At 63.1% G+C, this 57671-nt stretch carries 47 protein-coding genes (2 of these 47 running past the window's edge); 18 read left to right on the top strand and 29 right to left on the bottom strand.

Annotation, left to right across the window (positions count from 1 at the left end):
• The 3 genes from ACPWR9_RS11875 to ACPWR9_RS11865 form a co-directional block, all read right to left on the bottom strand.
• Positions 1–47 carry the 5' end (the start) of a DUF4105 domain-containing protein gene (locus ACPWR9_RS11875; RefSeq protein ID WP_426296752.1) on the bottom strand. It extends 1027 nt beyond the left edge of the window, so the window shows 47 of its 1074 coding nt (coding positions 1–47); the start codon lies at positions 45–47; its stop codon lies off the left edge, out of view.
• A 19-nt stretch (positions 48–66) separates the two neighbouring features.
• On the bottom strand, positions 67–2805 hold the full coding sequence (locus tag ACPWR9_RS11870) for a cation-transporting P-type ATPase (RefSeq protein ID WP_426296753.1): 2739 nt from the start codon (positions 2803–2805) through the stop codon (positions 67–69).
• 117 nt (positions 2806–2922) lie between these two features.
• Positions 2923–3699: a class I SAM-dependent methyltransferase gene (locus ACPWR9_RS11865; RefSeq protein WP_426296754.1), complete on the bottom strand. Its 777-nt coding sequence runs from the start codon at positions 3697–3699 to the stop codon at positions 2923–2925.
• A 122-nt stretch (positions 3700–3821) separates the two neighbouring features.
• Here ACPWR9_RS11865 and ACPWR9_RS11860 point away from each other — a divergent pair, with 122 nt between their 5' ends.
• Positions 3822–4685 (top strand): LysR substrate-binding domain-containing protein, encoded by an 864-nt coding sequence (locus tag ACPWR9_RS11860; protein ID WP_426296755.1) that lies wholly within the window; start codon positions 3822–3824, stop codon positions 4683–4685.
• Positions 4686–4687: 2 nt separating this feature from the next.
• Here the strand turns inward: ACPWR9_RS11860 and ACPWR9_RS11855 are convergent, their stop codons facing one another.
• The 6 genes from ACPWR9_RS11855 to ACPWR9_RS11830 all read right to left on the bottom strand — a co-directional run bounded on the left by ACPWR9_RS11855 (position 4688) and on the right by ACPWR9_RS11830 (position 16221).
• Entirely contained in the window at positions 4688–6160 is a 1473-nt protein-coding gene (locus ACPWR9_RS11855) for an efflux transporter outer membrane subunit (protein ID WP_426297937.1), read from the bottom strand.
• A gap of 50 nt (positions 6161–6210) precedes the next feature.
• On the bottom strand, positions 6211–9498 hold the full coding sequence (locus ACPWR9_RS11850; protein ID WP_426296756.1) for an efflux RND transporter permease subunit: 3288 nt from the start codon (positions 9496–9498) through the stop codon (positions 6211–6213).
• Positions 9495–12659: an efflux RND transporter permease subunit gene (locus ACPWR9_RS11845; protein ID WP_426296757.1), complete on the bottom strand. Its 3165-nt coding sequence runs from the start codon at positions 12657–12659 to the stop codon at positions 9495–9497. Before ACPWR9_RS11845 ends, ACPWR9_RS11850 begins: the two co-directional genes overlap by 4 nt.
• Positions 12656–13885 carry an efflux RND transporter periplasmic adaptor subunit gene (locus ACPWR9_RS11840; protein WP_426296758.1) on the bottom strand — a complete coding sequence of 410 codons (1230 nt, stop codon included), beginning with the start codon at positions 13883–13885 and terminating at the stop codon, positions 12656–12658. Before ACPWR9_RS11840 ends, ACPWR9_RS11845 begins: the two co-directional genes overlap by 4 nt.
• A gap of 296 nt (positions 13886–14181) precedes the next feature.
• Complete coding sequence (locus ACPWR9_RS11835; protein ID WP_426296759.1) at positions 14182–15186, bottom strand: sterol desaturase family protein; 1005 nt, start codon at positions 15184–15186, stop codon at positions 14182–14184.
• Between the two features lie 12 nt (positions 15187–15198).
• Complete coding sequence (locus ACPWR9_RS11830; RefSeq protein ID WP_426296760.1) at positions 15199–16221, bottom strand: beta-propeller fold lactonase family protein; 1023 nt, start codon at positions 16219–16221, stop codon at positions 15199–15201.
• Positions 16222–16562: 341 nt separating this feature from the next.
• On the opposite strand from ACPWR9_RS11830, the gene ACPWR9_RS11825 reads away from it, so the two are divergent.
• Positions 16563–16952 (top strand): helix-turn-helix domain-containing protein, encoded by a 390-nt coding sequence (locus tag ACPWR9_RS11825; protein WP_426296761.1) that lies wholly within the window; start codon positions 16563–16565, stop codon positions 16950–16952.
• Positions 16949–18247 (top strand): type II toxin-antitoxin system HipA family toxin, encoded by a 1299-nt coding sequence (locus tag ACPWR9_RS11820; RefSeq protein ID WP_426296762.1) that lies wholly within the window; start codon positions 16949–16951, stop codon positions 18245–18247. The genes ACPWR9_RS11825 and ACPWR9_RS11820 overlap by 4 nt, the downstream gene beginning before the upstream one ends.
• An 18-nt stretch (positions 18248–18265) precedes the next feature.
• Here the strand turns inward: ACPWR9_RS11820 and ACPWR9_RS11815 are convergent, their stop codons facing one another.
• Positions 18266–18817: a PadR family transcriptional regulator gene (locus tag ACPWR9_RS11815; protein ID WP_426297939.1), complete on the bottom strand. Its 552-nt coding sequence runs from the start codon at positions 18815–18817 to the stop codon at positions 18266–18268.
• Positions 18818–18991: 174 nt separating this feature from the next.
• On the opposite strand from ACPWR9_RS11815, the gene ACPWR9_RS11810 reads away from it, so the two are divergent.
• Together ACPWR9_RS11810 and ACPWR9_RS11805 are read left to right on the top strand one after the other, a co-directional pair.
• Entirely contained in the window at positions 18992–21013 is a 2022-nt protein-coding gene (locus ACPWR9_RS11810) for an NADPH-dependent 2,4-dienoyl-CoA reductase (RefSeq protein ID WP_426296763.1), read from the top strand.
• Positions 21014–21226: 213 nt separating this feature from the next.
• Complete coding sequence (locus ACPWR9_RS11805) at positions 21227–23026, top strand: diguanylate cyclase domain-containing protein (RefSeq protein ID WP_426296764.1); 1800 nt, start codon at positions 21227–21229, stop codon at positions 23024–23026.
• Between the two features lie 4 nt (positions 23027–23030).
• On the opposite strand, the gene ACPWR9_RS11800 is transcribed toward ACPWR9_RS11805, so the two are convergent.
• Positions 23031–24425 carry a CoA transferase gene (locus ACPWR9_RS11800; protein WP_426297941.1) on the bottom strand — a complete coding sequence of 465 codons (1395 nt, stop codon included), beginning with the start codon at positions 24423–24425 and terminating at the stop codon, positions 23031–23033.
• 255 nt (positions 24426–24680) lie between these two features.
• Here ACPWR9_RS11800 and ACPWR9_RS11795 point away from each other — a divergent pair, with 255 nt between their 5' ends.
• On the top strand, positions 24681–25877 hold the full coding sequence (locus ACPWR9_RS11795; RefSeq protein ID WP_426296765.1) for a citrate synthase family protein: 1197 nt from the start codon (positions 24681–24683) through the stop codon (positions 25875–25877).
• On the opposite strand, the gene ACPWR9_RS11790 is transcribed toward ACPWR9_RS11795, so the two are convergent.
• Positions 25844–27358 (bottom strand): PepSY-associated TM helix domain-containing protein, encoded by a 1515-nt coding sequence (locus tag ACPWR9_RS11790; RefSeq protein ID WP_426296766.1) that lies wholly within the window; start codon positions 27356–27358, stop codon positions 25844–25846. The genes ACPWR9_RS11795 and ACPWR9_RS11790 overlap by 34 nt on opposite strands.
• A gap of 127 nt (positions 27359–27485) precedes the next feature.
• Positions 27486–27929 (bottom strand): DUF2946 domain-containing protein, encoded by a 444-nt coding sequence (locus ACPWR9_RS11785; RefSeq protein WP_426296767.1) that lies wholly within the window; start codon positions 27927–27929, stop codon positions 27486–27488.
• 293 nt (positions 27930–28222) lie between these two features.
• Here ACPWR9_RS11785 and ACPWR9_RS11780 point away from each other — a divergent pair, with 293 nt between their 5' ends.
• From ACPWR9_RS11780 to ACPWR9_RS11760, 5 genes are all read left to right on the top strand, one after another.
• A complete protein-coding gene (locus ACPWR9_RS11780; protein ID WP_426296768.1) occupies positions 28223–29269 on the top strand; it encodes an alpha/beta fold hydrolase in 1047 nt (348 codons plus the stop codon).
• Positions 29270–29386: 117 nt separating this feature from the next.
• Positions 29387–30814 (top strand): MBOAT family O-acyltransferase, encoded by a 1428-nt coding sequence (locus ACPWR9_RS11775; RefSeq protein ID WP_426296769.1) that lies wholly within the window; start codon positions 29387–29389, stop codon positions 30812–30814.
• A 9-nt stretch (positions 30815–30823) separates the two neighbouring features.
• Positions 30824–31993, top strand: coding sequence for an alginate O-acetyltransferase AlgX-related protein (locus tag ACPWR9_RS11770; protein WP_426296770.1), 1170 nt, complete (start codon positions 30824–30826; stop codon positions 31991–31993).
• A 246-nt stretch (positions 31994–32239) separates the two neighbouring features.
• Positions 32240–32857 carry a sigma-70 family RNA polymerase sigma factor gene (locus ACPWR9_RS11765; protein WP_426296771.1) on the top strand — a complete coding sequence of 206 codons (618 nt, stop codon included), beginning with the start codon at positions 32240–32242 and terminating at the stop codon, positions 32855–32857.
• Positions 32854–33597 carry an anti-sigma factor gene (locus tag ACPWR9_RS11760; RefSeq protein WP_426296772.1) on the top strand — a complete coding sequence of 248 codons (744 nt, stop codon included), beginning with the start codon at positions 32854–32856 and terminating at the stop codon, positions 33595–33597. Before ACPWR9_RS11765 ends, ACPWR9_RS11760 begins: the two co-directional genes overlap by 4 nt.
• Positions 33598–33651: 54 nt before the next feature.
• Here ACPWR9_RS11760 and ACPWR9_RS11755 read toward each other — a convergent pair whose 3' ends face one another.
• The 3 genes from ACPWR9_RS11755 to ACPWR9_RS11745 are packed head-to-tail and all read right to left on the bottom strand — an operon-like array spanning position 33652 to position 36613.
• Positions 33652–34623, bottom strand: a complete 972-nt coding sequence (locus tag ACPWR9_RS11755) for an ABC transporter substrate-binding protein (RefSeq protein ID WP_426296773.1) — start codon at positions 34621–34623, stop codon at positions 33652–33654.
• Positions 34623–34952 (bottom strand): 4Fe-4S binding protein, encoded by a 330-nt coding sequence (locus ACPWR9_RS11750; RefSeq protein ID WP_426296774.1) that lies wholly within the window; start codon positions 34950–34952, stop codon positions 34623–34625. The genes ACPWR9_RS11755 and ACPWR9_RS11750 overlap by 1 nt, the downstream gene beginning before the upstream one ends.
• A complete protein-coding gene (locus tag ACPWR9_RS11745; protein ID WP_426296775.1) occupies positions 34949–36613 on the bottom strand; it encodes an FAD-binding protein in 1665 nt (554 codons plus the stop codon). Before ACPWR9_RS11745 ends, ACPWR9_RS11750 begins: the two co-directional genes overlap by 4 nt.
• Positions 36614–36733: 120 nt before the next feature.
• Between ACPWR9_RS11745 and ACPWR9_RS11740 the strand changes: the two genes are divergently transcribed.
• Positions 36734–37630, top strand: coding sequence for a Crp/Fnr family transcriptional regulator (locus tag ACPWR9_RS11740; RefSeq protein WP_426296776.1), 897 nt, complete (start codon positions 36734–36736; stop codon positions 37628–37630).
• Between the two features lie 115 nt (positions 37631–37745).
• Here the strand turns inward: ACPWR9_RS11740 and ACPWR9_RS11735 are convergent, their stop codons facing one another.
• The gene (locus tag ACPWR9_RS11735; RefSeq protein ID WP_426296777.1) at positions 37746–38462 is read right to left on the bottom strand and encodes a hypothetical protein; all 717 of its coding nucleotides are present in this window, start codon (positions 38460–38462) and stop codon (positions 37746–37748) included.
• Between the two features lie 389 nt (positions 38463–38851).
• On the opposite strand from ACPWR9_RS11735, the gene epsC reads away from it, so the two are divergent.
• Positions 38852–39787 (top strand): serine O-acetyltransferase EpsC, encoded by a 936-nt coding sequence (gene epsC / locus ACPWR9_RS11730; RefSeq protein ID WP_426296778.1) that lies wholly within the window; start codon positions 38852–38854, stop codon positions 39785–39787.
• A 60-nt stretch (positions 39788–39847) separates the two neighbouring features.
• On the opposite strand, the gene ACPWR9_RS11725 is transcribed toward epsC, so the two are convergent.
• From ACPWR9_RS11725 to ACPWR9_RS11705, 5 genes are all read right to left on the bottom strand, one after another.
• A complete protein-coding gene (locus tag ACPWR9_RS11725; RefSeq protein WP_426296779.1) occupies positions 39848–40213 on the bottom strand; it encodes a copper-binding protein in 366 nt (121 codons plus the stop codon).
• On the bottom strand, positions 40210–43425 hold the full coding sequence (locus ACPWR9_RS11720) for an efflux RND transporter permease subunit (protein ID WP_426296780.1): 3216 nt from the start codon (positions 43423–43425) through the stop codon (positions 40210–40212). Before ACPWR9_RS11720 ends, ACPWR9_RS11725 begins: the two co-directional genes overlap by 4 nt.
• A complete protein-coding gene (locus ACPWR9_RS11715; RefSeq protein WP_426296781.1) occupies positions 43422–44978 on the bottom strand; it encodes an efflux RND transporter periplasmic adaptor subunit in 1557 nt (518 codons plus the stop codon). Before ACPWR9_RS11715 ends, ACPWR9_RS11720 begins: the two co-directional genes overlap by 4 nt.
• A gap of 11 nt (positions 44979–44989) precedes the next feature.
• On the bottom strand, positions 44990–46264 hold the full coding sequence (locus ACPWR9_RS11710) for a TolC family protein (protein WP_426296782.1): 1275 nt from the start codon (positions 46262–46264) through the stop codon (positions 44990–44992).
• 146 nt (positions 46265–46410) lie between these two features.
• The gene (locus tag ACPWR9_RS11705) at positions 46411–46770 is read right to left on the bottom strand and encodes a hypothetical protein (protein WP_426296783.1); all 360 of its coding nucleotides are present in this window, start codon (positions 46768–46770) and stop codon (positions 46411–46413) included.
• Between the two features lie 172 nt (positions 46771–46942).
• On the opposite strand from ACPWR9_RS11705, the gene ACPWR9_RS11700 reads away from it, so the two are divergent.
• A complete protein-coding gene (locus tag ACPWR9_RS11700) occupies positions 46943–47779 on the top strand; it encodes a hypothetical protein (RefSeq protein WP_426296784.1) in 837 nt (278 codons plus the stop codon).
• A 6-nt stretch (positions 47780–47785) separates the two neighbouring features.
• Here the strand turns inward: ACPWR9_RS11700 and arsH are convergent, their stop codons facing one another.
• The 6 genes from arsH to ACPWR9_RS11670 all read right to left on the bottom strand — a co-directional run bounded on the left by arsH (position 47786) and on the right by ACPWR9_RS11670 (position 52448).
• Positions 47786–48502, bottom strand: a complete 717-nt coding sequence (gene arsH, locus ACPWR9_RS11695; protein ID WP_426296785.1) for an arsenical resistance protein ArsH — start codon at positions 48500–48502, stop codon at positions 47786–47788.
• Positions 48499–48921, bottom strand: coding sequence for an arsenate reductase (glutaredoxin) (arsC, locus tag ACPWR9_RS11690; protein ID WP_426296786.1), 423 nt, complete (start codon positions 48919–48921; stop codon positions 48499–48501). The genes arsH and arsC overlap by 4 nt, the downstream gene beginning before the upstream one ends.
• A complete protein-coding gene (gene arsB / locus ACPWR9_RS11685) occupies positions 48918–49982 on the bottom strand; it encodes an ACR3 family arsenite efflux transporter (protein WP_426296787.1) in 1065 nt (354 codons plus the stop codon). The genes arsC and arsB overlap by 4 nt, the downstream gene beginning before the upstream one ends.
• Entirely contained in the window at positions 49979–50314 is a 336-nt protein-coding gene (locus tag ACPWR9_RS11680; RefSeq protein ID WP_426296788.1) for an ArsR/SmtB family transcription factor, read from the bottom strand. The genes arsB and ACPWR9_RS11680 overlap by 4 nt, the downstream gene beginning before the upstream one ends.
• Before the next feature lie 67 nt (positions 50315–50381).
• Positions 50382–51980 (bottom strand): DHA2 family efflux MFS transporter permease subunit, encoded by a 1599-nt coding sequence (locus ACPWR9_RS11675; protein WP_426296789.1) that lies wholly within the window; start codon positions 51978–51980, stop codon positions 50382–50384.
• Between the two features lie 30 nt (positions 51981–52010).
• A complete protein-coding gene (locus ACPWR9_RS11670) occupies positions 52011–52448 on the bottom strand; it encodes a MarR family winged helix-turn-helix transcriptional regulator (RefSeq protein WP_426296790.1) in 438 nt (145 codons plus the stop codon).
• A 186-nt stretch (positions 52449–52634) separates the two neighbouring features.
• Between ACPWR9_RS11670 and maiA the strand changes: the two genes are divergently transcribed.
• A complete protein-coding gene (gene maiA / locus ACPWR9_RS11665; protein ID WP_426296791.1) occupies positions 52635–53288 on the top strand; it encodes a maleylacetoacetate isomerase in 654 nt (217 codons plus the stop codon).
• A gap of 173 nt (positions 53289–53461) precedes the next feature.
• A complete protein-coding gene (locus tag ACPWR9_RS11660) occupies positions 53462–54388 on the top strand; it encodes an alpha/beta hydrolase (protein WP_426296792.1) in 927 nt (308 codons plus the stop codon).
• Here ACPWR9_RS11660 and ACPWR9_RS11655 read toward each other — a convergent pair.
• On the bottom strand, positions 54385–55230 hold the full coding sequence (locus ACPWR9_RS11655) for a class I SAM-dependent methyltransferase (protein WP_426296793.1): 846 nt from the start codon (positions 55228–55230) through the stop codon (positions 54385–54387). The two genes, ACPWR9_RS11660 and ACPWR9_RS11655, sit on opposite strands and share 4 nt — an antisense overlap.
• A gap of 252 nt (positions 55231–55482) precedes the next feature.
• On the opposite strand from ACPWR9_RS11655, the gene ACPWR9_RS11650 reads away from it, so the two are divergent.
• Complete coding sequence (locus tag ACPWR9_RS11650; protein ID WP_426296794.1) at positions 55483–56967, top strand: DUF1254 domain-containing protein; 1485 nt, start codon at positions 55483–55485, stop codon at positions 56965–56967.
• Between the two features lie 28 nt (positions 56968–56995).
• On the top strand, positions 56996–57671 hold the beginning of the coding sequence (locus ACPWR9_RS11645) for a DUF1254 domain-containing protein (protein ID WP_426296795.1). Its footprint extends 878 nt past the window's final position; the window shows 676 of its 1554 coding nt (coding positions 1–676); its start codon is at positions 56996–56998; its stop codon lies beyond the right edge, outside the window.

Genomic DNA, 57671 nt, shown 5'->3' with positions numbered 1-57671 from the left:
TGATGGCCGGCGAGCGCGTCGCCGGCGTGGGATTGCAGTTGCACCATGTTTTGCTGATCGGAAACCTTACTGTCTTGCTAGCCGCTCGGCCCAACCGGCGCGGCGTACGACCCATTTCTCAATTTCGGCCCCGAAGAATACCAGCAGTCCGGCACCCATGACTTCCAGCCATTCGCGCCCGTTCAACGGCGCGGAGCCGAACGTATTTTGCATGAACGGCGTGTAAGTGAAGATCATTTGTAAAACAAGGCACGCCGCAATCGTGATCAGTGCAACGCGATTGCCGAAAAGTCCTGTCACCGTAAGCGCGCTACGGAAAATCGAGCGGCTACTGAGCAAATAGAACATCTCGGCGACCACCAGCGCATTGACCGCCATGGTGCGGGCTGATTCGATGCTCGCGCCGTTACGCCACTCTATATAGAACAGGCCGAACGTGCCGATCATCATGAGCACTGAGACGAGCGTCACGCGCCAGATGAAGAACCACGACAGCAACGACGTGCCGGGCGGGCGCGGCGAGCGCTCCATGATGCCCGGCTCGGCGCGCTCGAAGGCTAGCGCAATACCGAGCGTGCTGGACGTGACCATATTGATCCAGAGCACTTGCGCCGGGGTCAGCGGTACCACGCCGAGCGAGAGCATGACCCCGGCAATGACCACGAGCGCCTCGCCGCCGTTGGTCGGCAGCATGAACAGGATGAACTTCTTAAGGTTGTCGTAGACGCCACGCCCTTGCCGCACGGCCTTGGCGATGCTCGCGAAGTTATCGTCGGTGAGCACGATGTCGGCGGCTTCCTTGGCGGCTTCGGTGCCTTTGAAGCCCATGGCGACGCCGACATCGGCTCTTTTCAGGGCTGGCGCGTCGTTCACACCGTCGCCCGTCATGGCGACTACCTGGCCGTCGTCCTGTAAGGCTTGCACGAGGCGGAGTTTGTGCTCGGGGCTGGCGCGGGCGAAGACATCGATGTCCAGCGCCACGCGGCGCAGCTCCGCGTCGTCCATGAGCGCGACTTCTGCGCCGGTGACGGCAGGCTTGCCCACGCCAATATCGAGTTGCGCGCCGATGGCCTTGGCCGTTTCGGCGTGATCGCCGGTAATCATCTTCACGCGGATACCGGCACGGTGGCATTCGGCCACGGCGGCAATCGCTTCCGGGCGCGGCGGGTCGATGATGCCCACCAAGGCCAGCAGGGTGAAACCGCTATCCACATCGCTGAACTCGATCCGCTCCCCGGCGGGCGCCGCACGTTTGTACGCGAGACCCAGCACGCGCAAGCCCTGCGCCGCCGTGTCGGTGATCATGCGCCGCCAATAGTCGAGATCGACCGGTGCCACCGGGTCACCGCCCGGTGCGCTGATCTGGTCACGGCACATCTCGAAGATGCGCTCCGGTGCCCCTTTCACGAAGATCCACGGGTTGCCGTCCCGGTCGGCATGGTACGTCGCCATGAAGCGATGCTGCGACTCGAACGGAATGCTGTCGCGGCGCGGCCATTCGGTTTGCAGCAACTCGCGCGAGAGTCCCGCCTTAGCGCCCAGCACCAACAGCGCACCTTCTGTCGGGTCGCCTTCGACGCGCCAGCGGCCTTCCTCGTCTTGCAGCACGCGAGCGTCGTTGCAAAGCTCACCCGCGCGGGCGGTCAACAGCAGTTCGGGATGTTGCGCGAAATCGACGTCATTCCCGTTCAGGCGGAATTGGCCTTCCGGAACATAGCCCGCGCCGCTCACGTCGTAGACGAGTCCTGCCGTCACCACGCGCTGCACGGTCATCTCGTTACGAGTGAGCGTGCCCGTCTTGTCCGAGCAGATGACGGTGACCGAGCCTAGCGTTTCGACGGCGGGCAATCGCCGCACGATGGCCTTCTCGTGGGCCATGCGCTGCACGCCGCGCGCGAGGATGACCGTCATGATGGCGGGCAACCCCTCGGGAATCGCGGAGGCCACGAGCGCGACCACCACCATGAACATTTCGCCCGCAGGCTCGCCGCGCCATAGCCAGCCGAGCAGGAAGGTGAGCACCGCGACGACGGCGATGGCGGCGGCAAGTCCGTGACCGAATTTGTCGATCTGACGCAGCAGCGGCGTGGTGCCGCTGTCCACATCGGTGAGCAGGTGATTGATACGGCCAAGCTCGGTGTGCGCGCCGGTGGCGACCACGATGCCGGTCGCCTGGCCGTAGACCACAACCGTGCCCGCATAGGCCAGACACCAGCGATCGCCGAGCGAGGCGTCTTCTGCGACGGTGCCGAGCTCCTTCTGCACCGGCTCGGATTCGCCGGTGAGTGCGGCTTCGTCGACGCGCAGTTCACGCGAGGCGATCAGGCGCAAGTCGGCGGGCACGCGGTCACCGGAGGCGAGTACGACGACGTCGCCGGGCACGAGCGTGGTGGCGTCGATCTCGCTGCGTTGGCCGCCGCGCATGACCGTGGCGTGGGGCGCGAGCATGCCGCGAATGGCGGCGAGCGCCGATTCCGCTTTGCCTTCCTGCACGAAACCGATGAGGGCGTTGACGATCACGGCGGCCAACAGCACGGCAGTATCGAGCCAATGGCCGAGTATCGCCGTGATGACGGCGGCGCCCATCATGGCGTAGAGCAGGATGTTATGGAACTGGTGAAGCAGCCGCATGAGCGGGCCGCGCCGGGCGGGTTCGGTCAGCCGGTTCGGGCCGTAGCGGTCTAGACGTGATTGGGCTTCGGTATCCGCGAGGCCGTCGGGGCCGGTCTGAAGTTCGAGTTGCGTTTGTTCGACCGAAAACGTGTGCCAGGGATGCTGCGGGGGGGCGTTGTCATCGCGTTGCATCGGGAGACCTCGGAACGGCGGTAGCCGTGACCGGGTCACGACATACCGCAGGGATCGGCGAGACGAGGGTGACTCCCGGGCAGCATAAGCGAAATTAAACCCACTAGGAAAGGGTAATTACGGATGCCCGACGATCAAGCGCAACGATCCGTCGAAAAACGGCTGGGTGCGCAGCGCGCCGTACTTCTTATCCCACGTGTCATTCTCGAGATCGCGGCTAAGGCGTTCGACGAACTTTGCTTCCACGCCGGGTTCAACAAAGCTCCACGCTGAGTTGGCGCGTCGCGCACCCGGTTCAAGCAGGCGCTCGGGGCGTCCGTAATACGCTTCGCTGAAACCGTCGGTACACATGAGCGGAATTTCCACGGGTTGCACCTCCACACGGCCGCCCAATCCTTCCTCGATGGCGGCGATGGTGGGATACCGGCGAGCTTCGACGGCAATCATGTCCGGCGCGTAGTCGGCCAACCATGAGAGATGAAGGCGGGTCGGCGCGCAGGTCAGAATCAACACCGGGCCGCGCGTCACGCGTCGCATCTCCTGCAAGCCCGCCGCGAGATCGGGCCATTGGTGCACGGTGAATGTCGCCATGCTGGCGTCGAAGGTGGCGTCGGCAAAGGGCAGATGCTGTGCCACGCCGTCGATCGCGACGGGCAAGTGCGCCGGGCGTTGCGCACGCATCGACTCGGACGGCTCCATGGCGACGACTTCACGGTCGACAGGCTCGTACGAGCCAGCCCCGGCGCCGACATTAAGCACGGTCCGCGCGTCTCCCAAGGCTCGCCGGATAAACGCCTCGATATGTGGATCGGGTTGGCGATAGTTCGTGTAACCCATGCCGATCGTGCCGTAATTGGCATCGCCGGCGCTCCCATCGTTAAATCGCTTATCCATTCAACTCTCCCCTTCCGATGTTGTTGAGCCTTCCATGATGAGAAAGGATAGGGCGTACGGTACACTCCGAAAATCGAGTTTTTTCATCGGATTCGATAGTTTATTTAACGAAAGGAATCTTGATGCGGGACCTGCCGCCGTTATCGCTGCTACGCGCCTTCGAAGCCACGGCCAGACACCAGTCGGTCACCAAGGCCGCGGAGGAACTGTTCCGAACGCACGGTGCCATCAGCCGCCAATTGAAGCTGCTTCAGGAACACGTCGGCGCACCCTTGTTCGACAAGGACGGAACTGGCCTGAAGCTCAATGCTCACGGGCATGGCCTCTACGCCCTCGTTACGTCGGTCTTCGACCAGTTGGAGCAGGGCTACACCCGAATTCGCACGCAGGTGCAGCGCTCCGGACTGCATGTGGCATGCAGTGCGACGTTCGCTATGCGCTGGCTGGTGCCAAATCTGGCCGATTTCTATCGTCAGTACCCCGATGTCGGCATCCGATTGTCGATGACCTCCGCGCGCGGCATTCGCAGCGAAGGCGCCGATTTGGTGATCGCATGGGATCTCACGTCGTACCCGGAGGCCGATCGTCAGCGCGCGATCCGTCTTGCGCCCGTGGCTTTCGGCCCGGTGTGCGCGCCCGGCTATGCCCGCCGCGCCGCTTCGGGCACACGCATTACCCACGACTTCACGTCGAGTGCTTGGACGTATTGGGATGGGCAATCGAAGGAGAGGATTGGTGCGGGCGGCGAAATCGCCTTCCCGCACACGCATCTGTGCATCGAGGCGGCCCTCTCTGGGTTGGGCGTCGCACTCGTCGAGCAACGTCTGGTGCGAAAAGAACTCAGCGAAGGGCAATTGATCGCGCCATGGGGTTTCCTGGGACTGCCCTTTGGCTTGATGGCGTTGCCCGGCGACGGTGTACCGCCGCCAGACTTCGACAACTTTCTGCGCTGGTTGCGCGAGCGGTTGGCGCGCGAGGCGGTCTAGGCTCACTTCTTCACTGGGTCATTCTCCGAGAGTTGGGTGTCCGACCAGCCGCCGCCGAGATCACCGATGAGTGCCGTCGCCGCCAACAGGCGCGATTCGTGCACGTTCAGCGCACTTTGTTGCGTATTGAGTTGCGTTGTCGTTGCCGTCACCACCGTGGTGTAGTCGACGGTGCCCGCCTGATATTCGTTGAGCGCAATGCGCGCGCCGTCCGTGGCGTCCTTCACCGCCATGTCGAGCACTTGCGACTGTTGCTCGAGAATGCGCAGCGACGCCAGATCGTTCTCCACCCCTTGCAACGCCGTCAGCACAGTGCCGCGATAGTTGGCCACGGTGGCGTCGTAGCCCGCCTTAGCCGCATCCACCTTGGCGCTGCGTTGGCCTGCGTCGAAGATCGTCTCGCTCGCACTCGCCCCCAACGACCAGACATAGTTCGCAATCTTGAATAGCCCGGCCACCGGCGCGGCGGAGAATCCGTCGGAAAGCGACAAGGTGATATTCGGGTAGTACGCCGCCACGGCAATGCCGATGGCCGCGTTTTGCGCCGCCATCTGGCGCTCGGCGACCGCGATGTCCGGACGGCGTTGCAGCAGCGTGGAGGGTAAGCCGATGGGGACGTCGGGCAGCGTCGGCAGCGAATTGCTCGGGGTAATCGTCAGCGATTCCGGATTTCGCCCGACCAGCACGGCAATGGCGTGGGCGTACTGCGCGCGCGACACGCCCAACGCAATCAGGCTCGAACGGGCATTCTCCAACTGCGTGCGCGCCGTGATGAGGTCGGATGGCGGCACCGTGCCCGCGCGATCCTGATCGGCCACCACTCGCAGGTACTCGGTGTAGGCGTCGACGGTCTGCTTGAGTAGCGCGATATTGGCGTCGGTGACGCGCAAGTCGATCACCGCATTCGCGAGGGCAATCTGCTCCGAGAGTGTCGCGTTGGCGAGCGTCGCTGCACTGGCTTGCGCAGTGCTGCTGCTTTGTTCGATGGTGCGGCGCACTTGGCCCCAGATGTCCGGCGCCCAACTGACCGTGCCTTCGGCGGAGGCCGCATTCACAATCGTGGCGCCGCGCGAGGCCAGCGCCGCGTTGGTGCTGGCACCGCTGCCACTGCCGCGTGAGCGTGTCGCGGAGCCGTCGATGCCGACGGTCGGGAACAGTCCTGCGCGCGCGACACGCACCTCAGCCAACGCCTGCTGATAGTTGGCGTAGCTCTGCCGCACGGTCTGGTTCGACACCTCCACTTGCGGCATCAACTCGTCGAGCAGCGGATCGTGAAACCCTTTCCACCATTCCCCCTTGGGGCCTTCGGCATCCGGCTTCGCTTGCGTCCAGCCCTCCAATTCGGTGAATTGCGTCGGCATGGCGACCGCCGGGCGTTGATAGTCGGGACCGACGGCGCAAGCGCTAAGCAGCACAAGACTGGCGAGGCAGGCGAAGGTGAGGCGCGGCCAACGACGCGGCGAGGGCGTGGGCATGGGCGGCACGGATGGCGACACGTTAGCGGGCAGTTTCATCGGTTTCATGGTCAAGCCTCCGTGCTCTGGCGACGGTTCCAGGGCAGGCGTTTCGACCAGCGCGCGACACGCTCGCGCAGCCGGTCGAGATACAGATAAATGACGGGCGTCGTGTAAAGCGTGAAGATCTGGCTAAGCAACAGCCCGCCCATGACCGTCACCCCCAGCGGTTGCCGCAACGACGCGCCTTGCCCCAAGGCGATGGCCAGCGGCACTGCACCCAACACGGCCGCAGCCGTCGTCATCATGATCGGGCGCAGCCGCACAACCGCCGCTTCGTGGATGGCGCGCTTCGCGTCCATGCCTTGATTACGCTGCAATTGAATCGCCACATCGACCATCATGATCCCGTTCTTCTTGACGATACCGATGAGCAGAATCATGCCGATCATGGCGATCACCGAGAACGGCGTGCCGAAGATCAGCAACGCGAGCGTCGCGCCGATACCGGCCGACGGCAGCGTCGAGAGGATGGTCAGCGGATGGATGGTGTTTTCGTACAGCACGCCCAGCACGATGTACACCACGCCCAGCGCTGCGAGAATCAACAACGGCACGGTGCCCATCGATTGCGAGAACGCCTGCGCGGCACCTGCGAACGCGCCGTGAATCGACGCGGGCATGCCGATGGCTCGCGCGGCGTCGTCGATGGCGACTTGCGCCTGACTCAGCGACCCGCCCGCAGGCAGGTTGAACGAGACCGTCGCCGCGACCATGCCGCCCTGGTGGTTCACCTGCGTGGCCGTGTGCCGGGGGTAGAAGCTGGCGAGCGCCGAGAGCGGCACCATGGTCTCAGCGGCGGTGCTGTCTGCACTGCCGCTGGAGTTGCCGCCCCGGCTGTTCGCAATGGCGTTGTTTTGCTGGTTGGCTACCGCATTGGCGTTGAGCGGATTGGTGCCCGATGCCGTCGTCTTTGTCGAAACACCGCTCACAGTCTTGCCAGACATCTGCGTTTGCGCCGTACCGCTGGCATTGCCCGCAGCCGTGCTCAGATAAATCTGGTCGAGCGAATTCGGGTACTGCCAATACTGCGGGGCGACTTCCATCACCACGAAGTACTGATTGATCGGGTTGTAGATGGTCGAAACGGTGCGCTGCCCGAAGGCGTCGTAGAGCACGTTGTCGATCTGATTCGGTTGCAGATTGAAGCGCGCTGCGGTGGCGCGATGCATCTCGACGTACATCTGCAAGCCGTTCTGTTGCAGGTCGGTATTGACGTCGAGCATCGTTGCGCGATGCTTGCCCAGCTCGGTTACGAGTTTCGGCACCCACTTATAGAGAGCATCGGCGTCGTCGCTCGTCAGCGTGTATTGGTATTCGGCTGCCGACTGACGTCCACCGACCCGCAAATCCTGTTGCGCTTGCAGGAACAGCCGCGCACCGGAGACGGCGTTGAGCTTCGGGCGCAGCCGGTTCACGACGGCATCGGCCGAGAGGTGGCGCTCCGCCAGCGGCTTGAGTTGCACGAACACGGTCGCCGAATTGAGCGAGCGCCCGCCCGTGAAGCCCGCCACCGAGGCCACGGCCGGGTCGGTCTGCACGATGGTCTGCAACTGTTCGAGCTTCTTGCGCATGGCCGGGAACGAAATGCTCTGATCGGCCATGATTTGACCAATCAAGATGCCCGTGTCCTGCTCGGGGAAGAACGTCGCGGGCAACAGCCGGAACAGGAACACGTTGCCGACCAGCAGCGCAATCATCACCAGCCCGACCAGCCCGGCATGATCGAGCACGGCGGTCAGCGAGCGCGAATAAGCGTCGCGGAAGCGATCGAATTGGCGGCCGACCCACACGGACCAACGTGCCTCTGAAGTCGCCGATTCTCGCGTGAGCACGTAGGCGCAAAGCGTCGGCGTGACCGTAAGCGAGATCACCAGCGAGAGCAGGATGGCGATCGAGAGCGTGACGGCGAACTCGTGGAACAGCAGCCCGACGATGCCCGGCATCAGCAAAATCGGCAGGAACACGGCGATCAGCGACAAGCTCATCGACAGCACCGTAAAGCCGACTTCCGCCGACCCTTGCAACGCGGCTTCCTTCGGTGGCACGCCCAATTCCAGATGGCGCACGATGTTTTCCATCACGACGACGGCGTCGTCCACGACGAAGCCGGTGCCGATCGTCAACGCCATGAGCGACAGGTTGTCGAGGCTGTAGCCAAGCAGGTACATCGGGCCGAACGTGCCGATGATCGATAGCGGCAGGACGACAGCCGGAATCAGCGTCGAGCGCGGCGAACGTAGGAACACGAACACCACCCCGATCACCAGCAGCACCGCGAGCATCAGCGTGCGCTCGGTGTCCTTGAGGGATGCCTCCACCGAAACCGAGCGGTCGAGCGCCACATTGACCTTGATGTCGCTGGGCAGGGTGGCTTCGACCAGCGGCAGAATCTTGCGAATTTGTCCGACCGTCTTGACCACGTTGCTCCCCGGCGACGGATAGACGATCACGAGTACCGACGGCTTGTTGTTGAACAGCCCAGCGTTACGGATGTTCTCGTTGCTATCCCGCACGAGTGCCACGTCATGGAGCATGACGGGCGCGCCGTTGCGGTAGGCCACCACCAGGTCGCGATAGCCCGCCGCCTTGCTGATCTGGTCGTTCGACGTGACTTCGAAGCGCTGGTCGCCTTGGTCCAGATGTCCCTTGGCGCTGTTGGCGTTGGCCGCCGAAATGGCGGCGCGCACGTCTTCGAGCCCGATGCCGTAGCTATTGAGCTTACCCGGCTCCAGTTCCACGCGAACCGACGGCAGCGCGCCCCCGCCGACGGTGATCTGGCCGACGCCATCGACCTGCGAGAGTTGTTGCAGGATGATCGAGTCGGCCGAATCGTAGAGCTGCGCGGTGGTTAGTGTGGCCGAGGTGAGCGCAATCACCATGACCGGCGTGTCGGCCGGGTTGAACTTGCGATAGCTCGGGTTGCTGCGAAGGGTGGTCGGCAAGTCGGCGCGGGCGGCCTGAATGGCGGCTTCGACGTCGCGCGCTGCGCCCTCGATGTCGCGATTCAGGCCGAAGACGACCGGGATCGAGACAGAGCCGACGGTACTGGTCGACGTGAGTTCGGTGACGTCGGCAATGGTGCCCAGACGCCGCTCCAGTGGCTCGGCCACGGTCGAGGCCATGATTTCCGGGCTGGCACCCGCCATGCTCGCCTGCACGGCGATGACGGGGAACGACACGTTCGGCAGCGGCGCCACCGGCAGCCGCAGGTACGCCAGCACGCCTGATAGCAGCACCGCGATCGCCAGCAACGTGGTGGCGACCGGGCGCTTGATGAAGAGCGCCGACATGTTCACGGCGCATCTCCGGCCGGGGGTTCATCCGGCGTCTTCGGTGTTTCCGGGGGCGGTGTGCCGCCGCGTTTCGCACGGCGTGCGGCCCGGCGTTCCCGTACGCGCTCGGCCATGCGGTCGAAGTAGAGATAGATGACCGGCGTGGTGAACAGCGTGAGCAACTGGCTGAGCATCAACCCGCCGATGATCGCCAGACCCAGCGGACGGCGCAGCACCGAGCCGGTGCCCGTGCCGAGCAACATCGGCAACGCGCCGAGCATGGCGGCGAGCGTGGTCATCAGAATCGGCCGGAAGCGTAGCAGCGAGGCTTCGAAGATGGCCTCACGCGGCGGCTTGTGATGATTGCGCTCGGCGTCGAGCGCGAAGTCCACCATCATGATGGCGTTCTTCTTCACGATACCGATAAGCAACACGATCCCGATAATGCCGATCACGTCGAGATCGCTGCCGGTCATCATCAACGCCAGCAGCGCGCCAATGCCCGCCGACGGCAACGTCGAGAGAATGGTTACCGGGTGGATGAAGCTCTCGTAAAGCACGCCCAGCACGATATACACCGCCACGAGTGCCGCGATCAGCAGATAGACCTCGCTCGAGAGCGAGTCTTCGAAGGCCTGCGCCGCGCCTTGGAACGACGACGCAATCGACGGCGGCAGATTCACCGCCTGTTGCGCGGCGCGAATCTCCTTCACGGCACTGGACAACGAGGCGTCGCGCGCCAGATTGAACGACACCGTCACCGCCGGGAACTGCTGCAAGTGACTGATCGCGAGCGGCGTGCTGATGACCTTCAAGTTGGCAATGGCCGAAAGCGGCACCTGACCGCTTGCGCTCGTTTGGCTGGGCAGATAGATCGTGCCCAGCGAATTGATGGTCGTCAGGCTGTCGGGCTTCGCCACCAGAATCACGCGGTATTGGGCCGACTGTTGGAAGATGGTCGAGACGATGCGCTGGCCGAGGGCGTCGTACAGCGCGTTGTCGATGGTCGCGGGCGTGATGCCGTAGCGCGCCGCCAATTGCCGGTTCACTTCCACTTGAATCGACAGGCCGCTGGTGTCCAGATCGCTCGCTACGTCGGTGATCGACGTGATCTTCTTCATGCGCGCGAGGAGCGGCGGCACGTACTTGGCGAGCGTGGCCTGATCGGGGCCGCGCAGCACGAACTTGTACTGGTTGGGCGAGACCGTGGTGTCGAGCGTCAAGTCCTGCGCCGGTTGCACGTAGAGCTTGATACCCGGCACACCGGCGGTGGCCTGTTGCAGACGCCGGCCAATCTCGGCGGCGGTCTCCGAGCGGTCGTCGCGCGGCTTCAGGTTGATGAGGAAGCGCCCGTTGTTAAGCGTGGTGTTGATGCCGTCGATGCCCACGTACGACGTGATCGACGTCACGTCCGGGTCTTTCAGCACTTCCTCGGCCAGCGCCGTTTCACGCTTGACCATGGCCGAGTACGACACGGAGTTGTCGGCGACCGTAATGCCTTGCAGCACGCCCACGTCCTGCACCGGGAAAAGCCCCTTTGGAATCACGACGTACAACACCACCGTGAGGGCCACGGTAATGAGCGCCACGATCAGCGTGAGCAACTGGTGATCGAGCACCCAGCGCAGGCCGCGCTCGTAGGCGGCGAGTGTCTTGTCGAACAGCCGCTCGCTCACCCGCTCGAACCGGCTCGGGTGGCGGTCTTCCTGCGCGCGCAGAATACGCGCGCACAGCATGGGCACGACGGTGAGCGACACGATGGCCGATATCACGATCGTGACGGCCAGCGTGACGGCAAATTCGCCGAATAACCGACCGATGACGCCGCCCATGAAGAGCAGCGGGATGAGCACGGCGATGAGCGAAATGGTCAGCGACATGATCGTGAAGCCGATCTGTCCGGCACCCGCTAGCGCCGCCTCCAGTGGCGGCATGCCCTGTTCGAGATACCGCACCACGTTCTCGATCATGACGATGGAGTCGTCCACCACGAACCCGGTGGCGATAATCAACGCCATGAGCGAGAGGTTGTCGATCGAGTAGCCGAGTTCGTACATCACCGCGAGCGTGGCGATCAGCGAGACCGGCACCGAAATACTCGGGATGATCGTTGCCGGGACGTTGCGCAGGAACACGAAAATCACGGCGACCACGAGCACCACGGCGAGCACGAGTTCGAAGGCGGCGTCGCTCACCGACGAGCGAATCACGCCGGTGCTGTCGGACACGACGCTCACTTCCATACCCGCGGGCAGCGTGGCTTCGAGCTGCGGCAGCGCGCGCTTGATCTGGTCGACTGTGGCGATCACGTTGGCGCCGGGCTGGCGTTGCACGTTGAGCACGATGGCCGGGGTCTTGTTGAACCACGCGCCGCGCTCGACATCTTGGGCGGCTTTCGAGACATGGGCGACATCGCGCAGATACACGGGCGACCCGTTCTGGTACGCGATGACGGTGTCGAGATAGTCCTGCGGATCGGAAATCTGGTCGTTGGCATCGAGCGTGTAATCGAGCTCGGGGCCGTCGAAGTTGCCCTTCGGCTGGCTGACGTTGACGTTGGCGAGCAACGTGCGCAAGTCGTCGAGATTGAGGCCGTAGGCGGCGAGCTTCTGCGGGTCGGCTTCGACGCGCACGGCCGGTACGTTGCCGCCGGCTAGCGTCACCACGCCAACACCCGCTACCTGCGAGATCTTCGCGGCGAGGCGGTTGTTGGCGGCATCTTGCAACTGCGTGAGCGAGAGCGTCTTCGATGTGACGGCCAGCGTCATGATCGGCTGGTCAGCCGGGTTCACCTTGGCGTAGGTCGGCGGCGCGGGCAGGCCACTAGGCAGCAGGCTGGTCGCGGCGTTGATGGCCTGCTGGACGTTTTGCTGGGCAACGTCGAGGTTAAGCGCCAGATCGAATTGCAGGGTGATGACCGACGAGCCCTCGGCGCTGTACGAGATCATCTGCTGCAAGCCGGGAATCTGGCCGAGCTGCACTTCGAGCGGCGCGGTGACAGTGGTCGCCATCACCGAGGGGCTGGCCCCCGGGTAGAACGTCTGCACCTGAATGGTCGGGTAATCGACGCTGGGCAGCGATGAGACGGGCAGCACACGCACGGCCACCAGGCCGACGAGCACGAGCGCGATCATCAGCAGCCAGGTCGCGACCGGGCGCAGGATGAAGATGCGGGAGAAATTCATGAGTGGGCGCCGCGCTGTCCACGCTGTCCAGCCCCCGACGCCGGTGCTGGGCCGCCAGCCGCTGCCGCACCGCTGGCTGGGGTCGGCAGTGAGATATGCGCGCCGTCACTCAGGCGGTCCATCCCGTCGGTCACAACCGTTTCTCCGGCGTTGAGGCCAGCGGTAATGACCGTGTGCTTGCCGTCGCTCGGGCCGATCGTGACTTTGCGCAGCGAGGCCGTGTCCTTCGCCGTGGCCACGTAGACGAATTCACCCGGTGCGCCGCTCTGGACCGCGGGCGTCGGTACGAGCACCACATGCTCCAGCGTGTTGACGAGCAGCGTCACGTTGACGAATTCCTGCGGAAACAGCACTTCGTCGTCGTTGGCAAACCGTGCGCGTAGCGTGACCGTGCCCGTGGAGGTCGCCATCTGATTGCTCACGGCGTATAGCTGGCCGGTGGCGAGTTGTTCTTTGTTATCGCTGGAGAAGGCTGTCACGGTGAGCGGCTTGCCGGTGCGGAATTGCTTCATCACGGCGGGCAAGGCATTTTGCGCGACGGTGAATTCGACCGTTGTCGGCTTGATGCTGGTGATGACGGCGATGCCGGTCGTGCTGGTGGCCGTGACGTAGTTGCCCGCGTCGACGAGGCGCAGACCGACGCGGCCTGCCACCGGGGCAGTGATGCGGCAGTAGGTCAGATCGAGTTCGTATTGGGCGATGCTGGCCAGGTCGGCTTTGATGGCGGCTTCGTCCTGCGCGACGAGGAACTGCTGATCGGCGAACGTTTGCTCGGCAATCGACTTCTGCTGGTGAAGCTGGGTGTAGCGCGCGAGGTCGGCTTTCGCTTGGGCCAGTGCGGCGCGGTCCTTCGCAAGTTGGGCTTGGGCCTGCTCCTTACTGATCTCGTACTGACGCGGGTCGATCTGGGCGAGGAACTGACCCTTAGTGACTTCCTGACCTTCCTGATAGCCCACTTGCGTGAGGTAACCGCTCAACTGCGGCAGCACCGTGACGGTTGCTTCTGGGGTGACGGTGCCAAGCGACGTGAGCGTCACGGGCATATCGCCATAGGCCGCCTGTGCGACAGAGACGATTTGCGGTTGCGCGGCACGTTTAGTGTTGGGGCGATGCGCGAGATGCCAGCCAACCCATGCCACGAGCAAGAGGATGACGAGGGCAATCCATAGTGCAGTGCGACGCCGCTTCTTGGGCGGTTGCGATTCGGTATCCGGTGCTGCTTCCATATCTGCCTCCAGCGCGACGCCGAGCGCCGCCCATGCACCCGGAAAGAGCCCGGGTTGCCACGATTAGCAGTCTAGCGACGGGGGTGCCCGTTTTGGCGGGCCGAACAGGCGCTGGAAGTTACGGCATCTTACCTGTGTAGGCGTTCTGACGCCTGACGCGGGCGCGCGTAAACGCCTGTAATGACAGGGGAATTCGTACGGAAATCAGGGGGTGGAGAGGGGGCGGGTGGGCAGGGGGCCAGTGACAGGCCCCCTGTTACATCGTGTTACTGCGCAATGCTCAATGTCATCCGGCGTTATGCCGTCGTACGGCCAGCCGTGCGGCGCGGTGCCAGGCGGCGGGCGATACGGCCGAAGGCGCGCACTTGTTGAGCGATCACGCCCATGCCGTAGCGGCGCGAACGGCCCTCCGGCGCAGGCAATTGGTCGCGAATGCCGGTCGGTTCGACGGCACGCTCCCACGACGCGGTGCGGAACATCATGTCCCACCACGGGAACAGCACGCCGAAGTTGCAGCCGTAACGCGTGCCTTCGTGACCGTAGCCAATCGCGTGATGGCGGCGGTGGAACGTCGGGCTCACGATCAGGCGCTCGAGCACCCGGCCATACGGCAGACGAGCATTCACGTGCTGCACGCTTTGCAGGAAGTTGCTCACCGCGACCAGTACCACGTACTGCGCCGGTTGCACGCCGATGAAGAGTGCAATGCCCGCGAAGAATGCGGCTTGCAGCACGTCGTCGAGGAAGTGATTCCGGTCGTCCGACCACAGCGACATCTGTTGCTGGCTGTGATGCACGGCGTGCAGTTCCCACCAGACGCCGAAGCGGTGCTGCCAGCGGTGATACCAGTAACCCGCGAAGTCGAGCACGATCAGGTAGATCAGGAACGAGGCGAGCGGCTGGTCGGTCACGCCGGGGTACAGGCCGTCGAGATCGATACTCGGCAGGCCGTGGATCACCATCTGGCTTTGCAGCTCGTTGAAGACGGGCTGGAGTACCACAAAGAACAGCAGGTTCAGAATGCCGAGCTTGGCGATCCACGTGTAGATCACGTCGGCGCGCACCTGACGGCGGTCTTGCCACTTTTCCACGGGGCGTAGGGCTTCGAGCGGACGCAGCAGCGCGTACGACACGCCGATTTGCAGCACGCCGATGAGGACGAAATAGAGCGCGTCGTAAATATCGTCGTCATAGCCCATCAAGTTGAAGTGAAACAGCAGGGGCTGGATCACATCGACATAGATGAGCGTCTGCACGGCCGAGATGCCGCTGTCGACGAAATTGATGGCTTCCTGAATCATCGGGTGGCCTCGTCAGTCCGGATTCGGCGAGAGAACAGGGGCTCGATCGGCAAAGAAAATACCGTGCGGCGAACGGTTCACGGCAATGCGGTCGACCAGTTTGCGCGTGGTCAGATCGATCACGCCGACGTGGCGGGCAAAGCGGAACGTAACCCAAAGATAGCGTTTGTCTGCCGAAAGTTCCATGTCGTCGGGGCCGGGCATCAGACCGGTGATGTCGGCGACTTTGGTGAGCGACTCGTAATCGAGAATGCTGATGGTGCTCTCGACACGATTACTCACGGCGATGTGACGGCCATCGGAGAGCGAGCGGAAGTTGTGTGCGCCGCGTCCGGTCTGGATGCGCTTGACGACTTTTTGCGTGCGCCAGTCGACCACGGCCACGTCGTCTTCACCGGTCATGCCGACGAGCAGATATTTATCACCCGGCGTCATCCACAGACCGGCGGGCGTCTTGCCGACCGGCATGCGCCATTTGACCGTCTGCGTAGGCAGATCGATGGCGACGAGTTCGCCCGAGTCTTGCAGCGTGACGAAGACCGTCTTGCTGTCGGACGAGAACGTCATGTGGCTGGGCGTCTTGGCGAGCGGAATGCGCTTGGCGACCGTGACGTTCTCGCCGTCGTAGTGATAGAGGTCTACCCGGTCCAGCCGCAGGGCGGCGGTCACGAACCATTTACGGTCGGGAGAGAAGCCGAGCTGGTACGGATCGTCGATATCGGCGACCTGACGCTGGAGCTTGCCGCTCGACGGGTCGAGGAACATGAGGCTGTTCGAGACCGAGTTGGCGACGATGAGCGAGCGTTTATCGGGGGTGATCATCAGGTGGTGCGGCTCTTTGCCCGTGGGCATGGTGCCGATGACCTTATGGGTGGCCTGATCGATCAATGAGAGTTGGGCGGCGCCGGAGTCGAGCACGATGACGGTGCTGGCCAGAGCAGGCGAGAGGTGGAAACCACCTACAACGAGTGCCGAAATAGACGCCAGGGCGCGTACGCCGCTGAAAAACTTGGAGGGCTTGGAAGAAAACACCATGAATGCCGTAGGGTGAGGCGAATACAAAGCCGACAACGGTGACGCTCCGCCGGTAAGCGGGACGCCGACTTGAGACGTAAACGCGCCATGAGGCCGACCCGTTGACAAGAAAATGGGACGAAAGGGAGATCCCCGGCGGTGGGTGTCGTCCGATGTTGCTGTGGCACAAAAAAGCGCTGGCCGAGCACGTGCTGTGCAAGTATGCGACTGAATAACCGTGCATATGTAAGCGATTATTGTAAATAAAAAGTCATATGTGAGCGGTTATTGAATTTTGCGATTGACGCGCGACAAGTGACAAACCCATAATCTGCACAACCTCACTTACCGTAACCGCTCATATGGAACGCATAAACGCCGATAATCGCTCTCCTGTAAGCGGTAAGGCTGGTGGCGACGAGAGGTCTCGCAGCACACCTGCACCCGTCAACCGGGCACTGACGAAACTGGGTGCCGACCTTGCCCTGGCGCGTCGCCGTAGGCGTCTGACGCAAGCGTCAATGGCGGAGCGCATTCAAACGTCGGTGGCCACATTGCGGCGCATGGAGCACGGCGACGCACGAATTCCCATCGGTCTTATCGCGCAGGCTTTTTTTGTGCTGGGTGAAGTGGACAAGCTGAGCCATCTGCTGGACACCGCCAACGACGAGATTGGATTGGGACTCATGAACGAACAAGTACCGAAACGCGTGCGCGTCAAACGGGTGAAAACGGACTCGGGGGCGCTGTGAGTCAAACTTCCGTGCGTGTCGCGCTGGGCCAGTCGGCGATTCCCCTCGGGCAGTTGACCTATCAACTCGATGGCCGCCGCGAATTCTCGTACTTCGCCTACGACGATGTTTGGTTGACGACGCGCGACCGGTTTGCGGTGTCGCCCGACCTGCCTCTCGTCGCGCAATCGCAATTCCGCAAAGCCCCCACACGGCACGACTCCGTCTTTCACTTCGCCTTCGCGGATACCGAACCAGATGGCTGGGGTTGCCGTGTCATTGCCCGCGACCATGCTAAGCGTCGCCAGCGTGCGTTACGAACGGAAAATCCGGGCGGTGATGTGCCGAATGCGAAGCTCACGGAAATTGACTACCTGCTGGGTGTCGATGATGCGAGCCGAATTGGCGCGCTGCGACTCGTCGACGCTCAAGGTAATTTCCTGCGTGCTACACAGGAGGGCGAGCGCACCACGCCGCCGCTGCTCGAATTGGCGCATTTGATGGGGGCATCGCGCGCGGTGGAAATGCATCAGGAGACCGAAGCCGATTTGCGGTATCTGCGGGGAAGAGGCACGTCGTTAGGCGGCATGCGGCCGAAGTGTTCTGTGCTTGATGAAGATGGTCATTTGGCGATCGGCAAGTTTCCTAGCGTGGAGGACGACCGGAGCGTGACCCGCGGCGAGGTGCTGGCGTTGCAGTTGGCCCGCGCTGCCGGGATAACCGTCGCTGAAGCCCGGATCGTCATGTCGGAAGACATCCCGGTTGCGTTAATCCGGCGTTTCGATCGTGCGGCGGGCGGTCGCATCCCTTATTTGTCGGCGGGATCGATGCTTCAGGCATCGCGGGACGGCGATTACGCCTACAGCCAAATCGCCGAGTGCATTTTGGCGAACGGTGTCGAACCGCGGAAAGATCTGGCGGAGCTATGGCGCCGCATGGTTTTTAGTCTGCTGATTACCAATGTCGACGATCACGTACAGAACCACGGCTTTTTGCACGCGGGCCACGGCCAATGGCGTTTGTCTCCTGCGTTCGACATCAATCCGTTTCCGGACAAGGATCCGGAGTTGAAGCTTTGGCTCGACGAGGACTACGGTCCGGTTGACGCGATTGACGCGGCGATGGATCGGGCAAGCATTTTCCATCTGTCGCCCGATGAGGCGCTTCGCATCTTGGCCGAGATCGTGAGCGCGGTGCGGAATTGGCGTGAGATTGCTGCGTTTCCTAGCGTCGGTATGGGGGCGCTGGATCTGAACGCCTTCGCACCGGCTTTCGAGAATTCGCAAATGCGCGCCGCCATCAAGCTGGTGGGATAAGTCTGTCGGGACAAGTCGTTAGACAGCTACACCATCCCACGTCTCCAACAACGCCAACGCCTCGCGCGTCCAGTCCAGCCAGCCTTGCTCGTACTTCACCCCGAGCATGAGAATGTGCCGCTGTAATGCCCGCTCGCGTGAAAGCTCGACACCCGCCGGGAAGTCGCGGGCTTCGATGGCCCGATAAGCCGCGAGCTTCTGTGCGTGCAATGCCGCTCGGCGGCGTAACTCGGGCTGCAAGCCCAACGGCCCCATGGCCGCATCGGTGCGCAAGCGCACCATCAGGTCGTCGCGCAAATCCGACGGCTCGGTCGGCGTCGCCGCCCACGCCAGCAATTCGTCGCGCCCCCCATCTACCACCCGATACACCCGCTTGCGCGTACGCCCGCCATCGGGTGCGGCACTCGACACTATCCACCCAGCCGCCTCCATACGGGCGAGTTCCCGGTAAATCTGCTGATGCGTGGCGTGCCAGAAGAAACCGATCGACTTGTCGAACCGGCGGGCGAGGTCGTATCCCGAAGAAGATTTCTCCAGTAACGAGGTCATCAAAGCGTGGGCGAGCGGCATGCCCGGCAGTGTAGGCACTCTATTCCAGCTATGCAACCCGTTGCATAGTGCTCGCCGCCGCCTTAGAATCGCCATCAAACTATGCAACTGGTTGCATAACCAAGACACGCGCTGACGTGTCCTATGCTTCCCGGATGCACCCCCAAAACCTGCCGAAAAGCGAGAGAGACAGCGATGAGCGGCTATCCCCACCTGATGCAACCCCTGGATTTGGGCTTCACCACCTTGCGCAACCGCGTGCTGATGGGCTCCATGCACGTCGGGCTGGAAGAGGCGCGCAACGGTTTCGCCCGGATGGCAGAGTTCTACGCCGAACGCGCACGCGGCGGAGTAGCGCTCATGGTCACCGGCGGTATTGCGCCGAACGATGCAGGCCGTCCGTATGCGGGAGGTGCCAAACTCAGCACGGAAGACGAATCGGATAAGCATCGTGTGGTCACCGACGCCGTGCACGCCGCCGGCGGCAAGATCGCTTTGCAGATCCTGCATTTCGGCCGCTACGCCTATCACCCTGACCTTGTCGCGCCGACCGCGTTGCAAGCGCCGATTACGCCCGCCAAACCTCGCGAGTTGTCGAGCGCCGACGTCGAGGCCACCATCGACGACTTCGTCAACTGCGCCGCACTCGCGCAGCGCGCAGGCTACGACGGCGTGGAGATCATGGGCTCGGAAGGGTATCTGATCAACGAGTTCATCGCCGCACGCACCAACCATCGCACCGACGAGTGGGGCGGCAGCTACGAGAACCGTATCCGTTTCCCCGTGGAGATCGTGCGTCGCGTGCGCGAGCGCGTGGGCCGCGAGTTCATCATCATCTACCGTCTTTCGATGCTCGATCTGGTCGAAGGCGGGTCCACCTTCGACGAAGTGGCGCGACTGGCCAAGGCTGTCGAAGCGGCAGGCGCGACGCTCATCAACACCGGCATCGGTTGGCACGAAGCCCGTATCCCGACGATCGCTACCAGCGTGCCGCGTGCCGCCTTCGCCTGGGTGACCGGCAAGCTCAAGGGCCACGTCGGCATTCCGCTGATCACGACAAATCGCATCAACATGCCCGACGTGGCCGAGCGCATCCTCTCGGCAGGCGAGGCCGACATGGTGTCGATGGCCCGCCCGTTGCTCGCCGACCCGGCATTCGTCAACAAGGCGGCCGCCGGGCAGGCCGATGCCATCAATACTTGCATCGGCTGTAATCAGGCGTGTCTCGATCACACCTTCAGCGGCAAGATCACGTCATGTCTGGTCAACCCGCGTGCCTGCCACGAAACGGAACTGCGCATTGAACCGGCCGGGCGCGTGCGCCGTGTGGCCGTGGTCGGTGCTGGCCCCGCGGGGCTTGCCGCCGCGACCGTGGCTGCCCGCCGGGGGCACGACGTCACGCTCATCGAAGCCGATACCGAGATTGGCGGCCAATTCAATATGGCTAAACGCATTCCCGGCAAAGAGGAGTTCTACGAGACCCTGCGCTACTTCCGCCACGAGCTGGAAGCGACCGGCGTCAAGGTGCAACTGAACACCCGCGCGAGCGTCGATTCGCTGGCCGCGGGCGGTTTCGACGACATCGTGCTCGCCACTGGCGTCGTCCCGCGTACCCCCGAGATCGACGGCGTCGATCATCCGAAGGTGCTCAGCTATATCGATGTGCTGCGTGGCGGCGCGTCCGTCGGCAAGACGGTGGCAGTACTCGGCGCGGGCGGCATAGGCTTCGACGTGGCGGAGTTCCTCACGCAAACGGGCGAGAGCGCCACACTGGTGCCGGAGAAGTTCTACGCCGAGTGGGGCATCGACCCGACATACGCCCACGCGGGCGGCCTGCGCGCGCCTGAGCTTGAGGCGTCGCCGCGCAAGGTCTATCTCATGCAACGCAAGACGTCCAAGGTCGGCGACGGTCTGGGCAAGACCACCGGCTGGATTCACCGTACGTCGCTCAAGCATCGCGGCGTGGAAATGATTCCGGGCGTGACGTACCAGCGCATCGACGACGACGGTCTGCATGTGATGCTGGACGGCCAGCCGCATGTGCTGCCGGTCGACAACGTCGTGCTGTGTACCGGGCAAGAGCCGTTGCGTGCCCTCGAAGCGGGCCTGAAAGCAGCCGGCGCGCGCGTGCATGTCATTGGCGGGGCGGATGTCGCGGCAGAGCTCGACGCCAAGCGCGCCATCAAGCAAGGCACCGAGCTCGCCGTGGACTTGTAATTTGGGATGTGTCCTCGATGGCGAAACGCACTATGAGACAATGCGCCGTCTCGCTGAATGCCCCGTTCCGGGGCGTTCGCGGCGTCAACGCGTGAGCGCCGAGTGCCGGGCGTGCGTTGGCGCCGTCAGCCGTTGTTTGCCGCTGTTTCAGGCTTGCCGCCAGTGACAGTTCCAAGGGGAATACGTGCCGTTTGGCCGACGGTGTGATCCTGAATGAAGCGCTATTTACTGTCTGCCTCGCCGCTTACGGGCCGTCTGCGTTTGCAGAATTTGGCCATTGTGTTCGTCGTTATCGTGCTTTGTGCCGGCCTGCTGACATTGGCCTGGCGGTCGTATCAACGCGCCAGCGATGCCGATCAGGCGTTCGATGCCTTGCGCGCGACGCTGCTGGCCATGGAAAAGGCATCGGCCGAGCGCGGCCCGGCGAACGCGGTGCTTGGCGCCGACCTGCCGCTGCCGCAGGAAGCCGTCAGTTCGCTAAGAGCGGCGAGAGAAGCCACCAACGCGCAGCTCGACCGATTGCTTTACGTCCTCTCGTCGGACCATTGCGAGAACTGCAGCGGCAGTCTGCGCGCGGTGGAAAAAGCCCGGCTGGATCTCGCCGCCGCCAGTGCCAACGTCGATTTGCTGGTGCAGCGCCCACGCGAAATGCGTAGCGACGCTGCCGTGCGAGACGCCGTGAGTCGCATGATCCGCGTCATTGCCGACTTCTCGCCGGTCGCCTCCACCCGCATCGACGTCGTCGCACGCGGCGCGCCCGACGCGCTGCACTACATCATTCTTGCCCGTCTGGCCGCCGATCTGCGTGAATACGCAGGGCAACTCGGCTCGCAATTCACTGCATCGCTCACCACCGGCCAAACGCTGACCGAAGCGGATCAACGCGCGATCGAACGAATACTCGGACGCATCGAGCAATTGCGCGAGATGATCACGTCGCGGTTGTCCGACCCCTCGGCGCTACGCCCGGGCATTGTCGCCGCGCTCAATACTCAGTATTTCGGTGCGGGTCTGCACTACGTGGCGACCGTACGCACACTGGCCAGCCAGCCGAAGCCCGCGCCGTTTTCGACCGCGACGTTTGCTCGTCAATACGTGCCGACGATGCGCTCGATCACCGACTTTCGCGACGAGGTGCTGAACTTGGCGCAGGAGAAAGTGGAGGCTCGACGAACCTATACGCTGCGGCTGCTGATTGCGACGGCGGTGATCGAGGTCACGGTGGTGCTGCTGATTTACCTGGTCATGCGCAACTTCCGGCGCAACGTGGTGTATCCGCTGGAAACGGCTGCGGGTGTGATCGACGCACTGGCTAAAGGCGACCCGCAGATGGCACCGATCAGCGAGGCGCCGTCGATGCATCGGCCCGAAGTGCGCACGATGTTCAAAGCGCTGCGTATTTTGCAATTGAGCGGCATCGAGCTGATGCAGCTACGCCGCGAACGTGCGCGGCTGGTCGGCGAACTCGAGATGCTCTCGGACACCGACCCCCTGACACGGCTATTGAATTGGCGCGCGTTCGAGCGTCATGCGCGGGCGCTGTGCGCCATGCCCGCCCCGGGACGCGTGGCGCTGATCAAGTTCGATATCGACAACTTCACCCAGATCAACGCAACGTGGGGGCATCACGTCGGTGACGATCTTTTGCGCCGCGTCAGTGCGGTGTGTCTGAACACCTGCCAACCGGGGGACGTCGTCGGGCGTCTGGGCGCGGACGCATTCATCGTGCTTGCCCGCGTGCTCGACGAGTCGCGTGCTCAGCAATTCGCCGAACTGCTGCGCGGACGTATCGAAGCGAGCACGATGCCGTTGGGCGACGGCGCGGTACTCAAGATCACCGCAAGTTTCGGTATCGCCATGGCCGAACCGACCACCGCCGACAGCGACCCGGCCCGTGACGCAGACGAGGCATCGTCGGCGGCGCCCGACATCTCGGCGCTACTCAGTCAGGCGGAACGCCAACTGCGCGCGGCACGACAGGCCGCGGCAGCAGGGCATCACAGCATCGACTAGCCGATTACGGCCACACGGGTGTCGCGGTGCCGAGTGCCATTGCGGGCAGGGCCCAATCGACGGGGGTCCCGACAATCGTCATCGGCGTTGCCACACGCCGCACTGGCCCCCAAGACGTGTCTTCGATGCGCGGCGACAGATCGCCGGAGGTTTCTTCTGCCAATGACGGCGGGGACGGGACCGGCGTGCGGTGCGTGACCAGCAGACGTGCGGTGCGCGCGAGCGACGCGCGTATCGTCGCGCCAAGCCCTCGCGTCTGACGCCATGCCAGCGCGCGCACGGCCGCCGCTGCCATCAGATATCCCGTTGCGTAATCGATCCCTTGTCCGGGCAATGGCACTGGCCGGGCCGCATTGGCGGCGCGCATGCCCGCATCGGCAATCCCGGCGCTCATCTGCAACAGACTGTCGTAACCGCGGCGGGCATGCCATGGCCCTTGCCAGCCGTAAGCGTCCAACGACACGTCGATCAGCGCGGGATTGAGTTCCCGGCGGCGCGCGGCCCCAAAACCAAGATGTTCCAACGCGTCGGGCCGATAGCCGTGAACGACGATGTCGGCCTCGCGCAGCAGCGATTCGAGCGTGGCGAGGTCAGCCGGGCGCTTCAGATCCAGACGCGCGCAGCGTTTGCCCAACACCACTTCCGGCACAGTGCCGGGTTCGTCCCAGCCGAACGGGTCGATACGAAGGACTTGCGCGCCGAAGCCCGCGAGAAAGCGTGTCGCTGTCGGCCCAGCAAGAATGCGCGTGAGATCGAGGACACGAATGCCCGAAAGCGGTCGGCCGGGTGCCGGACGCCACGCGGTGGTGTCGCGCGTCGCACCTTGGCTCGCGTCGAACGTTTGCCAGTGCAGCAGCGGCTCGGCGGCCACCGCCCGGCCTTGCGGATGGTCGTCCCACTGCGCCAGCGTTCGCATGGCGGCGGCGCAGCCACCTTTTGCCACGACCGCCGCTTCCAGCGCATCTGCTTGCCACATCGCCACGGCACGCGTTACCGCATCGCGCTCGCCTGCGACGCCAAGGACCGCTAGCGCCGCGGCGCGATGATGCGGGGCGTTGGTGTGCAGGCGAATCCAGCCATCGGACGTTGGGTAGTCCCCGGCGATCGGGTCCCAGAGCGGCGACGACGTCCAACCCTGCGCTCGAAACGACGTCTGAAACCAGAACGACGCCAGTCGCCGGTCGACGTTCACGGGGGGCAGTTTTGCGTCGCCAGAAAGGCCGAATCCGCCCGCGTCCCCGGTGGCGAGTCCGGCGATTGCGAGGCTCGCGGTCGCAATGGAGGCGGTCGCGAAATCGGTAAAGGGAAACGCGCAGGGCAACGCACCTTGCCCGCTGAGAGTGAGCGATGCCGTATCGAGTGCAGGGGCATCGGCACCGTGGTCGATAGCCTGAAGCATGTCGCGCAAATAGTCGGCGACGAACGTGGTGTCCTCGCAGAGCGGGACGGCGTTGACTTCACGGGGTTCAGTAACACGCATGAGGAAATCCTCAATGAATCGGTGGAAGCATCGCAATCAGTCGCGATGCAAGACTGCCGGCGCATTGAAGCTTATGCCGATGGATTTTATTGTCAATATTGATTAACTTAGTCAATCTGTTGTCGGTTTAATGCTCCGGCAACGCTTTCGAAAGTATCGGTAACTCATTGAAAAATGAAGAATTATTTCACTGCGAAACAGGCCGCTGAGCGATTGGGTGTCTCGTTGCAGACCTTGTATGCCTATGTGAGCCGAGGGTTGCTGCATGCCGAGCCGGGCAAGACACATCGTGAGCGGCGCTATCGCGTGACAGAGGTCGAGCGACTGGCGGCACAACGCACGCGAGGCCGCAAACCGAAGGAAGTGGTGAAGGCAGCGCTCGACTGGGGAACCCCTGTGCTCGAATCGGCGATCACGCTGATCGACGACGGCCGCTGTTATTACCGAGGGCGCGACGCCTTGACGATGGCGCGCACCGAATCCATCGAGGCGACGGCGGCGTGGCTATGGCAGTGCGACGAAAGCGCAGCCTTCGGCGACGCGGGGTTGCCAAAGGCATCTGAGTGGCCGGTGCTGTCGTTGGAGCGCTACCGGGGCCAGCGCGCCGAGGCAGCATTGCTGCCGTGTTTCACTGTCGCGAGCGACGATGCCTCGACGGCCATCTGGCAGCGAGATGCGGTTCGTGTCGCGCAGGGCAGTGGCGCGTTGCTACGCGTGATGACGGCATGCCTGTTGGGCACGCCACCCAGTACCGCCCCCATCCACGAGCAGTGCGCCAGCGCGTGGGGGATCGACGATGCCGACGGTGCCGATCTGATTCGCATGACGCTAGTGCTGTGCGCGGACCACGAGCTCAATGCCTCTAGCTTCACGGCGCGCTGTGTGGCCTCCACCGGCGCGAGCCTTCGCGCCTCGGTGATTGCCGGACTCGCGGCGCTCACGGGCACGCGCCACGGCGGGACCACGGCCCGTAATGAGGCGATGTGGGACGAGGTCGGCGAGATCGATATCGCGGCGCGCATGAGCGAGCGGCTGGCGCGCGGCGAGAAGCTGCCCGGCTTCGGGCACCACCTGTATCCGGCGGGCGATGTGCGCGCGAGTGCGATGCTCGCTCGCGTGCTGCCGATGCACCCTGCGTGGCAAACGATGATCGACGCCGCCGACACGCTGATCGGCCAGCGCCCATCGCTCGATTTCGCACTCGTGGCGGTACGGCGTCATTTGCAACTGCCGTTAGGCGCCGCTTTCGGCCTGTTTGCACTGGGCCGCACCATCGGTTGGATTGCGCATGCCCGCGAGCAACGCGAGAGCACCCGCCTGATTCGGCCGCGCGCGGCCTACGTGGGGGTGCCACCGTCGCAGGACGCGTGAGGCGTGGCGGCGCGCCGACGCTTGACGATGACACGGTCGACGGCCCACACCAGCAACATTGTCGCGCCCATCAACGGGAATACGACACCCAGCACGACCATGCCGACGATCCAGCCGCGCATGGGCGGGCGCATCTGGCTGCGCGTCGGTGCGCCGAGCGCGCGGGCAGGGCGCCGAATCCACCACATCGCGGCGCCCGTTACGGCCATGGCAAACAGCCCCATCGAGATCAACGCACACAGCCATTGATTGGCCGCCCCGAAGAAGCGGCCCATATGCAGCGACGTGCCATACGAGATGGCTTGCGCAATCCCACCGTACGCGTCGTAGTCGATGTCGTTCAACACCTTGCCACTGTATTGATCGATATGCAGCGTGCGCTCGACGCGTGGGTCGGCAGGGAAGTACGAGACCGTAAACACACCCTCCGGGCGAGACGGCACCACTAGGCTGTAGCCGCTGGTCACCCCGTTGCGAGCGGCGATATCGATAACGCGGTCGATCGGCAGCGCTCCTTCGGCGCGCAATTGCGTCGGCGACATGCCCATTGCCCCCATGCCCTCGTGCCCCGCATGGCCTTCATGACCCGTATGACTGTCATGGCCCTCATGACCCGCGTGGCCCGAGACCGGTACGTTCGTATTGCCCACCGCCCACGGAATTTGCGCGATCGGCAGGTCGTCCATCTTCATCGGCTTGGCGGGCAGTTGCGAGCGCACCGGCGCTTCGCCCCAGGCACCGGGCGGCGAGCCCATGCCCGCCTGCGTGGCCAACGCCTTGAATTGCTTGCCCCACGAACCCGACCACGGCAGCCCCGTGAGCACGAACGCCAGCCCGCCCGCGGCCAGCCACAGCCCCGCCACGCCGTGGAGATTGCGCAGCAGCGGGCGTCCGCGTAACCGCAAACGCGGGCGCAAGGCGTTGGCCCATGAGGTGCCCGCACGAGGCCACCAGAGTGCGATACCGGTCGCGAGCATCACGAGCGTCCAGCAGCCGGCCAGCTCCATGAGCAACTCGCCGGGCTTGCCCAGCATCAGCGAGCGATGCAGTTGACGCACCTGTGCCATCAACCGGTTCTGCACACTTAGCGTGCCGAGCACCGTGCCGGTGTACGGGTTGACGTAGACGCTCTCACGCTCGCCGCCCGGCAGACGAAAGATGAATTCTGCGCTGCGCGACGGGTCGCGATTGACTTCTACCGAACTGATTTGTGCACCCGATGGCAGTGCTGCCGCCGCACGCTCCATGAGTGTCTGTTCGGCCAGTCGCGGCGTGTTCTGCGCCGTGACGATCAGGCGGTCGTGATACAGCCACGACTCGATTTGTGGCTGGAAGACGTACAGCGTGCCGGTGATGGCCAGCACCATGAGCCACGGCATGACGAACAGGCCTGCGTAGAAGTGCCAGCGCCAGAGCGTGCGGTATTGACCGGCCGTGCCGGTGGATTGGGCTTCGCGAGCCGGGGTATAGGGAACTTGCATGAGTCGACGATTCCGTGACATTGCCGAGATGACACACCGGGCCGCCGCCAAACGCGGCGCGGCCAGGCGCACCCATGGAACGACGTGCCATCACCGAAGCGGGTGACGGGTCGTTCGTGACGCGATATCAGGAAAGGACGGGAGGCGCACGCGCAGGCGGCGCGAGGGCAATGCGGGAGGTGAGGGGCGCGGCAACGACTGCCGGGCCAGCCCGAGCGATCCACGCGAACGACACCGCGCCGGAGAGCGCGGGCAGCGTGAGCGGCGGATGATTGGCGAGCAGCGAGCAATAGCCGCAAACATCGCCTTGGTCGGCGTGTGCCGCATGACTGGCTTGATCGTGCTGGGCCGACGAGCCCGCAGCGTCATGCCCGTGCGACGACGCATTCGACGACGAGAGCACGACGGTTTGCGTCTTGCCGTCAACCGTACAGAACGCCACATCGATGGGCCGGTCGACGGTGGCGCGCTGGGCCGCGAGCACCTGACTGATCGCCGGCATGCAGATAGCCAGCCACATGGCGGCGAGGCCGATCCATGCGTATAAGCGTCTGCGTGAAGTGCGAATCATCGGGGGTGGTCGGGGCGTGGAAGTCGGATTGCCGTGCAAGCCATCAAAGGGACAGTCACCAATGGAACGGTGCCCCAAAGTGGGTGCCATCGAAAGCGGGCATGCTACCACGACCGGCTTTTTTGAATTCGTGTGTGTCGCTGGCAGCGGCAGATACATTCGGACATAAACCACCGCCTGCCGCCGGATATAACTCTCACCAAGCGTTCCCGCCGTATCGCGAAAGCCTTCGATGGCACTTGTGAGCGGCACGTCGAGCGCCCCCCACATCCCACTCAGAGAGGACATCAGTCATGTCGAATCCGGTGAATCTTCGCCGCCGTCGCATTCTCGGCACCACCCTCGCAGGCGTCACGCTGGCCGATCTCGGTTTTAGCCAGCTCGCCCGTGCTCAAACCCCGTCAACGTCGTCGATCGCAGGCATCGCTGTCGGCGGCCATACGTCGTTCGACGCCATTCGCCAGATCGAGGCAGGCGATCTGAACGTGGGTTACGCCGAAGCAGGTCCGAAGGACGGAAAAGTGGTCATCCTCTTGCACGGCTGGCCGTACGACATCTATAGCTACGTGGATGTGGCCCCGTTGCTGGCGGCAGCGGGTTACCGTGTGATCGTGCCGTATCTGCGGGGGTACGGATCCACTCGGCTGCTGTCGGCGGCGACCCCGCGAAATGGGCAGCAGGCGGTCGTCGCAGTGGACGTCATCGCGCTCATGGATGCGCTGAAGATCGACCGGGCCATTCTCGGTGGCTACGACTGGGGGGCGCGCACGGCGAATATCGTGGCTGCGCTGTGGCCGGAGCGGGTGACGGCGCTGGTGTCGGTCAGCGGCTACCTGATCGGCAGTCAGGAGGCGAACCGCCAGCCGTTGCCGCCGCAGGCCGAACTGCAATGGTGGTACCAGTATTACTTCGCCACCGAGCGCGGCGCGAAGGGGTATGCCGAGAACACCGACGCGTTCAACAAGCTGATCTGGCAAACGGCGTCGCCGCAGTGGCACTTCGACGATGCGACGTACGCGCGCTCGGCGGCATCGTTTCGCAATCCCGATCACGTAGCGATCGTGATTCACAACTACCGGTGGCGGCTGGGGCAGGCGAAGGGCGAGGCCCGCTTCGACGCGCTCGAACAGCGTCTGGCAGGTGCCCCGGTCATCACCGTGCCGACCATTACGCTCGAAGGCGAGGCGAACGGTGCACCGCATCCGCCCCCGGCGGCCTACGCCAAGAAGTTCACGGGCAAGTATCGGCATCGCGATATCGGCAACGGGGTTGGTCACAACCTTCCGCAGGAAGCGCCCAGGGCGTTCGCCGATGCCATTCTGGAGGTGGCGACGCTCTGACGCCTCGGCCTGACAGGTTGCACTTTTTGCCGAATCTGGGCGGCGGTATCCGCAGGCTTTGGGGTACCATTTCGCGTTTGTCCGGCAACGGCAATTTTCTCAGGCAGAGGGTCGACGGTGGTATTTAGCAGCATTGCCTTTCTTGGGCTATTTCTCCCACTCACATTGCTGGCGTATTTCCTGAGCCCGCGCGCGTGGCGCAACTTCACGCTCGCGCTCGCCAGCATTGTGTTTTACGCGTGGGGCGAGCCTCGGTTCCTGCTGCTGATGCTGGTGTCGATCGGTATCAATTACCGCATGGCCATCGCCATCGGGCGCGCGACAAACCGCGCCCAGGTGGTGGGCATCGGTGTCGCGATCAACCTGTTCTTGCTCGGGGTCTTCAAGTACAGCGGCTTTGTCGTCGACAACCTCAACGCGCTGCTCGTACCCGCAGGCATCGATCCGCTTGTGATCCGGCCGCTGCCACTGCCGATCGGCATCTCGTTCTACACGTTTCATGCCATCTCGTATCTGGTCGACATCTATCGTAAGAATGCCGAACCGAACCGCAACATCGTCGACTACACGCTGTACATCACACTGTTCCCGCAGCTAGTTGCCGGTCCGATCATTCGCTACAAAGATATTCAGGCCCAGTTGCGCGCCCGTGTCGCGTCGCTCGACGATGTGACCGCCGGTGTCTTGCGCTTCACGATGGGGTTGGCGAAGAAGGTGTTGATCGCCAATCAGCTCGGGCTCGTTGCCGACGCCGGTTTCAGCGTACCGGCCGGTCACCTCGGGGCGTCGGTCGCGTGGCTGGCGTTGCTTTGCTATACGTTGCAGATCTATTTCGATTTCTCCGGCTATTCGGACATGGCGATCGGGCTGGCACGCATGTTCGGCTTCCGCTTCCCGGAGAACTTCAACTATCCGTATACGGCCAAGTCGATGCAGGACTTCTGGCGCCGTTGGCATATCTCGCTGTCGACTTGGTTCCGCGACTACGTCTACATTCCGCTCGGCGGCAATCGGCAAGGGGCCGGCCGCACGCTGATGAATCTGTGGATTGTGTTTCTGCTGACCGGCTTCTGGCACGGTGCGACGTGGAACTTCGTGCTCTGGGGCGCCGCACACGGGGCGCTGCTCACGTTCGAGCGCTTGTTCGATAACGTGCGCTTGCGTTCTCGAGCGGTCGTGGCACTCAAGCATGCCTACGTCTTGCTGGCGGTCATGCTGACGTGGGTGCTGTTTCGCGCCGACACGGTGGCGCATGCCGGTGACTTCTACGCGGCCTTGTTCGGCGTGGGGGGCACGGCTTTCGCAGACGTTACGTTCTCGGCATTGTTCACGCCGCATCTGGCGTGGCTGCTCGGGGTTGCGGTCATGCTGGCATTGGGGGCTTTCCCGTTCGCGAAATCGGCGTTGCGAAACGTGTGGGCGGCATTGCAGGCCAGGAATCTGGATGGCTTCGTCGCGGCCGCCTTCGTGGCACCTGCGCTGACGCTCTCGGCGATGTCGATTGCGCTGGGCCAGTACAACCCTTTTATTTATTTCCGCTTCTGAGTCTCGGGGATGCTCCAGAATTCGACCTTTGCGACCAGCGAACCAAAGACGCTCGCGGCCAGACTGAACCGTTATGCGGTCGTCGCGGTTTTTCTCGTGCTGATCGCCTTACCCGCCGTGTGGTTCGGCCGCACGAGCTTCGCCCCGGCGCCGTTGCACGAGAACCGGCAAATGGCCCCGGCTCCGGCGTTCTCCATTCATCTGTTTCAACAAGTCGATCGTTGGTTTAGCGATCGATTCGGCATGCGCGACGTACTGGTCTATTACGGCTCGCGTTTGCAAATGGCGCGCACGGGCACGCCATCGAATCAGGACGTGGTGATCGGCCCGTCGAAGTGGCTTTTCTACGATCAGTACTACGTGCCGGGCCGGCCGCATTTTGCCGACACGCTGGGCAAAGACCCGCTCTCTGCATCGCAACTGCGGCTTGCCAGCGATAACCTCATTCAGGCGCACCGGGCGCTTGCCGCCTGCGGTATTCCGTTCTATTTCGTGGTCGCGCCCGATAAACAAGGCGTCTACCCGGAAAAGCTCGGCATTCATATTCCCGCCGACGCGAAGACGAACGCAGACCAGCTCATCGAGTCGCTGCGCGCAGCGGAGCCGTCGCTCAAGATCATCGATCTGCGCGGCGTCGTGCAAAACGCCCGGGCAAGGGCACCGTACGACCTGTACAAACGCACCGATACGCATTGGAATTCCCTTGGCGCGTTCTACGGCTATCAGGCGATCATGCAGCGCTTGGCCACCGATCGTGTGGCACCGCTCAGCCGATGGACCCAATTGTCGAATTGGACGGTAACGCAAGACAAGTTCGATCAAGGCGATATCGCCATCAATCTGTTGTCGTTGCCCGGATACTTCGAGGACTACAACACGCGTTTCAAGCGGCAGCCGGAGCGCCAAGCCGTTTGGCAGGGCGACGAGCTCGCCGGTTCGTCGACGAACCCGGCAGGCAAGGGCCGTCTGGTGATGTACCGGGATTCGTTTGCGGCGGAGTTGCTGCCGTTTCTGGGCGAGGACTTTGCGACGACCTGGTCGGCGCTCGGGCGCCAGCTCGACGGCGACGCTATCGCACAACAGCGTCCCAACGTGGTCATGTTGGAGATCGTCGCGCGCAATATCCGCATGCTCAAGGAGGCACCTGTGAACATGGAGCGGATTTGCAGGAAAACCTGACGATTTGACCGGACCGGCGCCTAGAAGCCCTGGCTGGGTAGGGCGAGGCGTGGATATTGCGTCGCGGTTGCATCCGGATGGGCGTCTGGCACGTAGATAGGAGCATTGCCACGATGCCCGACGACCATGCCCGATCTCCTGCCCCCCAGTCAGCTAGCGAGCCGTCCCCGGCGTCGGCAGTCCGGTGCGAAGGTGCTATATTTCCGGAAACCCACCTGTCACGGCGACTCGCATCGCCCTCGCGACATGACTGACATACCAGATTCCACTGGACGGCCAGGCGATGTCGAGACTCCCCGCCCCGGGGCGTCTGACCCAACGGAGGCGCGGCGCGAGCATCTGAATCAGACGCTATTGCGCGTTGGACAAGGAAGTCAGGAAGCGTTCGGCGAGCTTTACCGGCTGACGTCTTCGCACTTGTTCGGCGTCATCCTGCGCATGGTGCGCGATCAGGCAGAAGCCGAAGACATGCTGCAAGACGTGTTCGTCAGCGTTTGGCGCCGTGCCGATGCCTTCGACGCCGCCCGCGGCAACGCCATGACGTGGCTGATTGCGCTGGCACGCAACCGGACGATCGACCGCCTTCGCCAGCATCGCGAAACGGCGCTCGACGACGAGCAGGCCCTCGATATCCCCGACGACAACCCCACGCCCGCAGCCCTCGCCGAAGCCAGCGAAGACCGCCAGCGGCTGGAGTCGTGCATGGAAAAGCTCGAAGTCAAACAGCGCGCCGCCGTGCGCGAGGCCTTTTTCAGCGGGGCGACATATAGCGAACTGGCAGCGCATCTGAGCGTACCCCTGGGCACGCTGAAGAGCTGGATTCGTCGCAGTCTGATGCAGTTGAAGGTGTGCCTCGAACAATGAATACGCCCCTCAACCGCGACGAGGAAGTGCGCTGCGCAGAATATGTGCTGGGCGTACTCGACCTCGAAGAGCGCCGCGCGCTGGAACAGGCCGCGAGCACCGACCCACAACTGCAAGCGGCGCTGGAACGCTGGCAGGAATACTTCGCCCCGCTGATCGAAGACCTGCCTGCGCAGGAGGTGCCGCCGCGCGTCTGGCTGCGGATTCGGAGCGACTTGGGCTTCCGAGTCGACCGTGCGGCTGATGCGCCGGCTAATCGCCCGACTTACGACACGTGGTGGAACAACCTGGCACTGTGGCGCTGGATTGGCGTGGGCGCGAGCGTCGCCACGTTGGCGTTACTTGCCGTCAATCTCTCCACGCGATTCATCCCGCAGGCGCCAGTGCCCACAGTGACCAGCACCTATCTGGTCTCGACACTGGCACGCGCCGACGGTGTGGCCCACTGGACGGCAACTGTCGACGTGCGCAACGCGCGCATGGTGGTGGTGCCTGCCGACAAGCCGAGCATTGCGTCCGACCGCGCCACCGAGCTCTGGCTGATTCCGCCGAATGCGAAGCCGATCCCGCTGGGGGTCTTCGCGTCCGATCAACCGGCGTCGATGACGTTGGCACCGGCCATCTTGGCGCAGATCGATGCGAAGGCCGTGTTCGCGGTGTCGATCGAACCGCCGGGCGGGTCGCCAACCGGTCAGCCGACCGGACCGGTTGTCGCCACCGGCGCGATCCATCCGGCGTAATGCGGGGGCGGGCAGCGCATGAATTCCATGCTTGCCCGCCGACCGCTCACACCCTTACGCTTGCCACTGCGGTATGGCGAAGTCGTTGCGGATGAGCTTGCCGTTAAGCAGGAAGCGCTTCACGCCGTCGAGAATCTGAATGCCCGACGCGGGCAGCGGGTCGGCCGGGTAATTCGAGATCGGATGCGAGATCCGAATCGCGTCTTCGGCAATACCGGTCGTCTGCTTGTGGAAATTGAAATACGCCTGCGGGTCGCGATCGATATCGGCGAGCGCGGCGCGCCGGGCACGGTTCCAGGCAGCGGGCAATTGTGGGGCTCGCGCGAGTACATCGGTGGACGCCACGATCACGGATGACCCGAGCAACTCGGGGTGGTCTGTTGCCCGGTCGATCACCGGATATCCCTGTGCGGCGAGCGTCGGCCCGAGATCTGACTGCGCCGCATAGGCGCCGAGCGAGCCGTGTTCCAATGCCGCGCGTGCATCGCGGCCCAGCATGTGAACGACACGTGTTCGTCCGGTGAGTCCCGCGCCATCGAGCACGCCGAGCAGATACCGGTGAATGTACGAGCCCAGCGGCACGCCCACCGACTTACCTTCCAGTTCCTTGATGCTGCGCACGCCGCCGCGTGGTGTGAGCAGCCAACTCGCCAATCCGATTTCCTCGAAGCCGATCAACCGTCCCTTGAGCCCTTGCGAGCGCGCTACCACAGCCGGCGTGTCGCCGTAGATGCCCACATCGAGCGTGCCGGAAAAGAACGCTTCGTTCAGATCGGGGCCGTTCTGGAACATGTCGAACCGAACGTCGGTGAAGCCAAGCGGCGCCAATTCACGCAGCAAGTAACCGCGCGAGAGGGCGTACCCCGTGGGGGCCGCCGGGGCGCGTGCCGGGCCGATCACGCCGAAGCGCAAGGTCTTGCCGTTATTCGTGGCCGCGCGTGCCGCGCCGCCAGCGAGCAGCAGGCCACCGGCGATAGCGCCTTTCAATACCGTGCGGCGGGTCGTAAGTGCTTTGTTTTGTGTCATCAATGGGCCTTCGTCAACAGAACATAACTGGCATCGAGTGCTGCGGTGGAGCGCCGCCCCGGCCCCCAGCCCACGGCATCGCGATAACTTCCCCACAGCGATTCCTTCAAGACGTGCGCCTCGTCGGCAGTGGCGCGGCTGTCCGCGTTGGCGGCAACAAACAGTGCGTCTTCCGGGCAATAGAGTTCGCACATGAAGCAGGTCTGGCAGTCGTCCGGGCGGGCGATCTGCGGAATGCCGTCTTTCACGGCGTCGAAGACGTTGGTCGGGCAGGCGCGCACGCAGATGTTGCAGCCCGTGCAGCGCGCTTCGTTCACGATTTCGATCATGCGAAAACTCCGTCTTTTGCCGCGGTGAGGGTGTTGCGTTTCACGGGGTACCGACGCACCCACACGTCGTCGAGACCGCCGCTGATCAGTCGGTGATGCTGGGTGTCGTCAGTGGTGGCAAAGTCGATGCGGCGATGCATACCGCGCGTCTCGGTGCGCTGTTGCGCCGAGCGATACATCCAGCGCGCCGTCGCGACCATGGCCGCCGCTTCGCGCGCACGCACGGCGTTCGACGCCGTTTGCGCAGGCGCGCTGGCGCGCAGTTGTGCCCAGAGCGCATCGAGACGGCCGAGCGAATCTGCCAAGCCATCGGCGCTACGCCACCAGTTGCGCTCGTACGGGAACACTTCGTCCTGCACCGCTTTGATGACCTGCTCGCTGTCGATGGGCGCATGCGAGCGCGATTCACCCAGTGCCACCGTGCCTGCGCGAAACAGCGTGCTAGCCGCAGCCGTCGTGGCACGTTGTGCCCGGGCGTGTCCCGCAGCACCGGCCCCGGCCCAGAAGCCCGACGACATCGCCCAAGCGGCGTTGTGACTGCCACCCCCCGTGAAGCCGCCGCAGATCAGTTCCCGCGTGGCGGCGTCGCCTGCCGCGTAGAGTCCGGCCACCGACGTGGCGCAGTCGTTGCCCGTCACGTTCAGGCCCCCTGTGCCGCGTACCGTCCCTTCAAGACGCAACGTCACCGGGAAGTGCTGCGTGAAGGGATCGATGCCCAGCCGGTCGAACGGCAAGAAGAAGTTGGGCTGCGCAGTACGCATCCACGCCTGAATCTGCGCATCGGCTTGATCGAGACAGCCAAATACCTTGCGCGACTGAAGCTCGCGGGCGATGACACCGCGCCCGCGCGCCGAACCCGCGCCTTCGATTTGCACGCCGGCTTCGTCGTAGAACGTGGCCCATTTGTAGAACATCGATTTGGTGACCGAGGCGAAGGCCGGCCCCAGCCCGTACGCGTTTGAAAACTCCATGCCCGAGAGTTCGGCGCCGACTTCGGCGGCCATCAACTGGCCGTCGCCGGTGAGCACATTGCAGCCGAGGGCGCGGCTCAGGAACGCACAGCCGCCGGTGGCAATGACCACCGCACCCGCACGAACTTGCCACGTCTCGCCCGTTTGACGGTTCACACCGGACGCGCCCGCGACCGCGCCGTCCTCGTTCACGAGCAGTTCGAGCGCCGGGCTGTGGTCGAGAATGCGCGCTCCGGCTTCCTTGACGCGCTTGCGCATCAGGCGCATGTACTCCGGCCCTTGCACCGACGTGCGCTGTTCATCGCCAAACTCATCGACCGGGAATGGGTACCCCCATTGCGCTAATTGCTGGACGTTGGTCCACGTCTGCTCGAGCACGCGGTCCATCCATGCGTGTTCGGCCAACTGACCGCCCATTTCGAACCGGCTGGCCTTGGCGCGTTCGCGGGCATCGCCCGCCGGTGGCACATACCAGACGGCCGTGCCCGACGGTGCCGTGGCACCTGACGTGCCGCAATAGCCCTTGTCGGCCAGCACAACCTTGGCACCTTTTGCCGCAGCACTCACGGCTGCCCACGTGCCTGCGGGGCCGCCGCCGATGATGAGCACATCGGCGTCGAGACGCTTGCCCACGAACGCATCGGTCACCGCGTTCGCGGGTTGTCTCACTTGTGTGTTGCCTTCACTCATTCGCACTGCCTCCTGATAGGTGCTATCCGAACTGGGCGGGGGCGGCACTATCGAAGTGCCGTTCACCGCGAATTTCCATATGCCGATTCGTCACTTAGCGGGCTTACGAAACGCGATAAGGTGATCGATTCACTCGCGACGTCTGCGTCGCGCCAGTTGCTTCAGTCGCCTCTCACGTTTATGCAAACTCCCGCCGACTACGCCAACCCCGGCCAGCAAATTTCCCATCGGGCGGCAAGCCTTCTGCCGTTGCAGTCGAGTGGCCGCGACCTGTCGGCGCAACAGCGCGACATCGTGTGGACCGCGTTTCGCAACAACGCCGGGTTGCGCGACTGGCCCGACGACGTTCTCGCTGCCCTTGTCGGGGCGGGCCATCTGCGCACGTATCCCGATGGCACGTTGATCTATGCCGCGGGCGAGGCGTGTCCGGACATTCACGTCATCCTCTGCGGCGTGCTCGAATGGGAGTGGTCGAGTCCCGATGGCGGACGTGCCGTCGAAGACTTCATTCCGCCCGGCGAAGTCGCCAATTTCATTGCGGTGCTGACCGGCGAGACCTCCGTGCACAATCAGCGCGCACGCGGTCTCACGCGGCTATTCCATATTCCTGCCCATGCGCTCAATGCGGAACTCGTGCGCCATCCAACGCTCACGGCTTCACTGCTGCGGCTCATTGCCGGTCGTGCGCGCGGTCTTCACGATCGGCTGGGGCGTCATAGCCTCACGCCGTTTCGCGCACGCCTGGCGTATCAACTACTTGCCCTTGCGAAGCGTTACGGCGTACCCGAAGCGACCGAGGCCGATGGCTCGGCAGCGGGCATCACGCTCAGCTTGCGGTTGTCGCAGGAAGACCTTGCTGCGCTGCTCATGGCCTCGCGTCAGTACCTCAACCGGGAATTCCGGTGGTTTCTCGATCATCGGATCGTGCACATCCGCTACGGACGCATCACGCTGCTCGATCTGGCGGCACTGCGAGATATCAGCGAGGGCATCGCGTCAGCCGACTTGCAGGGGTGACGGAATCATTGTGAAAGACAGGGACGGTGACGATCTGTCACCAAGGGGACAGTGCTATGCGTAGTTTCTGCTACGCATAGCACCGATATGACTTTGGACGCCGACTTGGGACCCGTTATGCCTGCGCGGGGGGTGCCGACGACATCGAGACGGACGCTAGCGTCATGACCGACCCCGCGCCCCATGCGGCGGAGGAGGCCAGCGCGTACCAAGCGGCGCGGTCGGACTCGTCGTTGTCGGCGGCATGCACCGACATGCCTGACAACACAGAGGCACTTAAGTTGAGCGCACCGCTCGCCATCTGAAAGCCTCGGCTCCAATGGTTGCGGGAGGTGTCGAGCGCCGCTTGTACCGTGTTGACGACGGCCCCCATGCCCCAAAGTGCCGACGAGGTATAGCCCGCATACGACGCGGTGTTTTCCGACGTGCGCGTCGCCACCAGACCGGCCGCACCCGCGCTGAACGAGAGCCAATTGGCTATGCCCGCCAGCTTGTCGTAGCCGATCGAGGCGAAGTTGCTGGCTTCGGCGAGGAGGGCGCCGGTACTCCAGAGCGCGGCGCTCGACCCAGCGGACAAGATGGCGGCAGCCGGTGAGGGCAACTGTGACGACACGCCGCATAGCGTAGCGGCGACGCCGTCAACGACGCCACTGGCACTGGCGAGCACAGTCACATATCGGCCGGGCGAGGTTGCTTCGGCATCGGCGGGGATGCCCGGCATTGCAATGCTGATGTCCTGCGAAGGCAAATGTTCACAACGCAGCGCGTGCGCCCTTAGGCGGTCTTGCAGATTGATCTCCTGCATGACGTCGCCATCGCCGTCGCGCGTCATCTGTGCGTCGTTCGGGTCATCTGTCGACAGACTTGCCGCCTCATCGAGCAGGGCCAGCGCGACATGCCGTGTCGCCGCTTCACCTGAGATATGGGGTCCGCCGATGGGGTCGTCGGTCGATGACGCAAGGGAAGCCGTAGACGTCCGGGGCGAATCGCATTGCGATGACGGTAAGGAGACTAGGCTCGGTGAGCCAGCGCGGGGGACGTGCATTGGGAATAGACGTGGGGGCGAGAGTAGGGGCCAAGCTTAGGGATGCCGCCCGGGCCGGTCTGCCAGGAATCGATCATGTCGCCGCGACGGGCGGGGCGTGAGGCCGGGGCGCGGCCGACGCGTTATTCGTTTTTTCATTACTATGGACGGCAATTCCATCAGCAGGAGCTTCACTCGTGGCAGCGTTTGACATTGACGACGTCGTGACCTCATTGCACGCCGCACGCGTTCGCTGGCGTGACCGGCAGCGGCGTTTTCTCGAGCCTGGTGGGCGCGACCTCCCTTCGCGCGAACGACTCGCCGATGTGGTCGGGTTGCTCAAGGGCGTGTTGTTCCCCATGCGCCTTGGCCCGCTCGAACTCCATCAGCAGGGCGAGAACTATTACGTGGGCCATGCCCTTGCCACCGCCCTGAACGGTTTGGCCGAGCAGGCCCGGCTGGAGTGGCGCTACAAAGACCGGCACGACGCCGACATGAATGCGGCGCTTGTGGCAGAGCGCGTCCATACGGCGGTTCAGCAATTTGCCGAGCGCTTGCCGCAGATTCGTGAATTGCTTGACTGCGACGTGCTGGCCGCCTATCAAGGCGACCCGGCGGCGGGCAGCGTCGACGAAGTGCTGCTGTGCTATCCGGGCATTCTGGCGATGATTCACCACCGGCTCGCGCATGAGCTGTACCGGCTCGAATTGCCGCTGCTCGCGCGCATCATTGCCGAGCAAGCTCACTCGGAAACGGGGATCGATATTCACCCCGGTGCGCAGATCGGTGCGGGTTTCTTCATCGATCACGGCACGGGCGTGGTGATTGGCGAGACGGCGATTCTGGGCCAGCGAGTGCGCGTGTATCAGGCGGTGACGCTCGGCGCCAAACGCTTCCCGGCAGACGACGACGGCAACCCGCGCAAGGGCCTTGCACGGCATCCGATCGTGGAAGACAACGTGGTCATCTACGCGGGCGCGACGATTCTCGGTCGCGTAACCATCGGTCAGGGCTCGGTGATCGGCGGCAATGTCTGGCTCACGCAAGACGTGCCGCCCAACAGCAACATCACACAGGCCAAGTCGCGCAGCGAAGCCGGGGCAACGCCGAAAGACGAGTGCGACCGGCTCTGAGCGCAATACTGAAGCAAGCGGCGGCGCCCCATTGCGGGACGCCGCCAGTCACCTAGCGCATCACTTCTGCTTTTCCAGTCTGACGATGGTCATAGTGCCGTTCACGTTTTCCACGCGCACCTTGACCTTGTCGCCCTCGTGCACCTGAGCGGCCATTGCCGCGTCCCGGGTCTTGAATGCCATCGTCATCGCGGGCATGCCGACATTTTCCAGCGGCCCGTGTTTGATCGTCACCATGCCGGTGGCCGGGTCAGCTTTCTTCACAACGGCATCCGTGAGCTGCGCGTTCGCAACGGCTTTGGCGTCCTGCGCCGGCGGCGACATCGCCATGCCGGGCATGTTAGCCATGTCGCTAGCCGCAAGGGCCACAGTGGCATTGGTGGCGAGTGCGGCCATCGCCAGTAAGGTCATCGATTTCATCTTCATTGCATTTCTCCAGAAGGAATGGAAGGCACTTGCGTGCCGGAAGTCACCACAGGGGTTGGGGTTTCAGTGGGGGGATGCTCGGCGTGTTTGAAGCGTCGGCGTTGAAGCAGGAACCACGCCGCCGGGATGACGAACATCGACAGGAGCGGGGCCGTGATCATGCCGCCGACCATCGGTGCCGCGATGCGTTGCATGACCTCCGACCCCGTGCCGTGACCGATCATGATGGGCACCAGACCGGCCAGCACGACGGCCACCGTCATCGCTTTCGGCCGGACGCGCAGGACAGCGCCTTCGCGAATCGCGTTTCTGAGCATGGCTTCGCTCATGGGCTCGCCGAGGGCGACACGCCGCTCGAGCGCGCCCTTCAAATACAGCAGCATGACGACGCCGAATTCCGCCGCCACGCCCGCGAGCGCGATGAAGCCGACCGACGTCGCGACCGACACGGCGTGCCCCAGCATCCAGATGAGCCAGAACCCGCCGACCAGTGCGAACGGCACCGTCAGCATGAGCAACGCGGCGTCTGCCGCCGAATTGAAGGTCAGGAACAACAAAATGAAGATGACGGCAAGCGTCACGGGAATCACCGTGCGCAAGGTCGCCGCGGCGCGCGCCAGATACTCGAACTGCCCCGACCACGCAATGGAATACCCCGGCGGTAACACGACCTTTTGGGCGACCGCGCGCTGCATGGCCGTGACCGCCGACTGAAGGTCGGTGTCACGGATATCCACGTACACGTAGCCGGACAGGCGGGCGTTCTCGCTGCGAATCATCGGCGGGCCGTCGACGAGCGTGATATCGGCCACATCGGCTAACCGGATCTGTGCGCCCCGGTCGGTGACGACTGGCAGTTGCCGCAGCGACTCGAGCGAATCGCGAACCTCGCGCGGATACCGCACGTTGATCGGAAAACGCTCCCGGCCTGCGATCACTTCCCCGACGTTCTCGCCACCAATCGCCGACGACACCACCGACTGCACGTCGGCCACCGACAAGTTGTAGCGCGCCGCGGCCTGCCGGTTGACGTTCACGTCGATATATCGGCCGCCGTTGAGTCGCTCGGCCAGTGCAGAAGTCACCCCCGGTACCGGCTTGACGGCGGCTTCCACCTGCGTGGCGATCTTGTCGATCTGTGTGAGGTCCGGTCCGGAGATCTTCACGCCGACGGGCGTCTTGATGCCGGTCGAGAGCATGTCGAGCCGGTTGCGGATCGGCGGCACCCAGACGTTCGACAGCCCCGGTACCTTCACCGTCCGGTCGAGCTCGTCGACCAGTTTCTCCGGCGTCATGCCTGGCCGCCACTCACTGCGCGGCTTGAACTGGATCGTGGTCTCGAACATTTCCAACGGCGCGGGGTCGGTGGCCGTGTCGGCGCGCCCGGATTTGCCGAACACCGTGGCGACTTCGGGAACGGTCTTGATCAGGCGGTCGGTTTGCTGAAGCAATTCCGTCGCTTTGGCTGCCGAGATACCCGGTAGCGCCGTAGGCATATACAGCAGGTCACCTTCGTCGAGCGGCGGCAAAAATTCACCGCCCAGCCGCGAAATGGGGACCGCGGTCAGCAACAGCGCCACGACGGCGATGCCGATGGTGACCCACGGACGCCGCAACGTGTGCTCCAGCAACGGGCGGTAGAGCCGTATCAACACGCGGTTGATCGGGTTCGACGCCTCGTGAGGAATGCGCCCGCGAATCAGGTAACCCATCAGCACCGGTACCAGCGTTACCGACAGCCCGGCCGCCGCCGCAATCGTGTACGTCTTGGTAAAGGCGAGCGGCGAGAAGAGTTTGCCCTCCTGACCTTCGAGCGAGAACACCGGGATGAACGACAGCGTGATGATGAGCAGCGAGAAGAACAGGGCGGGTCCGACCTCGGCAGCCGACTCGGCAATCAACTGCCATCGCCTCGCCCCCGTGAGCGGTACGCCCGGGTGCTCGTGCTCGAACGCTTCAATATGCTTGTGCGCGTTCTCGATCATGACGATGGCCGCATCGATCATCGCCCCAATGGCGATGGCGATACCGCCCAACGACATCAGGTTCGCGTTCACGCCCTGATAACGCATGACGATAAACGCGGCCAGCACGCCGAGCGGCAACGACAAAATGGCGACGAAAGCGCTGCGCAGATGGAACAGGAACACCGCGCAGACCAGCCCGACGATGATGAACTCTTCGATCAGCTTGTCTTTGAGGTTGTCCACGGCGCGTTCGATCAACTGCGACCGGTCGTAGGTCGAGACCACTTCGACGCCCGGCGGCAGCGACTGCTTCAGGTCTGCCAGCCTCGCTTTGACGGCTTCGATGGTGGTTAGCGCGTTCTTGCCCGAGCGCATGACGATGACGCCGCCCGCGACTTCGCCTTCGCCGTTGAGCTCAGCAATGCCGCGCCGCATTTCCGGGCCAATCTGGATGCGTGCCACGTCGCCAAGCATGACCGGCGTGCCAGCATCGTCGCTGCGCAAGGGAATGTGGCGGAAGTCGTTGAGTGTTTGCAGATAACCCGTCGAGCGGACCATGTACTCCGATTCCGCCATTTCAACGACCGAGCCGCCAGACGCCTGATTGGCCTTGGACAACGCATCGATCACGGCGCTATGCGTAATGCCGTAAGCGCGCAGCTTGTCCGGATCGAGCACGACTTGGTATTGACGAACCATGCCGCCGAGCGACGCCACCTCGGCGACGTCGGGCACCGACTTCAGCTCGAACTTGATGAACCAGTCGTTCAGGGCGCGTAACTGGCCGAGATCGTGTTTGCCGGTGCGATCGACGAGGGCGTACTCGTAGACCCAGCCGACACCGGTCGCATCCGGTCCCAGTGCGACCGTCGCGCCCTGTGGCAAACGGCTCTGCACCTGATTCAGATACTCGAGCACGCGCGAGCGCGCCCAGTATTGGTCGGTTTTATCGTCGAACAAGACATAGATGAAGGCATCGCCGAACGACGAATACGCCCGGATCGTCTTCGCCCCCGGCACGCCGAGCAGCGTGGTCGTCAGCGGATAGGTGACCTGATCTTCGATGACTTGCGGGGCTTTGCCCGGATACGACGCCTTGATGATGACCTGCGTGTCCGACAAGTCGGGCAGGGCGTCGAGCGGCGTGCGGGCGAGCGAATACACGCCCCATGCCGCGACGAGCACCGTCGCGAGCAAGACCAGCAAGCGGTTGTGAATCGACCAGCGAATGATGCGGGCGATCATGGCTTGCCTCCGCTCATCGGCTCGACCTTGGTCAACTGGAAGCCGTCGTCCGTCTGCTTGAAGGCGAAGTGCGCGGTCTGACCCGGTTTTACATCGGCGAACGCGTTGGGCGATGCTTTGCCGAACGACATCGTCATGGCGGGCCAACCGAGTGCGGGCACTGGCTGGTGCGAAAACGTGATGCCGTCAGCAGTGACGGATTCGACCTTGCCCGTGGTCTCGTAGATCTGTGCCGCAGTGGCGGGCGTGGATGCCGTAGCGGCGCTGGCAGAGTTATCTGGGGGTGTGGGCGAACGGGCATCCACGGCAGGCAGCACCGATTTCAAGCTGGCCTCGGAATCGACGAGGAACTGGCCTGACGCGACGACGCGTTGCCCCTCGCTGAGTCCGCTGACGATCTCCGTGTCGTCGCCGAAGTCGTTGCCGATCGTGACATTGACCGGCTGCAAGCGACCGTCGCTGTTCTGCACGATGACGACGGTGCGCTTACCCGTGGCGATGACCGCCTCCGATGGCACAAGCAAACGGGATGCGGTGGCTTGGCTGCTGATCCGAACCCGCAGCCACATGCCGGGGGTGAGCTTGCCGTTGGTGTTATCGATTTCCAGACGGGCGGATAACGTGCGGCTGTTCGGGTTGATGCCGGGCAGAATTTCGCGAATCCGGCCGGTGAGATGCTGCGACGCGTCGCTGGCTAGTGTGGCGTCGACGCGCATGCCTGGCTGCACGCGCGCGGACAACGCCTCGGGAATTTCCACGACGACCCATAGCGTCGAAAGTCCCGCGACCTTGGCCAGCGTCTGCCCCGGCGTGACCATCGCGCCGTTGCGCACGTTCAACTCGGTCAGCACGCCCGAGCGTGGCGACGGCAAGACGATATGTGTCTGCACGTTGCCAGTTCGATCCAAGGCTGAAATCACGGCGTCTGGTACGGACAACGCGCGCATGCGCGCACGGGCTGCCGACAACATGTTCTCGTCCATACGGCTGCGCCGCAGGGCGAGATATTCCTCCTGCGGTGCCAGCCAGTCCGGTACGTACAACGAGGCAATCGGTGCCCCCTGTTTGACGCGTTGCATCGGCGCGCTGGAATACAGACGGTCGATATAGCCGGTCACGCGCGACTGCACGACGTCCGCCTGCGACTCGTCGAACTGCGTGCTGCCCACCGCCTCGAAGGTTTCGCTCACCGCTTTGCGCTGGACGGTGGCGTACCGGATGCCGAGATTTTGCTGTAGCTCGGCATTGATTTTGATGCCGGTTGTGCCCGCTTCGTCGGCATACACCGGTACCAGTTGCATGTCCATGAAAGGCGACTTGCCGGGTTTGTCGAAATGCTGATTCGGCTGCATCGGGTCGTGCCAATACAGCACTTTTCGGTCCGCCGTGTTTGTTGTGGACTGCGCGGCGTTCCCGTCGGCCATCGATGCTGACGGGGTCGAATTCGACGGCATCGGCGCGGCGTCGCGCTTGCCCGCGAAATAGCCTGCACCGAGTAGTGCGGCTGCGGCAAAAAGGCTGCCAATGGCAATAACCCATGGTTGTTTTTTCATCGTCGAGTCCCTCATTGGTCCGCCGCCATGCTGGGCGGCACCACCTGATATTCGAGCTGCGCCCACGCGAGCGAGACGTCACGTTGCACGTCCAACTGCTGCAACTGCGCGTCCAACTGCGCACGCTTCGCAGCGAAGATGTCGGTCAGCGCGCCCGTGCCCGACCGGTAGGCTGCGGTGGCTAATTGCACCCGTTGGTCGGCGGCGGGCAGGAGCGTGCCGTTCAGGTTGACGAGGCGTTCGCGGCCGTTCTCGATGAGGGTGGCGAGGTTGCGAATGTCGGCTTGCACTTGCCGTTGGGTGTCCTCGTACACGAGTCGGGCGCGGGTGCCTAACTCGGCTTTTTCGGCCACGTCCCGGTCTTGTCGGCTGCCGCGATGGATGGGCAGCGGAATGCTCACGCCGACCGACACCATGTTCGAGTACTGGCCGCCGCGTTGCTGATACGCGACTTCCCAACTCCAGTTCGGGGTGCGTTCGCTCCTTGCCACGGAGGTGTCGGCGTCGGCAGCGGCAATATCCGCTTCGGCGGAAATCAGCGCGGGTTGCACGCGGTCTAACTGCTCGGGCGGCAGCGACGACACGACCGAGTCCGCAGCGGGCGGGTCGCCGACCACATCTGCGACTGGGGCTGCCGTCCATCGGGACAACGCGATGAGGGTGGATTGGAGGGCTTGCTGCGCTTTCAGGCGTTGATCTTCGGCCTGCGCGAGCATGACTTGCGCTTGTGCCACGTCGCCAGCGGACGCTTTGGCGCCGCGATACGACGCCTTCGTTGCGTCGAGTTCGTGCGTCATGTGCATCACTAGCGCTTGCTGCAAGGCGACGGCCCGCTTGGCGTAGGCGGCGTTCAGCCACGCGCTGGCGGTCTGTTGCCGGACGTTGGCGACTTGCGTCAGATACGCCGCGCGCTCGCGATCGACCATGCGATTGCCAAGGGCACTGCGCAGTTGGCGTTTCTCGGACGAGACCCATTCCTGCTCGATGCCGATACGGCGCATCGTCATGAAGTCTTGCCCGATGGTGAACCGCTGGTCGCCATTGACCGGCAGGTTATCGATGCCAGCTTTGAGCGTTGGATCGGGCAATTGCCCGGCCTTCACGGCGGCTTCCGAGCTTGAGCGCACAGAGGCTTGCGCGGCCTGCATGCTCGCAGAGCGGGCTAGGGCAGACTGAAGCGCGGCCGCAAGCGTGAATGGGGCGGCGGATGTTGCGCGGGACGCTTGTGCGAATGCGCTAGGTGAAATCGCGCCGCTCAGCGCGAGCGCAATGAGGAGGACGCACATAGGCGTCCGGGTGCGCCAACGAGTGGCCGCACCGGGTGTCGGATGCATGGTAAAACCCCGAATCGACGAACCCCATAGGGATTCGCGCTCCGTATGGAGCAACCTCGCCGCAAACGCGGCGAGCCTTGATTAACTGCTAGCTGGGGTCAGAGCGAAGTGGGTGGGCGCCACGGGCCGTCGGGCGCGCGCACGCTAAGCGAATCGGCGTAGGCGAACGTGACGGCCGTCATGGGACCGAAGGGCCGATTGGCCGAGGGGAGTTCGATGGGGTGATAGAGACTGCCCAGTTGGCACTGGACGGTCGCCTTGCAGAACGGCGCCTTGAGTTTGACGCCGTCAGGGGCTTTCATGGAGTCGCAGCCGGCCATGTCCATGGCCATTGCGCCGTCGTCGGCCGACGGCGTCATCTGCATCGGACAAGCGCCGGTCAAGCCGCTGGCCGCCAGCCCACTAATGGGCAGCACGGCACAAAGCAGAAAGAGGCAGCAAATCCGCAGGAATTTCATCGTGCGGAGTATAGCAGTGCGTTACGTGGATAGGTCAAGCTGATCCCCCGGAAAGCGAGCATTGCGCGCGGGCCCATGGTTTCGTAGTGTGATGAAAAAGCGGCGGACGACAACACGCCGGTAGTCGGGCCGAAATTCGTAAGTCTGTAGGTCAATCCACAGGGAGTGTGAGATGCCAGTACAACGACGCGATGTGGCACGAAATCTGTTGGGGGCGTTTGCGGCGAGTTTGCTATTCGCAAGCGCGGGTGCGCAGGCCGAGCCGTTGCAGTTGCCCACGGTGAAGGACGCCACGCAAATGCAGTTGCTGCGAGAGGCCGACAGCCAATATCAGCGCTATGCCGACGCGCAGGACGTGTTCTTCTACGTCGATGCGGCGAAATCCACCGAATGGCCTTGTCCGGTCCCGGCGTCAATGTTGACGTCGTTGACCGGCGCGACCGACTACGCCGCGGGCGATGGACCGGCGGGCTATGGCCATCGGTACAGCAACGTGAGTATTCATCCGGTAATGGGCGCGTGCAAACAGGGCAAGCTCGACGGGCAAGTCGAACTGGTCTACGAGGCGGTGCGCGAGGCGTGGGGTCCGGGCTATCGAGGCCGCTCCCAGCAGACGGGGCGCGTAGTGGCACAGATTGCCGACGGCAAACTGATGCATCGCCAGGAACTGCGTAAATCGGTTGATATTCCGGCGGACGGCGCGCCAGCACCGGTGCCGACGAAGGCGATTACCAGCAGCGCGGAAGCCCCAGTCGGCGACTTTATGAATAGCGCAACGATTCTCGTCACCGGCGACGGCGCCAAAATCTTCTTGAAAAAACCCGTGAAGACCGCGCACGGTATGCGGCTTGAGAAAGCTTTCTATATCGGCTCGACGTTGATCTCCGTCGATCAGGCGGATGCGAGCGGGAAGCCTGACGGACTGTCGGTCAGCTACAAAGGCGGCACCGAAAGCCGGAACTGCTATAGCGAAGGCAAGCCCGCAGACATGAAAGTCTGCGGGAAGTGACGGTTTTCACTCAGGTGTGACGGCCACGCGTGCAGCTGCCGTGGCCGGCGCCGCGTCCTTGCGTTCGCTATACCGGTCGGTCAGGTAGTCGCTGCGATCCCGTACCAGCAGCGTGAACTTGAACAGTTCTTCCATGACGTCGACCACTCGGTCGTAATACGGCGAGGGTTTCATGCGGCCGTTTTCATCGAATTCCAGATAAGCCTTCGCCACCGAAGACTGGTTGGGAATCGTCACCATGCGCATCCAGCGCCCGAGTACCCGCAATGCATTGACCGAGTTGAACGACTGCGAGCCGCCGCAAACCTGCATCACGGCCAGCGTGCGTCCCTGTGTCGGACGAATACCGCCCATTTCCAGTGGCAGCCAATCGATCTGATTCTTGAAAACGGCACTCAATGTGCCGTGCCGCTCGGGGCTGCACCACACTTGTCCTTCCGACCATTCGGAGAGCTTGCGCAACTCGACCACCTTGGGGTGATCTGCCGACACGCTGTCCGCCATCGGCAGACCATGCGGGTCGAAAACGCGCGTTTGCGCGCCAAAGTGCTGGAGAATGCGCTCCGCCTCTAGCACCAACTTCCGGCTATACGAAGCCTCGCGCAGCGAGCCGTAGAGCAGAAGGATGCGCGGCGCGTGGGTGCTGACGGTGACGGGTTCGAGCTTGCGAAGGTCCGGCACGTCGAGTGCCGAGCCGCTGACATTGGGCATTTCGGAATTCATCGGAGTCTTTGGCCTTTCGAGTCGACGACCGCTTCACCGTCTTCTTTCGTGAACGCCCCTTGCTGCGGCGACGGCAGGATATCGAGCACCAACTCGGACGGGCGGCAGAGCCGTACACCCAGCGGCGTGACGACGAATGGGCGGTTGATGAGGATGGGATGCGCGAGCATGGCGTCGAGCAATTGATCGTCAGCGAGCGACGTATCGTCGAGGCCGAGTTCGGTGTAAGGCGTCCCTTTCTCTCGAATCGCCTCACGCACGGTCAGCCCCGCGTCGCGAATCATCGCCTGCAAGGTGGCCCGATCAGGCGGCGTGTTGAGATATTCGACGATCGTGGGCTCGATGCCCGCGTTGCGAATCATGGCCAGCGTGTTGCGCGACGTGCCGCAGGTCGGGTTGTGATAGATCGTGACGGTCATGGGGTTTCGTACCAACGTTGCGAGCGATTGACGACGGCGACCACGAGGAGCATGACGGGCACCTCGATGAGCACGCCCACCACCGTGGCGAGCGCGGCGCCTGACTGAAAACCAAAGAGGCTGATGGCGGTTGCCACGGCCAATTCGAAGAAATTGCTGGCGCCGATCAGCGCAGACGGTCCGGCGACACAGTGCGCCACGCCCAGCTTACGGTTAAGCCAATACGCCAGCCCGGAATTGAGCAGCACTTGGATAAGAATGGGGACCGCCAGCAGCACGATAATTAGCGGTTGTTCGACAATGGCGTTGCCTTGGAAGCCAAACAACAACACAAGCGTGGCGAGCAACGCGACGATCGAATACGGCCCCAACGCGCCGACGACACGTCGGTAATTCGCTTCGCCACGAGCAAGCAGCGCGCGGCGAACGATCTGCGCCAGCACTACCGGGATGACGATATAGAGTCCGACGGAGGTCACCAGCGTGTCCCACGGCACCGTGATCGACGACAGCCCGAGAAGCAGCGCAACGACCGGTGCGAAGGCCACGACCATGATGGCGTCGTTGAGCGCGACCTGCGACAACGTGAAGTACGGGTCGCCTTTGCATAGCTGCGACCAGACGAAGACCATTGCGGTACAGGGCGCGGCGGCGAGCAGGATAAGACCAGCGACGTAGCTGTCGAGTTGATCGGCGGGCAACCACTGGGCGAACAGGTGCCGCACGAAGATCCAGCCCAGCAGCGCCATCGAAAACGGCTTCACCAACCAGTTCACGAACAGCGTGACGCCCATGCCGCGCCAATGACTAGTGACCTGTCCCATCGCTCCGAAGTCGATCTTGATGAGCATCGGAATGATCATCACCCAGATCAGCACGCCGACCGGCAGATTGACCTGTGCCACTTCCATGGCACCGATCGCGCGAAACACGCCGGGCAGCCATTGACCGAGGACGATGCCCGCGACGATACACAGCGCCACCCAAACGGTCAGGTAACGCTCAAAGAAACCGATCGCCGCAGGCTTAGCCGCCGGTGCAGAAGGTTGTACGGCGCTCATGATTTCGGCTTCGTCGGGGGCGTGCAAACCAGCGTCGGCGAGCAGACGACACCGCCGCAGCAGTTTTCCGTCAGATACCCGAGCAGGCTATTCATGGTCTCGAATTGCGCCATGTAGATGATGGAGCGGCCGTCTTGGCGGCTGGCGAGCAGTTCGGCGCGGTGCAGTTCCTTGAGATGGAACGACAGCGAAGAGGCCGGCATGTCGAGCGACTCGGCGATGCGGCCCGCTGGCAGGCCGTCGGGTCCCGCTTGCACCAGCAGGCGAAAAACCGACAATCGGATCGGATGAGCGAGCGCGGAGAGCGCTTCAAGGGCGTTATTCGTTTCCATGTTTCGAATATAGTCGAAACATGGAAATTAAACAACAGCGGTGAATCGAATGAACCGAGACAGCGTCTCAGTGCGCGGCCACAGGTCCGCTCGCGGCGTTCCGGTCGGGCTTGGTGAGCCAGATCAACGGAATGATCAGGATAAAGATCACGCCGGAAATCCAGAAGATGTCGTCCAGCCCCAGCATGACGGCTTGCAAGTTCAGGCTGTTCTCGAGGAACGCCAACGCCTGCGCGGACGTGAACCCCTTGGTCGTTTGCAACGTGTCGAGGGTGGCTTGCACGGAGGGGTTGCCCACGACAATCTGCTCGGTCAGCCGTGCGTGATGAAGGATGGTGCGGTCGCTCCATGCAGTCGCTGTAAGCGACGTGCTGACGGCGCCACAGAACGTCCGGACAAAGTTCGACAAGCCAGCCGCCGCAGGAATCTTCTCCGGTGGCAGACCGGAGAGCAGAATCGCCGTCAGCGGCACGAAGAAGAGCGCGGTTGGAATGCCTTGCAATAACGTGGGCAACACGAGCGAGCGCATATCGACGCCTGTCGTGAACTGCGCTCGCATGAAAAACACCCCGGCAAAGCCCAGAAACGCCAGCGTCGCGAGAATTCTGAGATCGCTTTTCGGGATGATGCGTCCAAGCACCGGCGTGAGCAGCACGGCGAACACCCCGAGCGGTGCGGTGGCGAGACCCGCTTGCAGGGCAGGGTAGGCAAGGTACTGCTGCATCCACTGCGGCAACACGACGAGATTCGAGAAGAAGATGCCGTAGGCCACCGAGATGGCAACCGTGCCGGCGAGGAAGTTGCGGCCCTTGAACAGTCGCAAATCGACAATCGGATGTTTGTCGGTGAATTCCCAGATCAGGAAGAACGCGAACCCGATCACCGCGACCAGCCCCAACACAACGACGACGGGCGAATGAAACCAGTCGAGATCCTTGCCCTTGTCGAGCATGATCTGCAACGCTGCGACCCACGTCACCAGCAACGAAAGGCCCACCACATCGATCGGCAGCTTACGGCGCTCGGATTCGCGGTCGCGGTAGACGATCCACGTCGCAGCCGCAGCAAACAGCCCTACCGGAATGTTGATGTAGAAGATCCACGACCACGAGTAGTTGTCGGTGATCCAGCCGCCGAGCGCAGGCCCGGCAATGGGGCCGACGGTGGCCGTCATCGCCCACAGGGCGAGGGCTGTCGAGCTTTTTTGTTTGGGGTAAGAGCCGAGCAGGATGGCTTGAGAGAGCGGCGTCATCGGACCGGCGACCGCCCCTTGGAGCACGCGTGCGGCAAGTAGCGTCGGCAGGTTCGGCGCGATACCGCACAGCCATGACGAGAAGACGAACAGCAGAATCGATATCACGAAGAGCCGCACTTGCCCGACGCGTTGCGTGAGCCAGCCCGTCAAGGGAATGGACACCGCATTCGCCGCCGCGAAGAGCGTGATGACCCACGTGCCTTCGTCGACCGAGACGCCCAAGTTGCCCGAGATGGTCGGAATGGCGACGTTCGCGATGGACGAGTCCAACACATTCATAAACGTTGCCAACGCCACGGCGAAGCTGGCCAATGCCAGTTTGCCGCCGGTGAGCGGTGGCAGCTCCGCATTCTGACGTGGGGCTGGCGTTGGCCTGGACGGTGGAGTGATTGCCGCATCAATGTCTGACATGTCAGATAAATCCAGAAAAAAACTCGCGGGTCAGTCGCCCGTGAATTTTTTGAGCAAGTTGAGAAGTTGCTTGAACTCTTCGGCCGAGAAGCCCGCCAGACGGTGATTCAGGACGCCCGGCGCAATGTCGGGAATCTGCTCGACGACGGCTTTACCGGCCGGGGTCAGTGTCAGATTCACCACGCGGCGGTCGTCAGTGCTGCGGTGCCGGGAGACGAGGCCTTTGGTTTCAAGCTTGTCCAGCATGCGCGTGGTCGAGCCGGAATCCATCGCGAGCATCTTGCTCAGTTCGAGCGGGGTAGAGATTTGCCTGTGCCCCAGTGTTAGCAGGATGCCCATTTGCGGCCCAGTGATGTCGAGCGGCTTGAGCGCCTGATCCAACTCGGCGGCCAACAGGTTGCGCGCCTTGGAGAGATAGAACCCGACACTCTGCGTCAAATGGAAGTTGTTGCGGTCGTAATGCGTCACATCAAACTCAACGACAAGATTTAATTGCCTGAACAGTATTTGATAAGTCAATCAATGTCAAGGAATCGTTAATCGCGTGCGAGGGTCCGTCGATTCCAGTGAGTTGCAATTGCAATTGCAATTGCAATTGTGCGGTGGCATGATGCGCTCGATTGCAGTTGCAATCGTTAAAAAAGGACCGATCCGATGACAATTCAGCTCTATGGTTTTTGGCGATCGAATGCGGCGTTTCGCGTTCGTGTCGCGCTTGCGCTCAAGCAACTGCCGTTCGAGGAAATTGAGGTCGACATTCTGTCGGGGAGGCAGTTTGACGCTGACTACGCGCAGGTCAACGCGGAGCATGTGGTGCCGACGCTGGTCGACAATGGTCACCGTGTTTTTCAGTCGATGGCGATCATGGAGTATCTCGACGAGACGTACCCCGAACCGCGCTTACTGCCGGTGGATGTGAAAGATCGTGCTTACGCGCGGGCATTGGCGTTTGTGTCGATCGCCGATGCTCACCCGCTGACCGTGCCGCGCGTGCGCAAGCAGCTCGCGGGGGTGTTTGACGCCGACGGCGCTGCCATCGAGGCGTGGTGCCGTCATTGGGTGAGGGAAGGGCTGGCAACGTACGAGCGACTGCTGACGTTGCGCCCGGCTGCCCCGTTTGCGTTGGGAGAGACGCCGAGCGTTGCCGATATCGGTGTCGCCGGTCAGATTGCACTGGCCCATGTGTACGACATGGATCTCGTCGCGTTCCCGAAGGTCGCCGCGCTAGGGAAGCAATGCTTCAAGCTTCCGGCGTTTGCGCAGGCGCACCCGTTTGAGCAACCGGGTTACCAGCGCGGCGGGATTTGAACGTTATTGATTCGTCATCTGCGGGACACGCAGGAAACGCGACGTGTCATAGCCCATCGCGCTTCGCGGTTGCCTTGCATCCAATCGCAATCGTCAGCCGTACGTTCACCGGTGCAGGGCACGAGATGCCTTCGGCACACCCCCACAATCCGAATGGCGAAGGGAGAGGCCATATGCCGGGTGCTTTGTTCAGCAAGGCGATTCTTGCGAGCACGCTGGGTGCGGCGCTTGGCGCATGCAGTCCCGCGCACCTCGTGAACGCGTGGACACCGCGTTTTACCTATCAGGTGACGACGGGCCTTAAGTATGGAGACGTTGCCCGGCAACAACTCGACGTCTACGTCCCGACAAACCGAGCCATCGGCCATGCGAGTCGTCCTGTGGTGGTGTTTTTCTACGGCGGAAGCTGGCAGAGCGGCGAGCGCGATGAATATCGCTTTGTGGGTGAGGCGCTTGCTTCACGCGGATATCTCGTTGTGGTGCCGGATTACCGGACGTATCCCGAAGTGGTGTTTCCCACATTCATGGACGATGCAGCGCTCGCTGTGCATTGGGCGCGTGACCATGCCCAAGCGTTTGGCGGCGATCCGAGCCGTTTGATTCTGATGGGACATTCAGCCGGCGCGCAGATCGTGGCGTTACTGGCCACAGACACCCGATATCTGTGTGCCGCCGCGGTTGATCCGGGCGAAATTGCCGGTGTGATCGGGCTTGCCGGGCCGTACGATTTTCTGCCGCTGCAAAGTGATGTATTGCGACGAATATTCCCGCAGGGCGTGCGCGACGAGAGTCAACCGATCCGATTTGTGTCCGGACACGAGCCGCCAATGTGGTTAGGCGTTGGGACGCGTGACACTTTGGTCGATCCTGGCAATACCTTTCGCTTTGCAGACCGGATACGCGACATGGGCGGCAACGTGCAGGTGCGCCGATATGGCCTCGGGCACCTGCTGTTGCTGGGGGCGCTCGGCTTGCCGCTCAGGAAGTTCACGAGCGTGTTGGACGATATCGCCGTGTTCGTGAGTGATATCCCCCCGAGTGCGCGTGCGCGAGGTGCTTGCAGACCGTGCCGCGCGTGCGAAAGCATCTCGGCAGGTTAGGCGCTCACCACCACCGGCTCGGTGGAGAAGCGCTCGCGTAGTTCGTCCAGTCCGAGCGACGCCAGCACTTCTTCCAGACGTTCGGCGGGGCGGCGGCGCGGCAGATTCTTATATTGCGCGATGATCAGCTCGTTCTTCATCGAGTGTTCCCAGCCCACCAACTCGGTGACGGTGACGTGATAGCCATGCGCTTCCAGTTGCAGGCAGCGCAGCACGTTGGTGATCTGGCTGCCGAACTCGCGGGTGTGCAGCGGGTGACGCCAGATTTCGGTCAGCGCGTTGCCTGCCAATTGCTTGCCTTTGTGCTTGCGCAGCACGCCCGCCACTTCGGCCTGACAGCAAGGCACCAGTACGATGTGGCGTGCCTGTTTGGCGAGTGCGAAGCGGATGGCGTCGTCGGTGGCGGTGTTGCACGCGTGCAGGGCGGTCACGACGTCGATGGTCGAGGGCAGCGCCGGTGACGTAATCGAGTCCGCCACGGACAGGTTGAGGAACGACATGCCGGAGAAGCCCAACCGCGCGGCCAACGCTTGCGAGGTCTTGACCAGTTCCTCACGGGTTTCGATGCCGTAAATGTGCGAGTCGTCCGCCAGCGCTTTGAAGAACAAATCGTAGAGGATGAAGCCGAGGTACGACTTGCCCGCACCGTGATCGGCCAGCGTCACGCGGCCCTTTTCGGTTTTGACTTCCTGGAGCAGCGGCTCGATGAACTGGAACAGGTGATAGACCTGCTTGAGTTTGCGGCGGCTGTCCTGATTCATCTTGCCGTCGCGCGTCAGGATATGGAGTTCCTTGAGCAGCTCGATGGACTGGCCGGGGCGGATTTCGTGGGTATTCGACATGGGCGGGCGGTATAAGCGGCGGGACGCCGGGCGTCCTGCAAAGCGCTAGTTTACCGAAATTAGCGATCGGCCCCCACGGTATTGCCCATCAGGGCAACGCCGTTGCCCCAACCCCTAGTAGAAAGTCGTCTTGAAGTATCCGAACCTTTCATGGCTGCGTGTATCTCGCGCGGCATTCCCGACAAATGAACGGTAATGAGCTTCAAGGGCATAGCGATGACCATTTCACGCAGAGACTTTCATCGGGCGAGCATGGCAATGGTCGCAGGCATTGCGACCGCCGGCAGCGTTTCCGAGGTGGCCGCCGAGGGCACCGAAGGCGCTTCGACGCCACTCGCGATTGGGGCAGGCAGTGCGATGCAGCCCCTTGGCGGACAGCCACCAGCGGGGGCATCCGCATCGATCAAAGACTTCGATTACCAGATCAAATATCAGCGGGCGTTTGAAGCCGTGCTGTGGAACATGCCTGCGATTGCCATCTATAGCTTCCGGCGAGCGGCCTTCGATAACTTGGGTGTCAAAGACAACGACATCATTTCTTATTCCGCGCCCGCCACACCGAAGCTGGAAGCGATCACCGCGAATAGCACCACGCCGTACATCACGGCATTTACCGACTTGAGAAAGGGCCCCGTCGTGTTGGAGGTGCCCGCCGCCAGTGCCGAGGGAAGCGTTTACGGTCAGGTCGTCGACGCCTGGCAATTTACGATCGCGGATGTGGGGCCGTCCGGGCTGGACAAGGGCAAAGGGGCGAAATTCCTTTTCACTGCGCCCGGCTACAAAGGCACCGTGCCCAAAGGCTATCTTCACGTCGCCTCACCCAATTTCAGAATTGCACTAGCGTTTCGTTCGGTGCGTGCGCCCGGCAAGAGCGCGACCGATGCCTACCGTTATGCGCAGCGGCTGCGCATGTACTACTTATCGGAGGCCACCAACCCGCCGAAGCAGCGTTTCATCGACCCGATTGCCGAGCGCTACCCGACGTTGCCGTTCTTCGACGAACGCCATTTCGACGACATGCACGCCATCATGAGCGTCGAGCCCGTCAACCCGCACGACAAGATCATGATGGGCATGCTCACGTCGCTCGGCATTCAGAAAGGCAAGCCGTTTACGCCGGACGACGTCGCGAAGAAGGCCATGCGCCAGGCGGCGATCGACGCGTGGTTTTACTTGCAATATTGGTACGACCACTTCCCGAAGGAGAAGCTGTTCTGGCCCGACCGGCACTATGCCTCATTGCTACAGGCCGATGACAACAAGCGGTTCACCTTCGTCTACGACGACCGCATCGATCTGATCAATCGCGCCGCCGAGTACTTCTGGTGCACCTACATGCCGCAGGTGCTGGGCGCCGACCCGGCCACGCAGTATTTGATGGCGCTCGCGGACAGCAGCGGCAAGCTTCTTGAGGCGGGGAAGACCTACAAGCTCGACGTTCCAGCGCAGATGCCTGTTAAGCAGTTCTGGGCGCTCACCGTCTACGACCGGGCGACCAATGCGTTTATCTACAGCGAGTCCAACCGCACGACGCTATCGTCCTACGACCTCCCCACGATGAAGAAAAATGCCGACGGTGGCGTGACGCTGTACGTCGGTCCCAAGGCGCCCCCCGGGCTGGAGTCGAACTGGATTCCGACGTCGGGCAGGCGTCCGCTGCCCGCGATGCGGCTTTATGGACCGACTGAGGCGCTGAACACGAAGGCGTTCAAGCTCAACGATTTTCAACTGACCTAATGCGTCTCGACTTCAACGAGGTGAAAGAATGAATCCGAATAAGCTGCGACTGTCGCGTCTCTGGTGCTGCGTCATGTCGGTATTTGTGGCGAGTGCGGCGGGCTACGGTGGGAGCGCCTTGGCGCAGAGTCAACTCTCGCAGACGTTGGAATCGAGTCGCGATGCGCTGGCGACCGCGCCGTTTGCGGGCGACTTTCCCACGGCCGAGTCGGCGAAGGCACTCAGCGAGGAGTTGTATTTCCAGCGAGCCGTGCAGGTCTACCTGTGGTCGCTTCCCGCTGTGAACTTGTACGCGATGAAGGAGGGCTCGGAGAAGACCTACGGTGCCGGGTACAACGTGTTGCCGGTGTGGAAGCAGCGGCTCAATGCGAAGACGAAGGTGACCACGCCGAACTCTGACTGCCTTTACGCCATGGGGTACGTGAATGTGGCCAAGGACGGTCCGATCGTCGTCGAGGTTCCACCCAACACGCAGGGTATTCTCGACGACTTTTTCCAGCGCCCGCTGACCGGCCCAACCATCGCTGGCAAAGCCTACAGCGGCGATTTTGGGTTTGTGGGCCCTGATGCTGGCAAGGGCGGCAAGTACCTCATCGTGCCTTGGGACTACAAGGGTCCGACACCGAAGGGGTACTACGTCTACAGAACGCGCACCGACAACGTGCTGGTCTTCTTCCGGGTGTTCTTCTCCGACCCGAAGGATT

Source organism: Pandoraea pneumonica (assembly GCF_049918595.1).
Lineage (GTDB): Bacteria > Pseudomonadota > Gammaproteobacteria > Burkholderiales > Burkholderiaceae > Pandoraea > Pandoraea pneumonica_A.
The sequence above is the reverse complement of the archived record's forward strand: the minus strand, read 5'-3'. Positions and strand labels throughout refer to the sequence as shown.

Excerpts from the sequence above, each read along its gene's own strand:
- ACPWR9_RS11870 (WP_426296753.1), bottom strand. The coding sequence starts at position 2,805 with ATGCAACGCGATGACAACGCCCCCCCGCAGCATCCCTGGCACACGTTT.
- ACPWR9_RS11865 (WP_426296754.1), bottom strand. The coding sequence starts at position 3,699 with ATGGATAAGCGATTTAACGATGGGAGCGCCGGCGATGCCAATTACGGC.
- ACPWR9_RS11860 (WP_426296755.1), top strand. The coding sequence starts at position 3,822 with ATGCGGGACCTGCCGCCGTTATCGCTGCTACGCGCCTTCGAAGCCACG.
- ACPWR9_RS11855 (WP_426297937.1), bottom strand. The coding sequence starts at position 6,160 with ATGCCCACGCCCTCGCCGCGTCGTTGGCCGCGCCTCACCTTCGCCTGC.
- ACPWR9_RS11845 (WP_426296757.1), bottom strand. The coding sequence starts at position 12,659 with ATGAATTTCTCCCGCATCTTCATCCTGCGCCCGGTCGCGACCTGGCTG.
- ACPWR9_RS11840 (WP_426296758.1), bottom strand. The coding sequence starts at position 13,885 with ATGGAAGCAGCACCGGATACCGAATCGCAACCGCCCAAGAAGCGGCGT.
- ACPWR9_RS11835 (WP_426296759.1), bottom strand. The coding sequence starts at position 15,186 with ATGATTCAGGAAGCCATCAATTTCGTCGACAGCGGCATCTCGGCCGTG.
- ACPWR9_RS11830 (WP_426296760.1), bottom strand. The coding sequence starts at position 16,221 with ATGGTGTTTTCTTCCAAGCCCTCCAAGTTTTTCAGCGGCGTACGCGCC.
- ACPWR9_RS11825 (WP_426296761.1), top strand. The coding sequence starts at position 16,563 with ATGGAACGCATAAACGCCGATAATCGCTCTCCTGTAAGCGGTAAGGCT.
- ACPWR9_RS11815 (WP_426297939.1), bottom strand. The coding sequence starts at position 18,817 with ATGCCGCTCGCCCACGCTTTGATGACCTCGTTACTGGAGAAATCTTCT.
- ACPWR9_RS11810 (WP_426296763.1), top strand. The coding sequence starts at position 18,992 with ATGAGCGGCTATCCCCACCTGATGCAACCCCTGGATTTGGGCTTCACC.
- ACPWR9_RS11805 (WP_426296764.1), top strand. The coding sequence starts at position 21,227 with ATGAAGCGCTATTTACTGTCTGCCTCGCCGCTTACGGGCCGTCTGCGT.
- ACPWR9_RS11800 (WP_426297941.1), bottom strand. The coding sequence starts at position 24,425 with ATGCTTCAGGCTATCGACCACGGTGCCGATGCCCCTGCACTCGATACG.
- ACPWR9_RS11795 (WP_426296765.1), top strand. The coding sequence starts at position 24,681 with ATGAAGAATTATTTCACTGCGAAACAGGCCGCTGAGCGATTGGGTGTC.
- ACPWR9_RS11790 (WP_426296766.1), bottom strand. The coding sequence starts at position 27,358 with ATGCAAGTTCCCTATACCCCGGCTCGCGAAGCCCAATCCACCGGCACG.
- ACPWR9_RS11785 (WP_426296767.1), bottom strand. The coding sequence starts at position 27,929 with ATGATTCGCACTTCACGCAGACGCTTATACGCATGGATCGGCCTCGCC.
- ACPWR9_RS11780 (WP_426296768.1), top strand. The coding sequence starts at position 28,223 with ATGTCGAATCCGGTGAATCTTCGCCGCCGTCGCATTCTCGGCACCACC.
- ACPWR9_RS11770 (WP_426296770.1), top strand. The coding sequence starts at position 30,824 with ATGCTCCAGAATTCGACCTTTGCGACCAGCGAACCAAAGACGCTCGCG.
- ACPWR9_RS11765 (WP_426296771.1), top strand. The coding sequence starts at position 32,240 with ATGACTGACATACCAGATTCCACTGGACGGCCAGGCGATGTCGAGACT.
- ACPWR9_RS11760 (WP_426296772.1), top strand. The coding sequence starts at position 32,854 with ATGAATACGCCCCTCAACCGCGACGAGGAAGTGCGCTGCGCAGAATAT.
- ACPWR9_RS11755 (WP_426296773.1), bottom strand. The coding sequence starts at position 34,623 with ATGACACAAAACAAAGCACTTACGACCCGCCGCACGGTATTGAAAGGC.
- ACPWR9_RS11750 (WP_426296774.1), bottom strand. The coding sequence starts at position 34,952 with ATGATCGAAATCGTGAACGAAGCGCGCTGCACGGGCTGCAACATCTGC.
- ACPWR9_RS11745 (WP_426296775.1), bottom strand. The coding sequence starts at position 36,613 with ATGAGTGAAGGCAACACACAAGTGAGACAACCCGCGAACGCGGTGACC.
- ACPWR9_RS11735 (WP_426296777.1), bottom strand. The coding sequence starts at position 38,462 with ATGACGCGCGACGGCGATGGCGACGTCATGCAGGAGATCAATCTGCAA.
- ACPWR9_RS11725 (WP_426296779.1), bottom strand. The coding sequence starts at position 40,213 with ATGAAGATGAAATCGATGACCTTACTGGCGATGGCCGCACTCGCCACC.
- ACPWR9_RS11720 (WP_426296780.1), bottom strand. The coding sequence starts at position 43,425 with ATGATCGCCCGCATCATTCGCTGGTCGATTCACAACCGCTTGCTGGTC.
- ACPWR9_RS11715 (WP_426296781.1), bottom strand. The coding sequence starts at position 44,978 with ATGAAAAAACAACCATGGGTTATTGCCATTGGCAGCCTTTTTGCCGCA.
- ACPWR9_RS11710 (WP_426296782.1), bottom strand. The coding sequence starts at position 46,264 with ATGTGCGTCCTCCTCATTGCGCTCGCGCTGAGCGGCGCGATTTCACCT.
- ACPWR9_RS11705 (WP_426296783.1), bottom strand. The coding sequence starts at position 46,770 with ATGAAATTCCTGCGGATTTGCTGCCTCTTTCTGCTTTGTGCCGTGCTG.
- ACPWR9_RS11700 (WP_426296784.1), top strand. The coding sequence starts at position 46,943 with ATGCCAGTACAACGACGCGATGTGGCACGAAATCTGTTGGGGGCGTTT.
- arsH (WP_426296785.1), bottom strand. The coding sequence starts at position 48,502 with ATGAATTCCGAAATGCCCAATGTCAGCGGCTCGGCACTCGACGTGCCG.
- arsC (WP_426296786.1), bottom strand. The coding sequence starts at position 48,921 with ATGACCGTCACGATCTATCACAACCCGACCTGCGGCACGTCGCGCAAC.
- arsB (WP_426296787.1), bottom strand. The coding sequence starts at position 49,982 with ATGAGCGCCGTACAACCTTCTGCACCGGCGGCTAAGCCTGCGGCGATC.
- ACPWR9_RS11680 (WP_426296788.1), bottom strand. The coding sequence starts at position 50,314 with ATGGAAACGAATAACGCCCTTGAAGCGCTCTCCGCGCTCGCTCATCCG.
- ACPWR9_RS11675 (WP_426296789.1), bottom strand. The coding sequence starts at position 51,980 with ATGTCAGACATTGATGCGGCAATCACTCCACCGTCCAGGCCAACGCCA.
- maiA (WP_426296791.1), top strand. The coding sequence starts at position 52,635 with ATGACAATTCAGCTCTATGGTTTTTGGCGATCGAATGCGGCGTTTCGC.
- ACPWR9_RS11660 (WP_426296792.1), top strand. The coding sequence starts at position 53,462 with ATGCCGGGTGCTTTGTTCAGCAAGGCGATTCTTGCGAGCACGCTGGGT.
- ACPWR9_RS11655 (WP_426296793.1), bottom strand. The coding sequence starts at position 55,230 with ATGTCGAATACCCACGAAATCCGCCCCGGCCAGTCCATCGAGCTGCTC.
- ACPWR9_RS11650 (WP_426296794.1), top strand. The coding sequence starts at position 55,483 with ATGGCAATGGTCGCAGGCATTGCGACCGCCGGCAGCGTTTCCGAGGTG.